The sequence below is a fragment of the Hyphomonas sp. J20-32 genome, assembly GCF_055808555.1.
This window is the reverse complement of record NZ_CM147873.1, coordinates 112373-168741: the sequence shown is the minus strand read 5'-3', so window position 1 is coordinate 168741 and position 56369 is coordinate 112373. Positions and strand designations below refer to the sequence as shown.

Sequence of the window (56369 nt, the reverse complement as noted above, 5' to 3'; positions counted from 1 at the left end):
CGGACCTCACCCCCAGCACACCCTTACCTCACCCCCGAAGCGCCCTCACAGGCGCCGCACGCACAGGCTCAGTCATAGTCGACTTTTTCGAGGAACAATCCGTCCGGCGGCGAGACAGGCCCGCAGGCCGTGCGGTCTCTCGCCTCAAGTATCTCCGTCAGCCAGCGCGCATCGCGCTTGCCGCGCCCGACTTCCACGAGTGAGCCAACCATCGAGCGCACCTGCCGGTGCAGGAAGCTCTGGGCCGACAGCGTGCATTCGATCCGGTCGCCATAGCGGGCGACATCGAACCTATCGAGCGTCTTGACCGGGCTCTTCGCCTGGCATTCGACGTCGCGGAACGTGGTGAAATCATGCACGCCGAGCAGCACTTGCGCTGCGTGATGCATGGCCCCGGCATCGAGTTTAGGCGAGATGCGCCAGGCAAGGCCCTTGTCCACTGTCAGGTCGGCCCGGCGGTTGATGATGACAAAGCGATAATGCCGCGCCCTGGCGCTGAAGCGGGCGTGGAAATCCTCGTCCACTTTCTCGGCGCTCAGGATGGCGATCGGCAGCGGTCGCAAATGGAAGTTCAGCGCGTCGGCCACCTTGCCCGGCCGGTCGACGGCAAAGTCGACATGCGCGACCTGTCCCATCGCGTGGACGCCGCTATCGGTGCGCCCCGCGCCATAGACCTCCACCGGCCCGCCATCCAGCTTGGCGGCGGCGTCTTCGATGGCGCCCTGCACGGTCGGCTTGCCCGGCAGCCGCATCCAGCCCTGGAACGGCCCGCCATGATATTCGATCAGGAGTTTGTAACGGGCCATGGACTACCCGCCGAATGCGGACGGATAGGTGAGCGTGCCGGACGCCGGCGCCGCATCCGCCAGCCGCCGCGCCATGAAAGCAGGCCCGCTCCACGGCGCACCGAAGGGCAGGGCGGCGTCCGCGGAAAATCCGAAACGCGGATAATAATCCGCATGCCCCAGAACGAAGACAAGGCTTTCGCCCGCGCCTTGCAGCGCCAGGAGGCCGGTGCGGACCAGGCCGCTGCCAATGCCTTTTTTCTGCCGGCCCGGCAGCGCGGACATCGGCCCGAGACCAACGGCCAGCGGCGCGTCATCGACAAGGATGCGGAAAAATTCGACATGGCCGACAATCCGGCTGTCATCATGCGCGATCAGCGACAGCACGCTGTCGCCGTCCCGCTTCAGCTTGCGGACGATCTTGCCCTCGGCGGTCCCCTTGAAGGCCGCGTCGTTCAGCGCCGCGATCTCGTCAATGTCCTCGGCATGGGCCGGGCGGATCCAGGTGCTCATGAGGCCAGCACCGTGCCGGGGGGAATAGGCGTGCCATTAAGGAAGACGCTGGCCGTCATCGGGCCTTTTCCGGGGCGCTGCAGCTGCGTGATCCGCACCGCGCCGCCATCGCCGCAGGCGACCAGAAGCCGGTCGTCCAGCACGGTGCCCGGCGCGGTCCCGCCAGAGGTTCCGGCGACTTCGCTCATCAGCAGTTTCAGGCGCACGGGGCTGGTCTCGCCCTCCGGCGTCCAGTGGCAGACGGCCCCGGGGAAGGGGGACAGGCCCCTGATCTGGCAGTCAACGTCTGCGGCCGGTTTCGACCAGTCGACCGGCTGGTCCTCGGCGCTGATCTTGTGGGCATACGTGATGCCCTCGTCCGGCTGGGCCTTCGGTTCAATCGATCCGTCTGCCCATCGTGCCAGCGCAACCGGCGCAAGGTCTGCGGCCAGTTCCGCCAGCCGGTCGTGCAGCGTGCCCGCTGTCGTCGCCGCCGTGATCGGCGTGCGCGCCGACATCAGCACCGGGCCGGTATCGAGCCCCGCATCCATTAGCATCGCGTCCAACCCGGTCTCATGGTCGCCCGCCATGATCGCCCGCTGGATCGGCGCGGCGCCCCGCCAGCGCGGCAGGATCGAGGCGTGCATGTTGAGACAGCCAAGCCGCGGCGCATCCAGCACCGCCTGCGGCAGGATCAGGCCGTATGCGACAACCACCGCCGCATCGAGGCCCAGTGCCGCAAACGCCTCCTGCTCTGGCGCCTTCTTCAGCGATTTCGGCGTGCGCACCTCTAGCCCCTGCGCTTCGGCCCAGGCCTGCACCGGTGTCGGCGTCAGCTTCTTGCCCCGGCCCGACGGGCGCGGCGGCTGCGAATACACGCAGGCAATCTCATGGCCCGCTGCGACCAGCGCGGCGAGCACGTCCACGGCAATCTGCGGGCTGCCCATGAAGGCAAGGCGAAGCGGTTGGGTCATGGTGCGGGGGTCTAGCGCGCGGGACGCTGGCAATAAAGGAAAGATTGGCGTGGCAGGATCAGGCGACGTCTTCGCGAATCTTGCGGAGCTTGGCCTTCTTCACCTTGTCGATGGCGCGCACGCGCTTCAGGCGCGAGAGATAGTCGATGAACAGCGTGCCCTCGAGATGGTCCATCTCGTGCTGGATGCAGACCGCGTAGAGGTCTTCGGCCCATTCCTCGACCTGCTTGCCGTCATAGTCGAGATAGCGGATCAGGCAGCGCTCGGGGCGCTCGACCTGGTCGAAAATGTCCGGCACCGACAGGCAGCCTTCTTCATAGGGCTGGGTCTGCTCGACCGTTTCGAGAATTTCCGGGTTCACGAAATAGCGCGGTTTCGGCTCCTCGTTTTCGGGAGCCAGATCCATCACGATGACCCGCAGCGGCACGCCGACCTGGATCGCAGCCAGGCCAATGCCCGGCGCGTCATACATGGTTTCCAGCATGTCATCCATCAGCGCGCGAATCTCGTCGGAGACGCCGCCTTCAACAGGCTTCGACACCTCCTTGAGGCGCGGATCGGGTACAGTCAGGATTTCGCGTATGGCCATGAGGGGGAGATATGAACAGAAGGGCGTTTGGTCAACCGGTGCGGCTCATTCGGCAGCCAGCGCCTTTTTCTTGCCGCCAAAGTCCAGCTCGCCCGTCGTTTCAGGCGTATTCGCCCGGTTTTCGATCTGCTTCGGCTCTGGCAACGCCTTGTTCGGCGGGGCGATTTCCATGTCCTCGAACTTGCGCAGGGTGGGCAGGACGCGTTTGTCGAACGAACCCATGGCCGAATTGAAATGGTCGACAGAGCCGTTCAGCGTCTTCCCGAGCTTTTCGATATGGCCGAGCATGACACTCATCCGGCTATGAAGTTCAGCGCCGAGTTCAGCCGCTGCCATGGCGTTCTCGTTCTGGTGATGCTGCCGCCACAGATGCGCGACCGTCCGGGCGAGCGCGATCAGCGTTGTCGGCGTGGTGACAATCACTTGCCGCGACATGGCCTTCTCGATCAGGTCCGGCGAATGTTCCAGCGCCGCGGCGAAGAAGTTTTCCCCGGGAATGAACATGGCGATATAATCGAACCTGTTGCCGAGGTTTGACTGGTAGTCCTTCGACGCGAGCGTGCTGACGTGACGCTGTACGCTCGTGGCGTGCGCCTTCAGGTGCGCAAGGCGTTCGGCCGGGTCCTCTGTGTTCACGGCAGCCATGTAGGAGGCCAGCGATACCTTGGAGTCGACCACGATCTGTCGGTCGCCGGGCAGGCGGATGATGGCGTCAGGCCGCTGGCGACCGTCTTCGGTTGCGTCATGCACCTGTTCGTTGAAGTCGCAATGGGCCGACAGGCCCGCCTGTTCCATGACATTGCGCAAGGTCATCTCGCCCCAGCGACCACCGCCTTTCGGCGCGGTCAGCGCGTTGACCAGCTTGCCGGTCTCGGCCGTGTTGCGATGCAGGCTCTCGCCGATCGCCTTCACCTGTTCCGACAACAGCGACTTGTCCTCGGTCCGGACTTTTTCAAGGTCATCGACGCGCTTCTTGAAGGCGTCGAAATTCTCGCCGATCGGTTTCATCAGCTCCTGCAGCTGGCCCTTGGCGCCTTCTTTGTGCTTTTCGAACGTCTCGTTGGCGAGTTGCAGGAATTGCGCATTGGCCGTGCGCAGGACACCCTGGGCGAGATCGGCGAACTTGCGTTCATCCTCCTCGCTGCGGGCTTTGATCTCTGCCAGGGCAATCTCAGCCTGACGCGCGACATCTTCCTTGGTGCGCAGGGCTTGTTTGGTATCGGAGAGATCTTCCTCTGCCCGCGTGAGGTCGCGCCGGGTGAGGTCAATTCGGCCCCATAGCGCATAGGCCAGGAAGCCGAGCCCGAGCACGCCCAGCAGGAGCACGATATGCACGGCGTCGAAGCCGGCGGTTCCGATGGTAACGATAGGTGTCATTACGATATCCTGCCACGATTCTCGTGGAACATATCTAGAACGATGTCATGTGTCCACGCGCTGAAAACGGCGCGCGAAACCTAGCCGTTGGTCGGCGCGCCAGCCAGGGCATTGAGGCTCTCGATCAGGTCAGCCGTGATCGTGCCGGTCACCGGAAGGCCGTTGGCTTTTTCATAGTCGCGGATCGCCTTGGCCGTGCCGGCACCGACCACGCCGTCCGGCGTGCCGACATTGTAGCCGAGCGCCCCAAGAGCAACCTGTACGCCCTGTACCTGAAGCGGATTGCCGGTGTTCCAGGGCTGCGCGCCGAAGCGTCCATTACTGATGGCATTGTCCCGGGAGGCTTCCCAGAAGACTGATCGCGCGCGGGCCTGTTCGGCGGCTTCGGGCGAAATGCGGCCTGAAAGATCGGCGATCTTGGCGGGTGCGCCCGCATCGCCGTTCTTGCCGGCAATTTCGTACCAGAACATCGCTTCGGTCAGGTTCGGGCTGATGCCGAGGCCCTGCTCGTAGAGGACGCCGAGATTGTACTGGCTGTCGACAATGCCGAACTCGGCGGCCTTGCGGAACCATTCGACGGCCCCGGCATAGCTCTGCGGTCCGCCTTCGCCTTCGGCCATGAAGACGGCCAGGTCATGCATGGCTTTGACATTGCCCCCATTGGCGGCTTTTTCCGTCCATTCCCGGGCGAGGACAAGGTCCTTGGGAACGCCATTGCCTTTCTCGTGCAGTTTGGCGAGGCCGTACTGGGCTATAGGCAGGCCCTTGGTGGCTGATTTGCGCATCAGGGCTGCGCCGGCGGCGAAATCCCCGGCGGCAATGTGTTCCTGCGCCAATTGGTACTGGGCGATATGGTTTCCGCCGGCTGCGGCGCTTTCCACGGTCACGAAGGGAGAGATGGCCGGGAAATTCGATGCCGCCGCTGGTGCAGCCGCTGCGGCCGGGGAAGAGGGCGCCTGAACGGCCTGCGTCGCCGGCGCTGCGTCGAACAGGTCGGCATCGGCCTGCATGGCCGGGGCTGCCTCGCCTGCGGCTTCGCCCCCCTCAACGGGCAGGACATTCGCGGCTGCTGCAGCGCCGGGATCGACATAGGTATCGACCGAGGCAGCGATCACAGGCGCTTCCTGCTTGCCGCGGATATGGAGGTATCCCCCCACAGCGGCCCCGGTGATCACAACCGCAGAGGCAGCAGCATAGAGCGGCAGTTTGCTTGAGCCGGACTTTGCGCGGACCCCGTTGAAAGACGGTTTGTCGGTTTTCCGCCGGTTGCGGTTCTGCGGTTGTGCGTCCAGCGTGCCGGCCGCCGTGATCGCGGCCCGGCGAGCCCGGGCGATATAATCATTCGTGTCATCCGCCCGAATGGCGATTTGCTCGGGATCGTCTTCAGCGAGCGGGTCGAATTCTGCGTCCGGATCGGATTTCGCCGCGATCAACTCGAGAAAGTCCTCGTCCTCGGAATCGTCCATGTCGAAAATGTCGGACGCGCGCGCTTCGGTGTGGCTGTCATGCTCCCCGTCGATGCCTTCCAGCTCGGAGAGCGGGTCGAAGACCACTTCAGGGCCGGGTTCGGCGGACGATGCGGACAAATCCTCGTCCTCGTGCTGCTCGCTACCGGCTTCCTGCGGTATGTCGAACACGTCTTCGAAATCGGACTTGTAGGGTGCTCCGCGGCTCTCGACAGCTGCGTCCCAGCCGGCGATCCCGGCCTCGAAGAAGGCGTCGTCGTCATCCGGATCGATCAACGTATCCTCGAACATGGCGTCGTCGCCCTCTGAAGCATCTGACGATGCTTCGGCGAACATGTCGTCATCCTGTGGAACGTCCGCTGATGTTTCCACGAACATGTCGTCGTCATCATCGTCGTTGATTTCGGGAAGGCCAGGTTCGAATGGCACGCCGTCATCATGGACGGGCGTTTGGGCTGCCTGTTCAACCACCGGTTCGTCGGAAAAATCAGGCGCATCGGGCAGCGCATCGGCGCCTTCCGGATCGGCATAAGGCGGCGAGGTGAATTCCTCGAGGCTTTCAAGCCGAGTCGCCAGCGATGCAATCGCGCGCTGCACGGGTGAAAGCGATGCCGACGATTGGGCCTGCATATGCTCAAGCCGCTCGGAGACGTTTGACAGGGCATCCGACAGGCGCACATCGGTGCGCTTGCGGCTCTCTTCCATCTGGGTCGCCATGGACTTGATGGCATCGTCCTGGCGCTTCTGGAGCCGGGTGGCAGCCGACGCCACCTGTTCGCCGATCTGTTCGATGGCTTCAGCGCTTCGCGTTTCGCTGTCGCTGACGCGCCTGTCGATCTGGTCGGCGAGCGAGTCGATGCGGCCGCTGACGGTTGCGCCAAGGCGTTCGATTTCGCCGCGCATGGCCTCGCTCGCAGCGGCGTCATCGCGCGCTTCGACGTCGCGGATGCGCTGTTCGAAGCTGGTCGACATCCGGCTGACCTGGTTCGACACCGTTTCCATGCTGCGTGACTGGCGCTCTTCGGAGGCCGCCAGACGCTTTTGCACATCCGAAAGTCCGGCCGTGAGATCAGAGACGACTTCGTTTTTCTGGGTATTGGCGGTACGCGCGATCTCGTCGGCGAGTTCGAGCCGGGTCTGGTCGACGGTTTCACGCAGGGATTTTGTCAGGTTGTCGAAGCGGGCCTCGAATTCCGAGCGCAGTTTTTCGGCAAGCTCCGGATCGACGGACCCGGCCAGCGCTTCGACCCGGTTGTCGAGATGATTGAAGGTCGCCTCAAGGCTTTGCAGCGCAGCATCGGTCGTGGTTTCGGCGCGGTTCAGCCGTTCCTGGATGCGCAGCAGCGTGCTTTCCATGGAATCCAGCGCGCCCGACACGTCAGACTCGACAGCACTCAGGCGTTCGTCGGTTTGTCCCGCCGCTATCAGGCGTTCCTGAACATTGTGCTCAAGGGACGACAGGCGCGTCGTCAATTCGCGCGCAGCGGTCTCGGATCGCTTTTCAGCCTGCTCGACGGCCCTGTCGACCCGTGCAGCGGCGTCAGACAGTTTCGATTCGACCCGGGTTTCCACGCCTTCGACACGGTCGGTCAGGTCGGCGAACCCGGCTTCGACCCGGCCCTTGATGGCGAGGGCCTCCTGCTGGGCAAGTTCGCCTTCGTCGTTGACGTGTTCAGCCAGCTTGCCGAGCGCCTGTTCGAGTGACTTCAGGGCTTCGAGGTTCTGCTTGTTCGATTCATCCTGTTCAAGCCTGCGAACCTTGGACTGGAGCGCTTCATAAGTGTCGCGGATTTCGTCCATCAGGCTTTCGACATGGCCGACGACGGAATTGCTGTTCTGCTCGGCCTGCTCAAGCTTCGCGACGAGGCCGAGAACCGTGTGGTCCATGCCCGAAATGGCCAGCGTCGAGCGGGCCTCGGCCGCCTCGATGCGGCGGGTCAGGCGGTCCAGCGTGCTGGTTGACGCGTCCGGCCGCGGGCGCGGGTTGCGAAACAGCGACGAGATTTCATTGAGCTGGGATTCCTCGTCCGCCATCAGCAAGCGGTTGAGGTATTCGCCAAGCGTAAGACCTTCGGCGCTCGCCGCTTCGCGCGCAGCGTCGCGCGCGCGCTGGTCTATGCCTTTAACGCTCCAGGGCCCTGTCTGGTTCATCCCGGATTCTCCTCGCTCAGCCCGCAAAGTTAACGCTACGGGCAGATTCGTTCACATATTCTAACGTTGATGGCAGGCCGGGTCTTAAAGCGAAGTTAAAGGTAAATATTTTCGCATGATTTGGTAACGGGTCGGGCTTCTGCGTTTACCATAGGGAACGTTTCCGCGAACGTTCGCGTAAAGTTGACGTTGACGTTCGCGGAAGCCTTGGTCTAAGCTGACCGCATGCATCACAAGACATCACACATTTCCGCCGCCGATAGCCGCACCTTCACGATTTCCGAGCTTGCCCGGGAATATGGTGTGACACCCCGTGCCCTTCGCTTCTACGAAGACAAGGACATGCTGCATCCGGCGCGCGATGGCATGACCCGTGTCTATTCGAACCGGGATCGTGCGCGCCTTACGATTATCGTTCGCCTGAAGCGCCTCGGGCTGCCACTGGCCGATATCCGTGAAATTCTCGACCTCTACGTGCTGGACGACGGTGAACGGGCCCAGAAATACATGATGCTCGACAAGTTCCGCAAGCAGGTCAAAGAGCTGGAAATCCAGCGCGAAGACATCGACACGGCGCTGACGGAACTGCGCAAGGGCATCCTCTGGCTTGAGGACCTGATCCAGAAGGTCGGCCCGAACGAAGAAGGCAAGCGACAGGTCGCAGCCTATGAAGCGGTCGCCCGGCGCCAGCTCGACGAAGTCTGATCCACCTCTTTTCATAGAGTTCTGGCAACTGGAACGACCTTTCTAGAACTTGCGTCTAGAACGGCGTCAGTTGCTATTTTTTTACAAGGATTCCGCCCCATGCCCCGTTACGACGCCCCGGTCCGCGACATGCAATTCATCCTGCATGAAGTGCTTCAATTGCAGAACTATTCAAACCTGCCAGGCTTCGAGGAAGCGACCCCCGACCTGATCGACGCAATCCTGGAAGAAGGCGGCAAGTTCGCCAAGGAGGTCCTGTTCCCGCTGAACCATGTCGGCGACGTGCAGGGCTGCAAGCGCAATGATGACGCCAGCGTCAAGACGCCCGACGGGTTTCCGGCTGCCTACAAGGCGCTGGTCGAGAATGGCTGGCCGCTCCTGTCGAAAGACCCTGAGATGGGCGGGCAGGGCCTGCCGCACGTCGTGAACCTTGCCTGGGGCGAGATGATTTCGTCCTCGAACATGGCCTTCGGCATGTATCCCGGCCTGACATCGGGCGCCTATGAAGCCCTGATGGCTGGCGGTTCCGATGCGCAGCGCAAGATGTACGGCCCGAAAATGGCCAGCGCCGAATGGGCCGGCACCATGAACCTGACCGAGCCGCAATGCGGAACGGATCTCGGCCTGATCAAGACCAAGGCGGTCCCCCAGGCCGATGGCAGCTACAAGATCACCGGCCAGAAGATCTGGATCTCGGGCGGCGAACAGGACCTCACCGAAAACATCATTCACCTTGTGCTTGCCCGGATCGAGGGCGGTCCGGAAGGCATCAAGGGCATCTCACTCTTCGTCGTGCCGAAATATATCGTCAAGGAAGACGGCTCGCTGGGCGAGCGCAATGCCTGTTCCTGCGGCGGCCTCGAAGAGAAGATGGGCATCCATGGCAACGCGACCTGCGTCATGAACTATGACGGTGCGACCGGCTGGCTTGTCGGAGAAGAGCACAGGGGCATGCGCACCATGTTCGTGATGATGAACGAGGCGCGCCTCGGCGTTGGCCTGCAGGGCCTGGCCCAGGCAGAGGCGGCCTACCAGAATGCTGTCGACTACGCCAAGGACCGCGTCCAGGGCCGTTCGCTCAACGGGGCCAAGGCGCCGGAAAAGGTTGCTGACCCGATTATCGTGCATCCGGACGTACGGCGCATGCTGCTCGACCAGAAAGCCTTCATCGAAGGCGCCCGCGCCTTTGCCTACTGGACTGCGTTCCAGGGCGACCTGCAGCACAAGTCAAACGACGAGAAAGTGCGCGAGCGGGCCGGCGACTACATGGCGCTGCTTACCCCGGTGGTGAAAGCCTATCTCACCCACAAGGGTTGCGAGAGCGCCAATCTCGGCCTCCAGGTTCATGGCGGATCGGGCTTCACGCGCGAATGGGGCCTCGAGCAATATGTCCGCGATAGCCGTATCACGATGATCTATGAAGGCACCAATGGCATCCAGGCGCTCGACCTGGTCGGCCGCAAGCTTGCCAGCAATGGCGGCCGGGCCGTGTTCAGCTTCTTTGCCGAACTGGACGATTTCCTCGGCACAGCCGGTGACGACGCTGACCTGAAGCCCTTTGTCGAAGGCCTGACCACGGTCAAGGGCCAGCTCCAGGAAGGCACGACCTGGCTGATGCAGAACGGCATGTCGGACTTCAACAATGCCGGCGCCTCAAGCCACGACTACCTTCACCTGTTCGGCCTGACAGCGCTCTGCTTCATGTGGGCACGCATGGCCAAGGTCGCGATCGAGAAGAAAGGCGCGGGCGATCCGTTCTATGGCGAAAAGCTGTTGACCGGCCAGTATTTCCTCGACCGCATGCTGCCCGACGCGGCGGCCCATCTCGCAAAGGTGAAAACCGGCGCGAAATCCATGATGGCCCTGCCGGCCGACGCATTCTGAGTCCATGGCGAAAAGGCCGCAGGCCCTGTGCCTGCGGCCTGACGTTGCGTGACGGCTGTGCAAACGGGCCTGCGTAACTTACATGTTGACGTGAACGTAAGCGGAAATTTCCGCTAGGTAAGACAGGAGAGACCCGCCCATGCTCGAGAGCCCACTGAACGTGCCGAAATCCGGTTGGCGCAATGACGAGGAGATGGATATTTTCTCCGACGCCGTGGGCCAGTTCTTCGAAAAGGAGTGTGCGCCGCATGTTCCGGCATGGCGCAAGGCGGGCGTCGTTCCTCGCGAGATCTGGACCAAGGCAGGCGAAATGGGCCTGCTCTGCGCGTCGATCCCCGAGGAATATGGCGGGGCAGGGGGCGACTTCCGCCACGAGGCCATCATCATCGAGCAGCAGCAGTGGAAGGGCGTCGACGGGTTCGGCATCACGCTGCACAACGCCATCATCGCGCCCTACATTGCCAGCTTCGGTACCGAGGAGCAGAAGCGCCGCTGGCTGCCGCGTATGGCGTCGGGCGAACTTGTCACCGCCATCGCGATGACCGAGCCGGGCACGGGCTCTGACCTCCAGAATATCAAGACGGTCGCAAAGAAGGATGGCAACGGCTACGTCATCAACGGATCGAAAACCTTCATTTCGAACGGCCAGACCGCCAACCTGATCCTGGTCTGCGCCAAGACCGACCCGACCAAGGGCGCCAAGGGTATTTCCATCATGTGTGTCGAGACCGAAGAGGTCGAAGGTTTCACACGTGGGCGCAACCTGGAAAAGGTTGGCCAGCATGCCGCCGACACGTCAGAGCTCTTCTTCAATGACGTGAAAGTGCCGGCTTCGGCCCTGCTTGGCGGGGAAGAGGGCAAGGGCTTCATCCAGCTGATGCAGAAACTGCCGCAGGAGCGCCATGTCATCGGCCTCCAGGGTGTCGGCATGATCGAGCGTGCGATCCATGAGACAGTCGAATATGTCAAAGGCCGCAAGGCGTTTGGCGGCACGATCTTCGATTTCCAGAACACCCAGTTCAAGCTTGCCGAAGCCAAGACCGAAGCGACTGTCGCAAAAGTGTTTGCAGATCATTGTACGGAATTGCTGCTGAAGGGCGAACTTGATGCGGCCACGGCGTCCATGTCGAAATACTGGATCTCCGACCTCCAGTGCAAGATCATCGACGAGTGCCTGCAGCTGCATGGCGGATTCGGCTATATGGACGAATACCCCATCGCCCAGATGTATGCCGACGCCCGCGTCCAGCGCATCTATGGCGGGGCCAACGAAGTCATGAAAATGCTGATCGCGAGGACGCTGTAGAAACCGATGCCTGACAAGGCCCGCATCACGGACATCTTTCCCAGCCCGAGCCCGTCCTCGACGTCGCTGGGCTTCGAGCTCCTGTCGCTCGACCTGAAGAAGTGGGAGACGCGGGTGCGCTTCGATGGCCGCCCGGAATTCTGCAATCCCGCAGGCGTCATCCAGGGCGGCTATCTCGTCGCCATGATGGATGATACGATTGGCATGCTCGCCGGGATGAAGGCGGGCAAGACGAAGCTGCCCTCGACGGTGGACCTGCACACGCATTTCCTGCGCCCTGTCCGCAAGGGCGCCATCGAAGTGGTTGCCCGCCTGCGCAATATCGGCCGCGCGATGGTTTTCGCCGAGGCCGAACTCTACGATTTCCGCGGCAAGGAAGCTGCCCGTTCCACCGCGAGCCTTACCCTCAACCCGGTGAATTCACCGGCGACATGATTGAACAGTTTTAAAGGAGCCTTTCCCATGAATGAAGCCTATGTCTATGACGCCGTCCGTACCCCGCGCGGCAAAGGGAAGTCGTCCGGCTCCCTGCACGAAATCACGGCGCTGAGCCTTGGCACGCAAGTGTTGCAGGCGATCCGTGACCGGAACAACATCGATACGGCCTGCGTCGACGATGTTGTCTTCGGCTGCGTTTCGCCAGTGGGTGAGCAGGGCGGTGATATTGCCCGCATTGCGGTGCTGAATGCCGATTATGCCGAAACCACGGCTGGCGTGCAGGTCGACCGTTTCTGCGCCTCGGGCCTCGAAGCCTGCAACATGGCCGCCTCGAAAGTCATGACCGGCGAAGCCGACATGGCCATTGGCGGCGGCGTCGAATCCATGAGCCGCGTGCCCATGGGCGCGGCAGGCGGTGCCTGGTCGACCGATCCGCAGATCGCCATCAAGTCCTACTTCTCGCCGCAGGGCGTTGGTGCTGACACGATTGCCACCAAGTGGGGCTTCTCGCGCGACGACGTTGACGCCTTCGCTGTCGAAAGCCAGAAGCGCGCCGCTCAGGCCTGGAAAGAAGGCCGCTTTGCCAAGTCCATCGTACCTGTCAAAGACCAGATGGGCGGTGTCCGACTTGACCATGACGAGCACATGCGTCCGCAGGCCGACATGCAGTCGCTCGCGGCGCTGCAGCCATCCTTCCTCGGCATGGGCGCAATGGGTTTCGATGACGTCATCAAGCAGCGCTACCCGGAACTCGAAAAGATCAACCACGTCCACCACGCCGGCAACTCGTCGGGCATCGTGGATGGCGCATCTGCCGTCCTGTTCGGCTCGAAGGAAATGGGCGAGCGTTTCGGTCTCAAGCCGCGTGCCCGCATCCGCGCCATGGCCTCCATCGGATCCGAGCCCGGCATCATGCTGACCGGCCCGACCGATGTGTCGCGCAAGGTGCTGAAAAAGGCCGGCATGAACCCGGAAGACATCGATCTGTACGAACTCAATGAAGCCTTCGCGTCTGTCGTCCTCCTGATGATGCACAACCTGAACATCCCGCACGACAAGATGAACGTGAACGGCGGCGCCATCGCCATGGGCCACCCGCTGGGCGCCACGGGCGGCATGCTGATGGGCACGATGGTCGACGAGCTTGAGCGGACCGGCAAGGAAACCGCGCTGATCACGCTTTGCGTCGGGGCCGGCATGGGCACCGCGACGATCATCGAACGCGTCTGATGGACAAGCGCGCCATCGCAATGGGCCTGCCAATAGGCGTGGGAGCGGGGGTCGCCATTGGGGTGGGTCTCTTCGCTGCCACGGACAATGCGGCATTCATTGCGGTGGGGATTGGGATTGGTATTTCGCTCGCCATGTCGATGGCCATCGCGTTCGCGAGCGAAGATGCAGACAGCAAGAAAAATGACGGGAACAGACGTTCTCGAAAGGAATCAAACACATGAAACTCGACACATTTTCATTCGACATCGACTCAGATGGCATCGCCCATGCCGTGTTCGACGTGCCCGGCCGCAGCATGAACACGCTGACCGGCAAGGCCGTCGCCGACATCATCGCGATCACCAAGGAAGTTGCGACAAACGACAAGATCAAAGGCCTCGTGCTTTCGTCCGGCAAGGCGAGCGGATTTTGCGCCGGGGCAGACCTCGGTGAAATGGGCAGCCGCGCAGGCGGTGCCGGTGACAAGGCGAAGAAGACCGAAGCCGAACTCAAGAAGGAGCAGTTCGATGCAGGCTTCTCGCTGAACAAGACGCTCCGCCAGCTCGAAACCTGCGGCAAGCCGGTCGCTGTCGCGCTCAACGGCCTCGCCCTCGGCGGCGGCCTCGAAGTGGCGCTGGCCGGTCACTACCGCGTTGCCGCGAACGATAACCCCAAGCTGCAGTTCGGCCTGCCGGAAGCCAAGATCGGCCTCCTGCCGGGCGCTGGCGGCACGCAGCGCCTGCCGCGCCTGATTGGCGTCCAGGCAGCCCTGCCGCTGATCCTGCAAGGTGAAAGCTTCAATGCCGAGAAAGCCCTCGCCATGGGCGTCGTCAACGAACTGGCGCCGTCTGCGGAAACCGAGGCGAAGGCCACCGCATGGGTCAAGGCCAACCCGACGGCAAAGGCGCCGTGGGACGTCAAAGGCTTCAAGGTGCCGGGTGGCGTGCCGCACCGCAGTCCCGGTGCAGGTCAGGTCGCAACCATGGCCAACGCCATGCTGCACGCCAAGACCTATGGCAATTACCCGGCCCAGCTGAATATCCTCTCCTGCATCTATGAAGGCATCATGGTGCCGATCGATGCCGGACTGCGCATCGAGACGCGCTACTTCATCAACACGCAGCAGCGCCCGGAAGCCAAGGCGATGATCCGCTCGCTGTTCCTGTCGACGCAGGCCCTGTCCAAGGGCGCCAACCGTCCGGCGGGCTTCCCGAAATACGAGCTCAACAAGGTCGCTGTCATCGGCGCCGGCCTGATGGGCGCAGGCATTGCCTATGAACAGGCACGCGCCGGTATCGAGACCATCCTCGTCGATGTCTCGGTCGAGAATGCCGAGAAGGGCAAGGACTATTCCCGCAAGCTCGTCGAAAAGAACGTGTCGCGCGGCAAGATGACCAAGGAGAAGGGCGACGCGCTCCTCGCCCTGATCAAGCCGACTGCCAACTATGATGACTTCAAAGGCGCTGACCTCGTCGTCGAAGCCGTGTTCGAGAATCCGGAACTCAAGGCCAAGATCACCAAGATGGCCGAGGCCCAGCTCTCCGATACGGCGGTCATGGGCTCCAATACCTCGACCCTGCCGATCACCGGCCTGGCCGAAGCCTCGGTCCGCCCGGCCAACTTCATCGGCATCCACTTCTTCTCGCCGGTCGAGCGGATGGGACTTGTCGAGATCATTTCCGGCAAGGAGACCAGCGAGGAAACCCTCGCCAAGTCGATCGACTATGTCCTCAAGATCCGCAAGACGCCGATCGTCGTCAATGACAGCCGCGGTTTCTATACGTCGCGCTGCTTCGGTACCTATACGCAGGAAGGTCTCGAAATGCTCGGCGAAGGCATCAAGCCGGCGATCATCGAGAATGTCGGGCGCCAGTCCGGCATGCCGATGGGCCCGCTCGAAGTGTCCGATTCCGTTGGTCTCGACACCGCGCTCAAGGTCGGCCGCCAGATGGCGCAGGCCTCCGGCATCGAGTATGGCAACGACCCGCGCGGCCAGATGATGGCATGGCTGGTCGAGGATCAGGGCCGCGTCGGCCGCAAGGCAGGCAAGGGCTTCTACGACTACAACGAGAAGGGCAAGCCGGAACGCCTGTGGCCTGAACTGAACACACAGATCGAGGTCAAGGTCGACGAGTGCCCGCCAGCCCTGAAGAAGGAGCTGATCAATCGTTTCCTCGTGCGCCAGGCCATCGAAGTGGCCCGTTGTTTCGAGGAAGGCGTGATCACCGATGCCCGTGACGCCGATATCGGTTCGATCCTCGCCTGGGGCTTTGCGCCTTACACCGGCGGCTGCGCCAGCTATGTCGACCTGATCTGGGGCATCAAGCCATTCGTCGAAGAAGCCGACCGACTTGCCGACAAATATGGCGACCGTTTCCGCCCCGGCAAGCTGCTGCGCGACATGGCAGCCAAGGGTGAAGGCTTCTACGACCGCTTCCCACCCGCCGACGCGAAGGCGAAAGCGGCGGCCTGATTCAGGCTTTTCCCTGACTGGGGGAACCTTGTTCCCCCAGTCAGGGAAAGTGTGATCGGATGAACACGAAATCGCGACTGGCGCCCCATGCGCCGGTCGCGATTTCATTTTAGAGTTGACCCGACTCGAACCTGTCTAAACTGTAATACTAACAGCCAATTATGGTTGGAGGTCTAAATCGGGGAATGCTTATGAAAGCGATATTTGCGATGGGTGCTGCAATTACACTTGCAGCTTGTGCGACAGTCACGAAAGGGACCGAAGATACGGTCAGATTTGAATCGACACCTGCAGGTGCTGACGTCGCGTTCAAGGAAACAACCGGAAAGTTGAATGTCGCCGGGTGCGTAACGCCTTGTGAGAAGGAACTGAACCGGAAATACGCCTATTTCATCGAGATATCGAAAACAGGATATGAAACCTTTACTCAACTGCTTGAGCCCAAGCTTTCGGGTGATGGCGCTGCGGGTATGGCGGGGAACATCCTGATCGGTGGAATCATCGGTGCGGCTGTTGATGCATCGACCGGTGCAATGAACGATCTGCGTCCCAACCCGATGGTCGCCGTGTTGGTTGAAACTGAGACGGCGGTTGTCGCAGAAGACGCCAGCGATGCCGAAATCGTTGCTGAAGACGCACCATCGGAAATCGTTGCCGCAGCCGAAGCCGTCGTCGATGTCGTGGAAGGCGCAGGTGAGTCAGCAGTCGAGGCCGTCGAAGACGCTGCTGCGGTAGGCGCCGCCTCCTGATTCTCTCAGAACCGGAATAGAAAAGGCCGGAGCATCGCTGCTCCGGCCTTTTTGTATTGTCGGACCGTGTTCGGCCTATTCGCCGCGGGCGCGGGCCCACCAGCCTTTGCGCTTCGGTGCGGCATCGTCGGTCTTGGTCGGTTCCGGCTTCGGCTCGGGTGCCGGCTTCGGCGCGGTGGCGGCCATGGCCGGTTCCTTGGCCGGTTCGGCTTTCGCCGGTTCCTGCTGAGGGGCCGCTTCCGCAACCGGTTCCGCCTTGGTCTCCACCGGTGCTTCGGCCTCCGCCTTCGGTTTCGGCTTGGCGCGCGAGCGGCGAGCGCGTTTCGGTTTTTCCGGCGCAGTCTCGGCGTCGGCTTCAACCGCTTCCGGTTCCGCCTTTTCCACCGGTTCGGCGGCAGTCACTTCAGGCGCTGGTTCAGCCTTCGCCTCGCTTGGCGCTTCAGCGTCCAGCATTTCCGGCGCACTGGCCGACAAGCCGTCAAGATAGGCCCCGCCATCCATTGGCGCGTCGCCGTCCGCGCCTTCGGCGCGTTCCTCGCCTGCAGGCCGACGCCGGCGGCGTCCCCCCCGGCGGCCGCGCCGGCGGCGCTTGCGCGTGCCGTCCTCGGACTCGTCGGACTGCGTTTCGGACGTGCCCCTGGACTCGCCTTCGTCGTCCTCTTCGTCGCTGTCCTCGGCTGAACCTTCAGCAGGGGCCGCATCGCCATCGATCACTTCGAGACCGGTGTCCCGGCCATCGCGATTGCGTCCGCGGCCACCCCGGCGGCGGCGGCGCTTGCGCGGCTTGGCCTGGGTATCATCGGCCTTGTCTTCAGCCTCGTCGTCCGTTTCGGCGACGATCTCGTCGTCGTCCTCGATATCCTCGTCATCGTCATCAGATGCGACAGGCTTGGCGGATTTCGAGAGAGACCGCGGCGGCGATTTCTTCTTCGGCTTGGAGTTCGGGTCGCGCTCGGCGTCGATCGTGAAGTCGCCTGGCAACAGGTCTTCCGATGAATGGATCGACACGGCAAAGCCGGCCATCCGTTCGGTCTCGACAAGGGCTTCGCGCTTGTTGTTGAGAATGTAGAGCGCAACGTCAGTTGGCGCTTTCACAGAGATGCTCTTCAGGCCGCCAGTCGAGGCGCGCGCCTCGATGGCCCGGATCAGCTGCAGCGCAGCCGAGGGGATCGAGCGGCGGCGGCCGGTACCATTGCACACTTCACATGGATCCGACGTTGCCTGCAGGACGCCCTGGCGGCGACGCTGGCGCGAGATTTCCATCAGGCCGAACTGCGAGATGCGGCCATTCTGGACGCGGGCCCGGTCAACCTTCAGGCAATCCTTCATCTTCTTTTCGACGGCGCGATTGTTCTTGTTCTCGTCCATGTCGATGAAGTCGATCACGACAAGGCCGGCAAGGTCACGCAGGCGCATCTGGCGGCAGGCTTCCTCAGCCGCTTCCAGATTGGTCCGCACGGCCGTCTGCTCGATATTGCGTTCCTTGGTCGACTTGCCCGAGTTCACATCGATCGCGACCAGCGCTTCGGTCTGGTTGATCACCAGGTATCCGCCGGATTTCAGCTGCACGGTCGGCGAATAAATCGAATCCAGCTGGCCCTCGATCGCTTCGGCCACGAACAGCGGATCATCTTCTTTCCACTGTTGCACCTTCTTGGCCTGGCTCGGCATGATCAGCTTGGCCAGGTCCTTTGCCTCCCGATAGGCGTCTTCGCCCTGCACCCAGACTTCCTCGATGTCCTTGTCGAACATGTCGCGCATGGCGCGGTGCACGAGGCCGCCTTCGGCATTGATCAGCATCGGCGCTTCGGATGTCAGCGTCTTCTCGACAATGGTTTCCCAGAGTTTCGAGAGATAGTCATAATCACGCCGGATTTCGGTCTTGGTACGCTTGGCGCCGGCTGTCCGCACGATCAGGCCCATGCCGTCCGGCACGTCCAGTTCGCCGACGATTGATTTCAGGCGCTTGCGGTCTGCGCCATTCACGATCTTGCGGGAAATGCCGCCGCCGCGTGGCGTATTCGGCATCAGCACGGAATAACGTCCGGCGAGCGACAGGAACGTGGTCAGGGCTGCGCCCTTGTTGCCACGTTCTTCCTTGACGACCTGCACCAGCAGGACCTGGCGCCGGCGAATGACTTCCTGGATCTTGTAGCGCTTGGAGATCGACGAACGGGGCGATTCCTTGCGGGCGGGGCGGCGACCGCGGGCAGGCTTGGCAGACGCTTTGGCCTCATCCTCCTCTTCGTCGTCGTCGCCTTCTTCACTCTCATCATCGTCAGAGGCGTCGTCGTCATCATGGTCGGATTCGGCTTCGGCATGGGCGTCATTGTCGCCCTCGTCGTCATCCTCGTCCTCGTCTTCGATGGCGGCGGCAGCTTCTTCAGCCGCTTCCTTCAGGAGGGCTTCCCGGTCTTCGGCCGGAAGCTGGTAATAATCGGGATGGATTTCGCTGAAGGCGAGAAAGCCGTGGCGATTGCCGCCATACTCGACAAATGCTGCCTGCAGCGACGGTTCGACCCGCGTTATCTTTGCGAGATAAATATTGCCGCGAAGCTGTTCGTTACCGGTTGTCTCGAAGTCGAAATCATCGACTTGGCCGCCGTTGACGATCGCCACACGGGTCTCTTCCGGGTGGGCGGCATCGATTAGCATGAGTTTGCTCATGGAACATGACCTTATGATCCGGCGCCGCCGCCATGGGCGCGAGGCGCCTCGAGCGAGCGGTCAAGCCGGTCTGTGTTGGTTGGGGGAGGGTGCGGCCATGCCTGTCCCATGCGCCGTGAGGCGATAATGGAGAACTGACGATGGCCACGGCACCCGTGCACATATTGCTTTGCTTTCCGGAGCGCGGCGCCCGCTTGCCTTTTCGGTGAAGCGCGATCGCTGACGCGTCGTTGGGAAACTTGTTTTGCAGCCCGCTATTATGGCTACTTTCGTGATACTGCCCAATTTCAGGGGGAATTGAAAGGATGAAATTCCGCAGGCAGCAGTTCAATGACACGAGTCCGGTCAATGCTGGGTTAATCTAAGGCCTGTTAGGGATAGGTCTGAATATTCCCGCGTCAGGCAGTATTTACGGTTAATCAGACCTTATGACCCTTTTTCGGCTCCTTTTTCTCGCATGCGCCTGTTTTTTTATGGGTTTTTCGGTGCGGGCGGATATCCGCGACGTCCGCGTCGTGGGCGACGGTGCGCCGACGAGAATCACCATCTGGAGCGATATTTCGCAGGACGCACGGGCATTTCTGGCCGAATCGGGCGGTCAGCGCAGCCTGATTCTGCCCCTTTCCGGTGAAGCCGGGGCCCGGGTCGGCAACGGCACTGGTGGGGTCGATGGCTGGGCCCTGTCGGCCGACCGGCTCAGTTTCTCGCTTGACCGGCCCTTGGTCGTCTCGCGCATCCTGTCCCTGCCGCCAACCGGAAGCGAACAGGCCTGGCGCATCATTATCGACCTTCAAACCGTCTCGGCGGCCAGGTTTGCCAGCATGGCCAGACGCGACATGCCGCGCCTCCAGCGGGCGGAATCGGACATCCGGAAGTCCGCCATGGCCATGGCGGCGGCAGAAATCGTTCCGTCCGATCCCCTGCGCCGGCGTGATCGCCGGGGCAGCGACAAATACGTCATCGTGGTTGACGCAGGACATGGCGGAAAGGATCCGGGCACCCATTCCGCCCGGGGCCTTCAGGAGCGTGACGTGACGCTGAAAGCGGCGCTGTACCTGAAGGAATTGCTGCAGAAGGACCCGCGCTACACGGTGCGGCTCACCCGCGACAATGACAGGTTCATCGAACTCGAAGACCGCGTGACGCTCGCCCGCAACTGGGGCGCAGACCTCTTCATCTCGCTGCATGCAGACGCCGCCGGCTCGCCGGATGTCGCGGGCGCCTCGGTCTACACGATCTCTGAACGGGGCGAACGAAGGATCGACCGCGAGGCCGACAAGAATAACTGGAAGATCCCGATCGAGACGGGCGGCTCCAAGGTCGTCGGCAGTATTCTCGAGGATCTGGTCAAACGTGAAACCAAATCCCATTCGGCGGCTTTCGCCGAAGACCTTCTGCCTGAACTTGCGGATGCCGGGCCTGTCCTGCGCGGCACGCACCGCAATGCCGGTTTCTATGTGCTGCTGGCACCAGACGTGCCCGCCGTCCTGCTCGAGATGGGGTTTCTCACCAATGCGCAGGATGCCAAACGCCTGCAGTCCGCGTCGGGACGGGCAAAGTCGATGGAGGCGGTCAAGCGCGGAATCGACAAGTTCTTCGACCGGCAGGAAGTCCTGATAGCATCTGACTGAATCGCGGGCAGGGACAAGCCCTTTACCCTTGCGGCAGGGCGCGGTTGCTGAAAGATTGCTTCAATGAACCTTTTCCGGCCCCTTTCTGCACTGTCCGCTCTGTTGCTGGCTGGGTCCTGCGTCAGTACGCCGTCTCAGGACGCGCTTCGCGACGCGCTCTTCGCGAATGGCCGCCCCGCCGAGGCCAGCGCCTATGGTGATTTCCTCGTTGCGCGTTTTGCCGCGATGACGAATGACCCCGAAACAGCCGCTGAATATTACGCTGCCGCGATTGATACGGCGCCGGAAAAGTCAGGCATCGCTGAACGGGCAGTTTTTTCCGCATTGCTCGCGGGCGACTATGAGGCTGGCGTCGAACTCGCTCGCCGCGCCAGTGGCGTCGGCAGCACCGCGACGCTGGTCCGCCTCACGCTGGGTGTGGACGCGCTTGAGCGGGGCAAGACAAGCGAAGCGGCCAAATATCTGGAAGAAACTGAATACGGCCCGTTCAATCGTGTGATTGCCCGGGGCCTGTCGGCCTGGCGTATTGCCGATGACAGCGGCGCTGATGCTGCCGAATTGTATCTTCGGAATGGCCTGACGGGTGACGCCAATCTCGACAGTTCCACGCTCTACATGATGGGCCTCCTCCAGATGGCCGACAAGCATGACGCCGCCGCGCTTGCCACGTTCGATACGCTCTGGGATTCCGGTGCCCGTCTGGCCGTCGGTGTTCACGCCCATGCGCAGCTCCTCGTTGCGGCGGGCAAGAAGGACCGTGCAGTCGATATCCTGCAGACTTTCCACGACGAGATCGGCCAGAACGCCGCGCTTGATCGCCTGCGCGCTGACATCCTGGCTGGAAAGCGTATTCGTCCAGACCGCCTGTCGACCCGCGAGGGCGCTGCGCTTGCCGTTTACGTGCCTGCCGCCGCGCTGATGATGCAGACCGATGACGACCTGTCGGGCGTCTATTTCGTGCTCGCCCTGGCGCTTGATCCCGATCTCCATGTCGCCCGCTCGCTGTGGGGCCAGTCGCTCGACAATGCCGGGCGCCGGCGGGAGGCCATCGCCATCCTCTCTCGTATCCCCGATTCCTCCGAATTCTATGCGACGGCGCGCGGCCAGATGGCCTGGGCGCTCCGCCGGGAAGACCGCAACCAGGAATCCCTCGCGATTGCGGCTGATGCGCTGGCTCATTCCCCTGATCGGGGCTTGAAGATCCAGCTTGCAGACCTCTACCGCTCGCTTGACCGGAACGCCGACGCCGAGCGCCTGCTGACCGAGATTATTGACGATGATGCGAAGGCAGGCCGGCAGGACTGGCGTATTGTCTATGCGCGCGGTGCCGCGCGCGAGCAGACGGGCCGCTGGCCGGACGCCGAAATCGATCTCAAGACCGCGCTGGCCCTGCAGCCTGCAAACGCCTCGATCCTCAACTATCTGGGTTATGCCTACATCGACCGGGGCCTCAATTACGAGGCGGCACTCGACATGATCCGGCGCGCGGTCGAACTGGAGCCCCAGTCCGGCTATATCGTCGACAGCCTCGGCTGGGCACACTACCGAATGGGGCGCTACGAACTGGCCACCCGTTTCCTTGAACGGGCCGTGGAACTGTCGCCCGGTGAGGCGTTGCTCAATGACCATCTTGGCGATGCCTATTGGCAGGTCGGCCGCAAGACAGAGGCCCGCTTCCAGTGGCTGCGCGTTCTTAAGCTCGACCCAAGTGGTGAGGCACAGGAGCGGATCGACGCTAAAATGCAGTCCGGCCCGGATATCGCCGTGCTGAAGCAAGCCGAATCCGATGACGCCCCGGCGCTCGCGGTTGCCCGGCAGCCCTGACGCACGCCCATGCCCGACACATTGCACATGCTTGCCCCGGCCAAGGTGAACCTGTTCCTGCACGTAGGTCCCTTGAAGCCGAATGGGCGCCATGACCTCGATTCTCTCGTCGTCTTTGCAGGCCCCGAAGCTGCCGACCAGCTGACGGTCCAGCCCTCCGACATACTCACCCTGTCAGTGGCCGGTCCCGGAGCTGCCGAAGCCGGGGCAGGGGCTGACAACCTCGTGCTCAGGGCGGCCCGCGAGCTGCGGGCCGAAGCAGGGGTGACCCAGGGCGCTGCGATCCATCTCGAAAAGCGCCTGCCTGTTGCGGCGGGCATTGGCGGGGGGTCCGCCGACGCCGCTGCCGCTCTCCGCCTCCTGACCCGGCTCTGGGACATTAACCCTCGCCATGCCCGCGCTATCGCGCCATCCCTGGGCGGCGATGTGCCTGTGGCGCTCGACGGCCGGCCCGCCCTGATGCGCGGCGAAGGCGAACGCGTCGCGCCTGTGACACTTCCGGCGCCGCTTCCGGCTGTGCTGTTCAATCCCGGCATCGCCTGTCCGACCGGCCCGGTCTTCGCCGCGTTCGACGCAGCTGGCGGGGGACAGGATTTTGCCGAGCTCGGGCCCTTGCCGGACTTTCCCGATCTCGACACGCTCTTTGACTGGCTCGCCGCGCAACGAAACGACCTGGAGGCCCCGGCGCTGGCGCTTGTCCCGGAGATCGGACCAACCACCCCCTTGCCACCCTCTTGTCCCGCCCCATGCCTCACCCGCATGAGCGGCTCTGGCGCCACCTTCTTCGCCTTCTACCCAACCCTTGCAGCTGCGCAGGAATCTGCCGACATGCTCAGCGCGCAGCACCCCGAATGGTGGGTGCGCGCCACGTTGCTGGGAGGCACAGACCCGTCATGACGCCTGTCCTTCTGGGCTTGCCATTCCTGTCGATCCTGTTGTGTTTCCTGGTGATCCGTTTTGGCGTGAAAGACGCGCCCGACGGTGGCCGCAAGACGCAAAAGGCGCCCGTACCCACGGCTGGCGGTATTGCCATCTTCGCCGCGCTCGCCGTCGGCCTGTTCCTGACGAGCGACCTGCCGGACTTGCCCGGGAACGGCCTTCCGGCGCTGGCCTTGTTTGTTCTGGCATCTGTAATCATAGGGTTTTTCGATGATGTCGCCGGGCTGAACCCGAGACTGAAACTTGTCCTTCTGGCACTCGTTTCACTCCTCGCCGCCTATTTTGGGCCCCGACTCGGACATTTCCACCTGCCTTTCGGCCCCGGTGAAGGCTATGGCCTTCCGGTCTGGATATCCGTGGCAGGCGTCGCCCTCTGGCTGTTCGTCATGGCCAATGCGACCAACTTCATGGACGGTTCGAATGGCCTGGCCATGGGCAGCGCGATGCTGATGTTCGCTGCCTTCGCCATCCTGTTGTACTGGCTGGCGATCCGGGATCCGGGCACCGGTGTCGAAATGGCCATGAGCCATACGACCGCCATTGCGGCTGCGGCCACATCCGGCTTCCTCGCCTGGAACATGGCTGGCCGCCTCTATGCCGGGGATGCGGGGTCGCTTGGTGTCGGCGCGCTGCTCGGCGCAGCGGGACTGGTCGTCGCCTGCCGCCTCACAGTGTGGGAGCCGGTAATCCTGACGCTGCCCTTCCTGGTCGATGTATTCATGACCCTGCTCTGGCGCGCCCGGGCCGGCCGGCACCTGTTCGACGCGCACCGCGACCATGCCTATCAATTGTTCCTGCGGGCCGGCTGGCCGCACAGCCGTGTCGCAGCGCTTTGGGCAGGCATGACGCTCGTCTGTGGCGCGGGACTGCTGGGTCTCGGCCCGCTCTGGGGCGCTCAGGTGATCTTCGCGCTGCTGGCACTCGGCATCGGCTTGTGGATATGGCAGCGCGTCACACTTGGCAGGAAGCTCGCCGCAGACGGACGCTAGTAGGCGCGCTCCACGCAGAAATCCGCAAGGTCCTCAAGCGCATCACGGTAGTCGCTTGGCGGCAAATTGCGCAGCGCACCCTTGGCGAGCGCGGCATAGGCTTCGGCTTCCTGCACGGTGGCCTCGGCGGCGCCGGTTGCCCGGATCAAGTGCACGGCATGGGCGAGGTCTTGCTCGGACTGGGTGTCGGGATGCATGGCCCGCTCCCAGAACGCCCGGTCCTCGTCGGACCCGCGACGCCGGGCGATAATCACCGGAAGCGTGATCTTGCACTCGCGGAAATCGTCGCCGACCGACTTGCCGATCACAGTGGTCGTGCCGCCATAGTCCAGCACGTCGTCGATGATCTGGAAGGCGAGGCCGAGATTCTTGCCATAGGTCGCGAGCGCCGCAGCATGGTCTCCGCCGCCCGACATGGCCCCGGTTTCGGCGGCAGCCTCGAACAGGGCGCCGGTCTTGGCCTCGACAATGGCAAGATAGTCTTCGGTCGGCAGGTCGCGAGCCTGCATGGCGGCGAGCTGGCGCACTTCACCTTCGGCAATCGTTGTCGATGCGGTTGCCAGCCGGTTCAGGATTTCGAGACTGTTGGTTTCAACGAGCAGGTTGAACGCGCGGGCGAACAGGAAATCGCCGACCAGGATCGAGGCCTTGTTGCCCCAGATCGCCTTGGCAGCGGGCTTTCCCCGGCGCAGGTCGCTTTCGTCCACGACATCGTCGTGCAACAGCGTGGCCGTGTGGATGAACTCGACGGCGGCGGCGAGCGCGTGGGTGGCTTTATTTGCCGAGCCGACAGCATGGGCCGAGATCAGCGTGATCATCGGGCGCAGGCGCTTTCCGCCAGCCGAAACGATATAGCCCGAAAGATCAGGTATGACGGCAACAGGGCTGGCCGCCCGCTCGGCGAGCAGGACTTCCACGGCCGCAAGGTCGGCAGCGACGAGGGCTTGCATGCGTTCGACGATCGAACCGATGGCCGCCTTGGATCTGGGTCTCGGCGCGAGGGTCAAGAAGCAACTCCTGTTGGATCAGTGTCCGCTTGTACCTACGCTTATGTGATGCGGCAACAAAGCACGACGCGGCACCGGGCCGCAGTTATGTGCAGCAGGTGTGGCACAGGCGCCATAGGCCGGGTGACCGAAAAGCTGGAACGGCGCCGCGTTTTGGGCTTTATTGGCAGGATGAAAACGCTCATCTCAGTCTCTGCGCTCTTCCTTGTCGCCGCCTGTGCGACTCACACGCCTTACGGCCCCGCAAAATCCGGCACATCTGCCGGATACACGTCCCAGAAGATCGAAACTGGGCGCTATCGCGTGTCCTATACAGACCGGGATGCGGGTCGCTCGCACGACATGGCGCTGCTGCGCGCGGCTGAGATCACGCTGCAGGACGGGCGCGACTGGTTCGAAATCACCGGTGGCTACACCGATCAGGAGGGTTACGGCTCCGGCAGCCGCACCTCTGTCAGCGTGGGCGGGGCAACGGGGTCGCGTGGCCGCAGCAGCGTCGGGGTCGGCGTGGGAATCGGCATCCCGGTGGGATCCAGCGGGGGGAATGTCACGACCGTGATCGACATCGTGACGGGCGAGAATCCCAAGCCGGATCGCCCGTCGGTGTATGACGCCATGTCGGTCGACATCAATCTCCGGGGCAATGCGCCCTGATGGAGGAAGTCTTCCGCACCAATGACCTGGTGAAACTGTCCTTTATCGAGCATTTGCTGCAGGAAGCGGGCATCGCCTATTTCGTGGCGGACCAGCATATCTCGGCCGTTGAAGGCAATATCGGCGCCTTTCCGAGGCGCGTGATGGTGCGCGGCGACGTCGTCAAGGCGGCTGAACGTGTCCTGGCAGAGGTCGAACGCGGGTGATCGCGGTCACCGAGGATACGGTCTACCAGGGCCGCGTGAAACTGGTGCAGCCATTGAAGGGATTCCGGGCGGGAACCGACTTATTGCTGCTGGCGGGGGCGCTGGCAGAAAAGGCTGGCGGGGAGGCCCTGGAGCTGGGGTGCGGGTGCGGCGGGGCCTTGCTGCCGGCGGCGTTCCGGATGCCGGGCATGCGGCTTGCGGGTGTGGAAATCGACGCGGAGATGGCCGGGCTGGCGCGGGCGGGTGTGACTGCGAACGGCTTTGGAAACCGCGTCACAATCGAGACGGGCGAGGCTTCGGACTGGGTGAAACCCCATGAGAACCGGTTCGATCTCGTGTTCGCCAATCCGCCGTATTTCGCGCCGGGAAAAATCTCGCCGCCGGGTGAGGGGAAGACGTCGGCCTACATTGAATTGCTTGATGTTTCCGGCTGGGTGAAGGCGATGGTCTTCGCCGCCAAGCCGCGCGCGCCGGTCGTGCTTATCCACAGGGCAGCAGAGCTGGCGCGGATCCTGTCAGTGATGGACAGGCAGACCGGAGAGGTCACGGTGCTGCCGCTGGCTGCGAAGCCGGGCGCCGAGGCGGGCAGGGTGCTGGTGAGGGGGCGGAAAGGGCTGAAGCGCGGGCCGCTCCGGTTGCTTGCCCCGATGCACACGCATGCAGCAGACGGGAGTCCGTCAGATGTGGCCCAGGCGGTGGCGGCCGGGGGAGCTGTGGGCTGGTGAGAGGGCGTGGCAAGGGGCCGGCAAGGGGGTGCCCGGTCCGCACGGTGCCCGCGCGAATTGGCTTGCACAGTCGCTCCGGAAGGCGGACACTTCGCGCTTAAGGAAAGGCTTGGTCCATTCTCTTTTATGTCCTCATCTTCGGCTTTGCGATTTTCGGCATCGTGATTGCCCTGCTCAGCCACCCGGCCGTTTATCGCGCCCTGACAAGGCGCGGGAGCGGGACGGCCGACCACCCGGACTCTGACGGGCTCTAATGCTTGCGCGGGGCAGCGCTGCCCTGTAGTTCCGGACCAACACCAATTTCCGGACATGTCCCATGCCTGCGCCCAAAGCCCAGCCGAAACCGAAATCCTTCCAGGACCTGATCCTGACCCTGCAGGCCTATTGGGCCGAGCAGGGCTGCGCAATCCTTCAGCCCTACGACATGGAAGTCGGCGCCGGCACGCTGCATCCGGGCACGGTGCTGCGCGCACTCGGGCCGAAGAACTGGCGGGCGGCTTACGTCCAGCCGTCGCGGCGGCCGAAGGATGCGCGCTATGGCGAGAACCCGAACCGGCTCGGCCATTACTACCAGTTCCAGGTCATCCTGAAGCCCAACCCGGCCAATTTGCAGGACCTCTACCTGGAAAGCCTCTACAAGATCGGCATTGATCCGACCGTGCATGACATCCGCTTCGTGGAAGACGACTGGGAAAACCCGACCGTTGGCGCGTGGGGCCTTGGCTGGGAAGTCTGGTGCGACGGGATGGAAGTCAGCCAGTACACCTATTTCCAGCAGGTGGGTGGGCTCGACGTTTTTCCCGTGTCAGGGGAATTGACCTATGGGCTGGAACGCCTCGCCATGTATGTGTTCGGCGTGGATAATGTCTACGACCTGCCGTTCAACGCCCCGGACTCGGCCGTGCCGCTGTCCTATGGCGACGTGTTCCTCGAGAACGAGAAGCAGCAGTCGGCCTTCAATTTCGAGCATTCCGATGTCGAGATGCTGAAACGCTGGTTCGCCGATTGCGAAAACCAGTCGAACGCGTTGCGCGATGCAGGCAAGCCGCTGCCTGCCTATGACTATGCCCTGAAGGCCAGCCACACGTTCAACCTGATCGACGCGCGCGGCGCGATCAGCCCGACCGAGCGGCAGGCCTATATCGCCCGCGTGCGCGACCTGGCGCGCGGCGCCGCAGCCCAATGGGCCGAACAGGAAGAGGCGCGGGCGGACGCCTGACGCTCAAAGCCCGTCCCTCGACTTCGCTGAGGATGAGCGCATCGGAACCATATCTCCGCTATAGTGGTGAAAATCACTGAGGAGGAATTCAGATGAACAAGGCACCCAAAATCGCCGGGAAACAGCCGATCCCGGTCGAGGTGGAGGCGGGCAAGACTTATTGGTGGTGCGCCTGCGGCCGGTCGAAGAAACAACCCTTTTGCGACGGCAGCCACAAGGGCACCGCGTTCGAGCCGCAGGGCTGGACAGCGGACAAAACCGGCAAGGCATTCTTCTGCGCCTGCAAGCGCACGGGCAAGCCGCCGCTGTGCGACGGGACCCATGGTCGCCTCTAGCCTGAACATTCATTCATAATAAAAACAGGGTGTTACAGGCATTTTTTTGCGAACACGGCGACGGATTGCGCGAGCCTTCCCGTTTCATACATGCCGGCTGGGACTTGTCGCCGGTTTAACTGGAACAGGAGACACAGATGCTGAAAGCCGCCTTCACTGCCCTCATCGCGAGTGCGATCATTGCCCCGTCCGCCCTTGCCGGGCCTGCCGAACGGGCAGGGCGCATGGATCATCGCCTGACCCGTGCCGAAGCCAATGGCGCCTGGGCACAAGGATCGCGCGCCGACCATATCGAAGACCGGCTGGACAGGCGCGAAGACGTGATCGACCGACGGGAAAACCGGCGCGACGAGGCGGTTGATCTTGGCCGTTGGGACGTGATCGAAGACCGGCTGGATCGCCGTGAAGACCGCTGGGACCGCCGTGAGAACCGGTTCGACCGGCGTCGCTGAAGCCGACACACGTCCTGCTCGTGAAAGCCCGCCCTGCGGCGCACCGCATGGCGGGCTTTTTGCGCGCCCGTGACACCGCCAGAATGGAGCGCAAGTCTTGACCCCGGCGCAGGCGCGTCTATGCCGTGCAGACCTAATTCCAAACGGCTGGACCCCTTATGGCTGACCTTCTGCTCGAGATCTTTTGCGAGGAAATCCCTGCGCGCATGCAGGCCAAGGCCGAGGCGGACCTTGGCAAGGCGCTGGGCGATGCGCTGAAGGCGGCGGGGCTGGCCTTTGATGTGCTGGAGACGGCCAGCGGGCCGCGCCGCCTGTCGGTGAACGTGACCGGCCTGCCGGTGAAATCGGCGGACGTGGCCGAAGAGCGCAAGGGCCCGAAGGTCGGCTCGCCGGAACAGGCGATTGCGGGCTTCCTGAAAGGGGCGGGGCTCACCTCCATCGATCAGGCCGAAGTGCGCACCGACCCCAAGAAGGGCGACTTCTATGTCGCCATGCTGGACAAGCCGGGCCGGCTGACGGCGGACGTAGTGGCCGAGGCCGTGCCGGACATTATCCGCAGCTTCCATTGGCCGAAGTCCATGCGCTGGGGCACCGGCGAGCTGCGCTGGGTGCGCCCGCTGCAGCGCGTCCTGTGCGTTCTGGATGGCAAGGTCGTGCCGTTCGAGGTCGATGGGCTGGCGAGCGGCAACCAGACCGAGGGCCACCGGGTGCACGGGCGCGGGCCGTTCACGGTGACGGGCTGGGCCGATTACGAAAAGCAACTTGAAGGCAAGGGCCATGTGCGGCTGACGCGCGCGGCGCGCCGGGCGATGATCGAGGCGGGCGCCACGGCGATCTGCGAGGCCGCGGGGCTGGAACTGGTCGAGGACATTGGCCTTCTGGAAGAGGTGACGGGCCTGGCTGAATGGCCGGTCGTGGTGCTCGGCCAGATGGACCCGGCTTTCCTGGAACTGCCACCGGAAGTGATCAAGCTGTCGATGCGCACGCACCAGAAATATTTCGCGGTACGCGACCCGAACACCGAAGAGCTGGCGCCGAATTTTGTCGTCGTTGCCAATATCGACGCGTCTGATGGTGGTAAGCAGATTGCGGCGGGCAATGCACGGGTTCTCTCGGCGCGGCTGGAGGATGGCCGGTTCTTCTGGGAGAAGGACAAGGCCACGCCGCTGGACGAGATGGCCAAGAAGCTGTCGACGATTGCGTTCAAGGAAGAGCTGGGCAGCCTTGGCGACAAGGTGGAGCGCGTGGCGGCGCTGGCGCGCGAACTGGCGCCCGCACTGGGCGCGGATGCTGCCCTTGCCGAACGCGCGGCGCGGCTCGCCAAGGCCGACCTCGTGTCGGAAATGGTCGGCGAGTTCCCGGAACTGCAGGGCGTGATGGGGCGGTATTATGCGCTGGAAGCTGGTGAACCTGCATCCGTCGCAGATGCGATCCGTGACCATTACAAGCCGCAGGGGCCGTCTGACGCGGTGCCGGCAGACCCGGTCAGCATCGCCGTGGCGCTGGCCGACAAGCTGGATACGCTGGTCGGCTTCTGGGCGATCAACGAGAAACCGACGGGATCGAAGGACCCGTTCGCGTTGCGCCGTGCGGCGCTGGGCGTGGTGCGGATTGTGTTGGAGAATGGGGTTCGATTGCCGCTGCAGCCAATTCAGTTCTCACATTTCGATATGCTCCGAGACGACGTTGATCGTATCTCACTCGCCCGCAAGAAAGCGGCCCATCCGGGCGCGATGATAGCACATGGTCGAGGAGTGGTTGGCGACGGACGGACACACGAAAGAGACCTTCTCTCCTTCTTCGCGGACCGCTTGAAGCAGGTCCTGCGCGACCAGGGCCAGCGGCATGACCTGATTGATGCGGTGTTTGCGCTGGGAGAGGATGACCTCGTGCTGATCACGCGGCGGGTCGAGGCGCTGGGCGCGTTCCTCGATACCGAAGACGGGGCGACGCTGCTGGCGGGCTACAAGCGCGCGGCGAATATCTTGAAGGCCGAAGAGAAGAAGGGCGCGCTGCCGGAAGGCCTCACCGTCGATGCGGCGCTGATCAAGAAAGGCCCGAAGGAAGAGCAGGCGCTGTATGCGGCGCTCACCGCTGTTCGCAAGGCCATTGCGGCGCCGCTGAAGGCCGAGGACTTTGCCGGGGTGATGGGCGAACTGGCCAGGCTGCGCGCGCCTGTCGATGCCTTCTTCGAAGGCGTCATGGTGAACGATGAGGACGCCAAGGTGCGGGCGAATCGCCTCGCGCTGCTGACCGAGGTGCGCGCGACGCTGCACCAGGTGGCCGACTTCTCCCTGATCGAGGGCTGATAGCGCCACCACCTGTTCCGGATCGGAACACGCTGGCATTTACCATTGCGTGTCAAATCGGCAACGTGCGCAGGCCTCTGGCGGTGCATGGCCCGAAAAACTAGCCAAATGGGCGATTTCACGCAGCCTCGGGTCTGGCAATACCCGTTGCAATGCAGCATAGGATTTGCAGGTTTTGCGGCAACAAATTGCGCGCAATGTCGTTAAAGGGTGAAATTCATGGGTGAACCGGCTTTGAAACACGCAAGCGAGACGTGGGTTTACGGGTTTGGCGGCGGCACGGCCGACGGCGATGCCTCAATGAAGAACCTGCTGGGCGGAAAGGGCGCGAATCTGGCCGAAATGGCGAAACTCGGCCTGCCTGTGCCGCCGGGCTTCACGATCTCGACGGCTGTGTGCACCGCCTATTACGAGCTGGAGCGTGAATACCCGTCGACACTGTCGCCGCAGGTGGACGCCGCCCTCGCCGCCCTCGAGAAGGAATCCGGCAAGGGCTTCGGCGACCCGGACAACCCGCTGCTCGTTTCCGTGCGCTCGGGCGCGCGCGCCTCGATGCCGGGCATGATGGACACAGTGCTGAACCTCGGCCTGAACGAGGCCTCGGTGAAAGGCCTCGCGGCGCTGGCCGGCGAACGCTTTGCCTATGACAGCTACCGCCGCTTCATCCAGATGTATTCCAATGTCGTGCTGGGCCTCAGCCATGACACGTTCGAGTACATCCTTGACGACTACAAGGAACGCCAGGGCTTTGAACTCGATACCGAGATGCAGGCCGAAGACTGGAAGGCGATCATCGTGTCCTACAAGGAAGCGGTCGAGAAGGAGCTCGGCGAGCCCTTCCCGGACGATCCGAAGAAACAGCTCTGGGGCGCCATCTCGGCCGTGTTCGGCTCGTGGATGAATGACCGAGCGATCACCTATCGCAAGCTGAACGACATCCCGGCCGAGTGGGGCACGGCTGTGACCGTGCAGTCCATGGTATTCGGAAACCTCGGCGAGACCTCGGCGACCGGCGTGGCCTTCACGCGCGACCCGTCGAATGGCGAGCCGATCTTCTATGGCGAATACCTGATCAATGCGCAGGGCGAAGACGTGGTGGCGGGCATCCGCACACCGGCGCCGATCTCGCGCGAGCGGGCCGACACGCTCGGGTCGACCGACGCGCCGCTCGAAGAAGCGATGCCGCCTGTCTATGCCCAGTTGCGCGACGTGGCGAACACGCTGGAGCGCCACTACAAGGACATGCAGGACCTGGAGTTCACGGTCGAGAATGACCGACTGTACATGCTGCAGACCCGGAGCGGGAAGCGCACCGCCGCGGCGGCGCTGAAGATTGCCGTCGACATGGCGCGCGAGGGCCTGATCACGGAAGAGGAAGCCGTATTGCGGCTGGAGCCGTCACAGCTCGACCAGCTGCTGCACCCGACCATTGCCGAGAATGCCAAGCGCGATGTGGTCGTGACCGGACTGCCGGCAAGTCCCGGCGCTGCCGTGGGCAAGGTCGTGTTCGACAGCGAGGAAGCCTTCGCGCTGGCCGAGAAGGGCGAGGACGTGATCCTTGTCCGTGTCGAGACCAGCCCGGAAGACATCAAGGGCATGCACGCGGCCCGCGCCATCGTGACGGCGCGCGGCGGCATGACCAGCCACGCGGCAGTTGTCGCGCGCGGTATGGGCCGGCCTTGCGTCTGCGGCGCCGGCGGCCTGCAGATCGATATGGCCAAAGGCGTGTTCCGCGTCCTGGGCCGCGAAGTAAAGAAGGGCGAAATCATCACCGTGGACGGCGCGGCCGGCCAGGTCATGCTGGGCGCGGTTGAAATGTCACAGCCGGACCTGTCGGGCGATTTCGGCACGCTCATGGGCTGGGCCGACAAGGTCCGTAGACTGAAGGTGCGCGCGAATGCCGAGACGGCGCTGGATGCGCGCACGGCGGTCGAGTTTGGCGCGCAGGGCATTGGCCTCTGCCGCACGGAGCACATGTTCTTCGATGCCGAGCGTATTCCTGAAGTGCGCGCGATGATCCTGGCCAATGACGAGAAGGGCCGCCGCGCCTCGCTCGACAAACTGCTGCCGATGCAGCGCAGCGATTTTGAAGAATTGTTCCGTATCCTTGGCGACCTGCCGGTGACGATCCGCCTGCTGGATCCACCGCTGCATGAATTCCTGCCGCACAATGATGCCGACATGGAAGAGGTGGCCAAGGCTTCCGGCGTGTCCGTGGACGAACTGAAGCGCCGGGCAGGCGAGCTGCACGAAAGCAATCCGATGCTGGGCCATCGCGGCTGCCGGCTCGGCATCACCTATCCGGAAATCTACGAGATGCAGGCGCGCGCGATTTTCGAGGCCGCAGTCAATGTCGCAAAGGAAACGGGACGCCAGCCGGTGCCTGAAGTGATGATCCCTCTGGTTGCAACGCACAAGGAATTGTCGATCCTGAAGGCGGTTGTCGATGCGGCGGCCAAGGCGGTGTTCAAGGAGACGGGCACGACGCTGGATTATATGGTCGGTACGATGATCGAATTGCCGCGCGCCGCGCTGCAGGCCGGCGAAATCGCTCATTCGGCGGAATTCTTCTCCTTCGGCACCAATGACCTGACGCAGACGACGCTCGGCATCTCGCGCGACGATGCAGGCCGCTTCCTCAAGGCCTATGAAGACAAGGGCATTTACGAGAAGGATCCCTTTGTCACGCTGGACCAGGCGGGTGTTGGCGAACTGGTGAAAATCGCTGCTGAACGCGGCCGCAAGACCCGTCCGGGCATCAAGCTGGGCATTTGCGGCGAGCATGGCGGCGACCCGGCATCGGTGGCCTTTTGCCACCGTTCAGGCCTCGATTACGTGTCCTGTTCGCCATACCGGGTGCCGATTGCGCGCCTCGCAGCGGCACATGCGGCCCTCAAGGAATCGCCCAAATAGGCAGCTGACCGCTCGTTTCGATGGCAAAACGGTGTGGTAGTTTTGCAACAGGTGGTTGGAGCGCGACTGGCCTGTCCCGACGGGGCGGGTCGTAAATTCTTATGAAATTCAACCGATTGCAGGCGACAATTGCTGCAGTGCGAAAAAACGGCCGATTCGGCGGCTTTTTTCCTCTCAGAATTGTCACTGACAGAAGTGGCCGAGTTCTTGCTAGGAAGGGGATTGGCCGCCTACTTCCCGCCTAGAAGCGGGGCTGAAGCAGCCTGCAAATGTAGTCAAACCAAATACGCCCGGGCCAATAATGACGAAGTTATATCGTCTGCCGGGGATTGGGGAGCGGTGATGTTGTTAAGGGTTCTTAAACCACGACGGGCGACTCTGTCGCCAATGAGTGGGCTCCGAGAGAAGCTCAAGCGTTGGTGGATGACAATGACAGACGACGAACAGCGAGATATCTTTGTCCGTGGCGCCACGATTGCCGTGTGCGCCGTGGCTGCGACTGTTACCTTGCCCATGGTCGGCCAGATCCAGGCAGAAAAGCGTGCAGACGCCGATTTTCGTGAGCAGGCCGTCCGGCTTGCCAGCATGGAAGATGGCGGTGTCACCGTCCGTTCAGCAGCCTACACACCATCGCTGCTCGATACGCCCTGGATGCGTACCGTTGAATATACGCTGGAGCGCGATACCGGGTCTTCGATGAGCCGCTATGCGATGCGCGACCGCGACGGCGCGGCGCTCAATTCGCTGGTCAGCTTCCGCCCTGAACATATCAAGCGCGCCGAGACGATCAGCGCGGAACAGAAGTGCATGGCGCAGGCCGTGTATTACGAATCAGCACACGAACCGCTCGACGGCCAGATGGCCGTTGCCGAAGTCATCGCCAATCGCATGGCCGACCACCGCTATCCGGACACGGCCTGCGGCGTGGTCTTCCAGGGCGCGACACGCACGACCGGTTGCCAGTTCACGTTCACCTGCGACGGCGCATTGAACACGCCGCCAATGGGCCGCAACTGGGAGCGCGCCAAGACGATTGCTGCCCACGTTCTGATGAACCTGAGCGACGACAATACGGGCGGCGCCACGCACTATCACGCCACCTATGTCGACCCGATCTGGAGCGCCGGCCTGATCAAGACCGACAAGATCGGCATGCATATCTTCTATCGTTTCCCGCGTGGGTCCGAATGGGCCAGCGTGCGCCAGGACTTTACCACCAAGCGTGCCAAGGCCCGCTATGCGTCTCTGGAAACGGAAGAAACGATCACGCCGGTTGACGGCGCAGAGACCTCCTACATTCAGCTGGTCGAGGCACCGACGATTGCACCGGCCACGGTGACGACATCGGACCGCACGATCACGAACGGTGCGCCGCGCCTGACGACGATCCATACGGTCGACTATGAAGAGCCGCAGCTGAACACGCCCAGCAATGCCGAAAAGGTTGCTGCCTACATGGCCCAGCAAACGGGCATTGAAGTGGCAAGCAATGACATCGACCAGAGCGTCATGCGCTAGGCGTCATGTCGGAAGGAAAGATATTCGAGACCGTCGATGCCTACATCGACGGTCTTTTTGCATCTGAAGAGGCTGTTCTTGAATCCATTCGTCATCGTGCCCGTGAAGCTGGACTACCCGAGATCGAAGTCTCAGCCGGGCAGGGCAAGTTCCTCTACCTGCTGGCCAGGCTGGCCGGGTCTGCCCGCATGCTCGAGATCGGGACGCTCGGCGGGTATTCGACCGTATGGATGGCTCGGGCCCTGCCTGATGGCGGCACGATGACCACACTCGAACTGGATGCCGCCCATGCCGCTTTCGCGCGCGAGACATTTCGCGATGCAGGGCTGGACGGTGTTTGCACCGTCATGGAGGGGCCGGCGCTGGAAAGCCTGGCGCGCCTGGATGGTCCGTTCGATCTCGTGTTCCTCGACGCCAACAAGGACGACTATCCGGCCTACCTGGACCACGCAGCGCGCCTGCTGCGACCGGGGGGCATGCTGCTGGCCGACAACGTCATTCGCAAGGGCGCTGTCATCGATCCGCCAGATGGGGATCCGATGGCGCGCGGCGCGGCGGAATTCAATCGCGTCCTGGCGGGGCATCCGGACTTCGAGTCCATCATCCTTCAGCAAGTCGGCCGAAAGGGCCATGACGGACTGTCGGTGGCGCGCAAGCGGGACTAGGAGCGCGGGGGAACCTGCGACTTGACGCGTTTGCGGATGGCGCCGGGCAGCCAGCGGGTCATGAAGCGGGCGCGCTCGGCATCCTTGCCGACCATGTAGTGGACGTCCTTGCCATGCGCGGCGTCCCAGGCGCGCTCGGCCGCCATCGACACCGGATAGATGTTCATGCCGCTTTCCCGCAGCTGGTCCGACATTTTGACATTTGCGCCTTCAGCGGCGCCCATGTCGAGGATCGGCGTATCGACGAACCAGGGCATCAGGCTGGTGACGCGGATGTCGAGATCACGGAATTCGGCATCGAGCGCTTCGGTGAGGCCGCGCACAGCGAACTTGGTAGCGGAATACACGGCCAGTTGCGGCGAACCGACTATCCCGGCGGTGGAGGCCGTGTTGACGATGCGCGCGCCGGGTGTCGCTTTGAGCAGGGGCAGGCAGGCCTGCACGCCATTGACGACGCCTTTCAGGTTGACGTCGATCACCCAGTCATTGTCTTCAGGAGCCACTTCCTCGAACCAGCCATGGCGCCCGACACCGGCATTGTTGAACAGCACGTTCATGGCGCCTTCGGTCGCTTCACCGAATCCGCGCACGGCGGCAGTCCAGTCAGGGCGGTTGCGGACGTCGAGCGTGGCGACATGGCAGTTCTCGGTACCGATCTCGTCTGCGACCTGGGCCAGGCTGGCCGAGTTCACATCATAGAGTCCGCAATACCAGCCGCGCTTGGAAAAATACCGGGCCGTTTCGGCGCCAATGCCGGAGGCCGCGCCGGTAATGAATATGCTCTTGCGTCCGCCCGATCGGGTCATGCGCTGTCCTTCTTGCAAGGTAAGTCTTGCTTCCCCGCAGTGTCAGACGACATCCAGCCCCACGTCAAGGTTTGGCGCCGAATGGGTGAGGGCCCCGACCGAGATAAAATCGACACCGGTTTCGGCAATGGCCGCGACTGTCGAGAGATTCACGCCCCCTGACGCTTCAGCTGTAACGCGTCCATCAATGATCTTAACGGCGCGGCGCAGCGTATCGGTGTCCATATTGTCGAGCAGGATTGCGTGCGGCGTAAACTTCAGCGCTTCTTCCAACTGTTCGAGTGTGTCGACCTCGATCTCGATCATCCGGAGATGGCCGGCATAGGCCTTGGCGCGGGTCATGGCTTCGGCGACCGAGCCGCACGCGGCGATATGGTTGTCCTTGATCAGGATCGCATCATCGAGGCCGTAGCGGTGGGCGGTGCCTCCGCCACAGCGTACGGCGCGCTTTTCGAGGGCGCGGTGGCCGGGGGTTGTTTTCCGCGTGCAGACAATCCTGGTGTCAGTATGGGCAACGGCTTCGACAAAGGTGCGTGTCAGCGTGGCGACGCCTGACAGCCGGCCAATGAAGTTCAGCATGGTGCGCTCGGCTGTCAGGATCGAGCGGGCGGTGCCGTCGAGGCGGCCAATCACGTCGCCCGGGACGATGGCGCTGCCGTCAGGCTTTTCGATGGTCAGCGTCATGGCCGGGTCAATGAGAAACAGGGCATGGGCGGCAGCATCAAGCCCGGCGATGACGCCGGGTTGGCGCGCGGCGATCACGACGCTCATCTTCGTCTCCGGCGAAATCGTGGCGTCAGTGGTCAGGTCACCGGCCCGGCCGAGATCTTCGGCAAGCGCGAGGCGCACAATCGGATCAAGGATGATGGTGGGCAGTGGCGGGGGCACGGGGCTCATGTCTGGGCAACCTTTTCGGCTGGGTCTGTGAAATCGCGCAGGAGGAACGAGCGTTCCGGTTCGCCGGTTTCGGGAAAATCACTTCGGTAGTGTCCGCCGCGGCTTTCCTTGCGGGCGAGGGCCGCTGTCGCCATCAGGCCGGCTGTGACCAGTGGGCGGGCGGCTCCATGGGTGGCTTTGAGGGTTTCGATCGTTTCAATCAGGTCGTTCAGGCCGGATGCATTCCGGACGACACCGCACCTGGATGACATCTCGCCGCGCAGGACCTGCAGCGCGTCGTGGGGCAGCGAGGCCGGTACGTGCGCGGTGGACGCGCCGGGGGCATCAAGTTCGGCGCTGCGCAGGTGTTGGGCGATGCGGTGCGAGAAGACGACTGCTTCAAGCAGGGAATTGGAGGCGAGACGGTTGGCGCCATGTGCGCCAGTGGCCGTACATTCTCCGCAGACTGACAGGCCATTGAGTGTCGAGCGGCCCCAGAAGTCTGCCACGATACCGCCCATGTGATAATGCGCGGCGGGCGCGATCGGGATCATCTCGAAACGCGGATCGATACCCGCGCTCTTGCAGGCCGAGAAGACGGTCGGGAAATGTTCGGGGAAATGACTGCCCACGGCTGAGCGGCAGTCGAGAAAGGCTCCGCGCCCGGAGGCGCGTTCTGAATGGATGGCGCGGGCAACCTCGTCACGTGGCGCGAGCTCTTCCAGCGTATGGTAGTTCGCCATGAAGCGCTTGCCGTCGCGATTGCGCAGGGTCGCCCCTTCACCGCGCAGGGCTTCGGTGGCCAGCGGGGCAGGATCGCGGCCGATGTCGATGGCGGTCGGGTGGAACTGGACGAATTCGACGTCAGCGATCAGGGCCCCTGCCTCATACGCCATGGCAATGGCGTCGCCGCGCGCTTCGCGCGGATTGGTCGTAACCTGGAACAGGCCGCCTGTGCCGCCGGTGCAAAGCACGGTCTGGCGCGCTGTCTGTGTCGTCAGGTTGCCCGAACTGTCGCGCAGCACGACGCCGGCGACTCGGTGATTGGCATCCTGGAGGAGGCCAACGGCCCGCACGCCTTCGATCACGGTAATATGGGTTGAGGCCGCTACGGCAGCGACGAGCGCGTCCATGATGGCCTTGCCGGCAAGGTCGCCCGCCACACGCGCCACGCGCGGCCGGGAATGGGCCGCCTCGAGAGAGAGGGCGAGCGCGCCATCTGGCGTGCGGTCAAACGGGACGCCGAGCGTGATCAGGTCGCGGACACGGGCCGGGCCTTCCTCTGCGATGAGGCGGGCCACGACCGGATCGACAAGTCCGGAGCCTGCATTGATCGTATCGATGGCATGCTGGTCTGCACTGTCCAGCGGATCGAGGGCGGCGGCGAGGCCGCCCTGCGCCCAGGCGGATGAGGCGGCCTGTCCGAGCGGAGCCGGTGAAATGACCACACAGGCGCGCGGAGCAAGTTCCAGCGCGAGGAACAGGCCCGCAAGGCCCGCACCGACAATAAGCACATCGCTGTCAGCCGCGCCGGATGCGGCGATGGTTTGATTGCCCCCACTGGTCACTGATTCAGGATATCCCGTCATTGGCGCGGCGGAACTCGGCCGGCGCGGTGACTGCCGATACGAGGGCGCCGAACATGCGGTCAGCTGATTCGATCGTCAGTGTGAAATTGTCAGGCATGTAGACCAGGCCTTCGACCTTGGATTCGAGCATTTCTTCGATCTGCGAACGGATCGAGACCTGGTCTCCGAACCGGCGGGCCTGGCAGGACTGGCGCACGACGGAGCGACCCCAGAGCGAACAGACCTCGACGGCGGTGAGTTCGCACACATACTGGCCGGGCTCGGGATGGGGGGAGAGGTTCATTGTGCCTGTCATCAGGCATTCGCCATTGCGATAAGGTCGGGTCTGGAAATTCCATGTGCCCAGGACATCCGACGCATCGGCGTCCTGGTTGCCGGCACTGGCCGGAGCACAGGCGAGAAGAACAAGCGCAGCCATGGCCGCCAGTCGGATCCTTGCCCGGAACATCATTGTCTCCTCTGCGCCGCCGCGCCCGTTGCGAACTTAAGCCCAGCGTGCGCGCGCGCACAACTGCCAGGCTGTCTCATTCAACCATTTCAAGCTCGAGTGGCTTCAGGCCGGTCTTGAATGCCAGCGGGCGCGCCAATTTTGGCAGCGCCATCATCGCATCCAGCGCATCCTTCGCACGCAGGCGCACATCTTCCGGAATCTTGACCTCGTATTTGCCGGTGAGAAGGCAGTCATAGATGTTTTCCAGCGTGATGCGCTTCATGTGCGGGCAGAGGTTGCACGGACGAATGAAGTTCACGTCCGGGTTCACTGCCGCAACATTGTCGCTCATCGAGCACTCTGTCAGCAGGACGACCTTGTTCGGGCTGTTTTCCGAAACATAGTTGGCGAGCGCCGAAGTCGAACCGGCAAAGTCAGCCGCTTCGAGCACGTCGGGCGGGCATTCCGGGTGGGCGAGCACGACGACGCCCGGATGGGCCTCACGCAGCTGGTGGACGTCATCGGCCGAGAACAGCTCGTGCACTTCGCAGGCGCCGGGCCATGTGATGATGCGGATATCGGTCTGGGCGGCGACGTTCTTCGCGAGATACTGGTCTGGCACCATGATGACCGTGTCGGAGTTCCATTCGCTGGCGATGTGCTCGACAACTTGTGATGCATTGGAACTGGTACAGGTAATGTGGCACTCGGCTTTCACATCGGCGGTACAGTTCACATAGGTGACGATCGGATAATCCGGGTATTTTTCCTTGATCAGGCGCACGTCGGCGCCGGTGATCGACGCGGCCAGCGAGCAGCCGGCCCGCAGGTCCGGGATCAGCACGGTCTTCTCGGGTGCAAGGATTTTCGAGGTTTCGGCCATGAAATGCACGCCCGCCTGGACGATGATGTCGGCGTCCACGGCGGAGGCTTCACGGGCAAGCTGAAGGCTGTCGCCGCGAAAATCGCCGACGAGGCTGAAAATGTCCGGAGTCATGTAATTATGGGCGAGGATGACCGCGTTCTTCTCTTTCTTCAGCCGGTTGATCGCAGCGACCAGAGGGGCCACGGCGGGCCACTCCATGGGCGTGATGAAATCGGCAACGAGCGGGTAGAGGTCGTCTGTTTCCGCCTTTACGGCGGCGTCATAGGACAGGCCGCGCGCGCTGGCGGAAGTTGCGCCGCGCAGGGGCGTCGGGGTGGGGCAGCCGAGTGTGGAATTGATCAGACGGGCCATGGGTTCCTCCTTGTATCGAGCGACTTATGCTCGATATGAGTATAATGTAGGCCTGAGACTGTCCGTTTCAAGGGCTAAACCTTCAAACGTCCGGAATTCAGGGCTCATGTGCAATGCTTCTGCGATAGTTATACGCACTATGAGCAAAAGGGGTTTAGCGCCGAGGAGGCAGGTTGGCAAGCGTCGGCTAATTATCTCGCTTGATGGCCTGCAGCTTTTCAAGCACTCGCCGGGCTGCAGCCTGACTCATCTTTCCCGGTGTGCTGAGAACATGATCGCAAACTGACGTGATGAACTCCTTGGTCGTCCGCTTGCTGGTCAATGTGTTCTTGCTGATCAGATCCACGATCTCGCCGATGGCATCGAGCGCAAGTGCGCGTTCTGCATCTTTTGGTTCTGCCTGGAACGACCAGGCATCCACAGCTTCCTCAGTCATCAGAGGCAGGCCCGATGCTGCTTCGGCAGGAACCACTCGCGCAGACAATGCACGGACGGCATGCAGCGATGGAGACGTTCCGAGGATTGCATAGGCCGCTTTCCGGGCTTCGATGAAATCTGGCTGACCATGCACGTGCCTCAGCAGCGCTGACAGCGTTTTGGAACGCTGTTCGCGCCAATAATCCGTACGTTCAAAACGCGCATCGTTCAGTATGCGCTCGAAATCCATTCGCTGCTTGTTTCGCCATTGGGGGTTCTCATCCCAATATTCCGCTGCTTCCGGAGTGTCCCGCAACTCCCTCCACCTTTGATCGAGTTGCTGCATGCGGTCTTCCACCGGACCGACGAGAAGGTCGTATTTGCCCACGATCCAGTTTGCGACCTTGCGCTCGTGTTCGGACTTGCTCGAAATGAGTTCATTCAATCTTTGGAGGCTGTATGGAACCCCTCCTCGAAATTGGGCTGTGCTCTTCTCGACGTGTGCAGCAATGCGCTTTGCGAATTTGTCGGATACCTTTGCCTGGATAGGATATTGCGGATCAGTCCCCCTGTAGGCCTGCCTGAAAATACGGCGCTCCAGAAACGGATCGAAAAAATCCAATTGCCCGGCCTCGAACAGGCGCTCCTGGGCCTTGTTCCGCTGCATGATGCCAAAGGCCTGCAGCAGGGCCGCAAGGATCACGACATCGACGAGCAAGCGGGAAATGAAGACGATGTGCCGGGCTGCGGCGCCCTTTGGCACGAAGGGTTCCTGTTGGGTCACGTCGTAGATGTCGACCCAATCCACGATTGGAACGCCCTTGGCGAGTTCGGTGCCAAAGAATTTCAGCCATTCGACGAGCCCAGTCGACTGGGCCGCGCCGGTCAGTATCATGGGGTCGACAGGCTCGAACAGATCGAAATGCATCTGAATTTGGCGAAGCGCGAGTGGCACCAGGATGAACAGCCACGCATAGCCCATTAGGGCTTCGTCGCGCAGGTCATTGGCAAAACCGATGCGAAACTGGTCTGGTCGCGTGGTCTGGATCCGCAGTGATTTTTCGCGGTCATCCTCCACCCACGCCCACCGGCGACCGAGACCGAAAATGATCAGGCTCGCAATTCCGATCGGAGCAAGGCCCCAGGGATGGGGCAGGGCATAGCCCATGGCCGACAATGGCAGCATGACCAGGACGAGAATGAGTTGCGGCACCATCCACCCGCCCTGTGTCGCTCCGGAAAGGGGTGCCAGGAGACGGACCATGGCCGCGTCGAGCCCGCTGACGATATATCCGGGGTGACCCGAAAAACCCGCGCTGGCGGCCTGGGGCTGTTCTGTGTCGTCGCGCTCGCCAATGAGACTGGAAAGATGGGGCAGGAAGATGAAAGCGAGAAAGCCCATCACGACGAGCGCCATGGTGACGAGACCGAAATTCTGCTCCATCGAGAATACCCGCTCGCCGGCCGCCCACGCGCCGGTGCCCATCGCTGCAATCAGGGCAATGCCGCTGAGCAGCGCGGGCCAGCCAACGGGACCTTCAGGATGCTTCAGATAATTATGGTGCCCATTGCCGCCGGCCTCGGAGGCGACATGGTGGAACCCGACAAGCAGCGGCGTGAAGGCGATCGCGACTGCGCCGAGATAGATGCCTCGCTGGACCAGATCGGATAGATCCACCTGCCAGGGCCAAGCTGCAAAGGGCACATTCGGCCCGAATGCGATCCATGCCAGCAGGGACAGGAGGAGGAAGAGCAGGAGAAAGGCTGCGTGAAAGGCCGGACGCTCTTCGGTACCAGGCGTATCGTCCTTGGCTACCAGCCCCCATTGCTTGCGGACCAAGAAGATGCCGAGACTCGCATAGGCGAGCAGTGGCAAGGCAATGATCAGGCCCCAAGCTGTCCAGCCTGTCACCGCGTCGGGGTTTTCCAGGTCCGTCGCTGCGACGGCGGCGGCGCCTGCAGCGAACATGACAAGCGCCCAGACGACCAGCCATGCATCGGACTTATCCAGCCAGCGCCATTCGGGCCAGCCCGGCTTCCACTCCATGTTCAATATGGTCGCCATGCGCGTCCCTGCTCCATATCCGGCAGGAACTTAACCATTTGTTAACTTCTTTGGGAAGTTGAAAAATGGCCTGCATGGGCAGGTCGCGTCAGTCCTTGAAGAGTTCCATCGCTGCGGCGGTCATGGCTTCGACGCCGGTGGCGATGGTGGGGTCATAGTCGGGGGCAAAGCCGGAGGAGTGGAGCGATGGCAGCGCAGGGCCGCCATTCTGGGCCGCGGCATATTTGGCGGGTTCCACGGCGCCGACCCAGAAGATGACGCTCGGGATTTTCTCTGCGGTGCGACCGTACTGGCTGAAATCCTCGCCGCCCATGACGGGTTTCATCTCCTTCACATTGGCGGCTCCGATGGACTTGCCGATGGCCTTCATCGTGCGCGCCGTGGTGTCAGGGTCATTGTAGGTGGCGGGCGTGTAGTCGCTCTCGATGCTGACCTCCGGTTCGGGTGCGCCGAACGCCATGGCCTCGGCCTTGGCGATGCGCGTGATTCCGTCGAGCAGCATTGCCCGTGTCTTGTCGTCATACGAGCGCACCGTGATCAGCAGCGTCGCTTCGTCCGGGATGATATTGTGCTTGGCGCCGGCCTTGAACGATCCGACCGTGACGACAGCGCTATCCTGCGGGTCGGTATTGCGCGAGACCAGGCTCTGCAGGGCCACCACGATGTGCGAGGCGACAAGGATCGGGTCCTTGGTCGTATGCGGATAGGCGCCGTGGCCGCCAACGCCTTTGACCTTGATATCGACGCTGTCGACATTGGCGAGGGCAAAGCCCTTGGAATAGTTGATCGTGCCGGCGGGAGCGCCAGCGGATACGTGAAGGGCGAGATTGTAGTCAGGCTTGGGGAAGCGCGTGAACAGGCCATCGGCCAGCATGGCTTCGGCGCCGAGGCCGATCTCTTCGGCGGGCTGGGCAATCATCACCAGCGTGCCTTTCCACTTGTTCTTCCGGGCGATCAGTTCGCGGGCCGTGCCGACCCAGCTGGTCATGTGCACGTCATGGCCGCAGGCATGCATGACGCTGCTCTCGACACCGGTCCAGGTCGTCGCCGTGACCTTCGAGGCGAAGGGCAAGCCGGTCTGTTCCGGCACGGGAAGGGCGTCCATGTCGGTGCGGATCAGGATGGTTGGCCCGTTGCCATTGCGGAACACGCCAACGACGCCGTAGCCGCCGACGCCGTCGACGACTTCGCCATTATCTTTCATCGATTTCTCGACGACCCAGTCCTGGCCGAGTCCGGTGGTCACTTCAAAGCCCAGCGTTTGCAGCTCGCCCGCAAGGATCGCCGAGGTTTTCGATTCCTCGAACGAGAGTTCAGGCGCTTCGTGAAGGCGCTTGTAGAAGGCGACGAGGGCAGGGTCGGCTGACGGCAGGGGATCGGTCGAGACGCTGGCGGCGGTGGCTGCCGTGCCCGACTGGCTGGACGACGGCGTCAGCAGGGTGGGGCCATCAGCGCCCGTATCGGCGGCCTTGTCCTTGCCCGGGCCTCCACAGGCGACAAGAACGAGGGCGACGGCGGTCAATGCGGCGGGGCGGAACATCACGGTAACTCCTGAAATCATTCAGGCGCGACCCTAGCGGAGTTTAGCGCCCTGCCAAGTGGCCGGAGCGATGATGGCGATCAGTCGCGCCCGCGTTCCAGGTCTTCGGAGAGTTCGATGTCGACTGGCGTTCCGGCGAGGCGCTGGCGGTAGACCTGCGTGTTTTCGAGCACGCGCTGGACATAGTTGCGCGTTTCCGAGAACGGGATGAATTCCACCCAGTCGACCGGATCGACCTGCCCGGTGCGCGGGTCGCCATAATCCTGGATCCACTGCCTGGGGCGGCTGGGGCCGGCATTATAGGCGGCCGCCGTCATGATATAGCTGCCACGGAACTGCGAGAGCAGCGTGTCGAGATGCTGGCCGCCGAGCGTCATGTTGTAGCCGGGATCGTCAGTGAGCCACGAGGTGCGGTAGGGCAGGCCGCGCAGCCGGGCTTCATTCTTCGCGGTGGCCGGCATGAACTGCATCAGGCCGCGCGCGCCGACATGGCTGACGGCGTTCGGGTTCATCTCGCTTTCCTGCCGCGAGAGCGCCAGCATCAGCGGCTTCTCCACGCGGGGTTCGCGCAGCATGGGATAGGAGACGACCGGGTAGGCCGCATCGGTGGCGACAATGCCCTTGGCGAGGCCCGCCTTGGCGCCGCGCACGCCAATGTCGGGCACCTGGTATTCAGCGGCCATGCGGGCCAGCAGGATGAATTCGGCCTCTTTCTCGAGCTGGTCATCGAGGTGATAGGCGAATTCGCGGAACATGCGCGTCTCGCCCGCCTCACCCAGCAGGCTCAGCGCCTTGACCATGGGACGGGCGTTGAACGCGGCAATGTCTTCCGGTGTCGGCTCGGACGAGGCCGCAAACGATATCTTGCGGTCATTGAGGCGCTCGGCGGCCAGCTGTCCGTAATAGGTGAATTTCTGCTTGGCGGCTGCGCCATAGGATTCGAGCGCTGCATCCTTTTCGCCCAGCTGGTCTTCAGCGCGACCGGCCCAGTATTCGCCGCGCGCGACGCTGATCGGAGTCGAGACACTGGCCGTCATGTCCTTGAAGTGTTTCAGGCTGCGTTCCGGATTATTGTTCAGGCGCAGGGCAATCCAGCCGGCGGTCCATTCCGCGTCGGCAAAGTCAGACCCTTCGGTCATGCCGTGCGGGGCGGTGAGCTGGTAGGCGCGCGACCAGTTGCCGTCCTTCAGGTCTGTCCGCATGGCGACATTGCGCTCATCCCACAGCCTGGAGCGCCCGGCTTCGGGCACGTCATTGGCGTCGATACCGACGAGGAGCGGAGTCGCGCCATCCTGGTTGCCGTGTGTCCGGCGCCAGCGGGCGCGATCATACAGCAGGCCGGGATTGTTCTGCAGCGAGGCTGGAACCGCGTCGACCAGCCGGTCGACATTGCGTCCGCGGCTGGCAAGTGCAATTCGGGCATCGACCAGTTTGCGATAGTCGGAACTGACAAGTGTCTTGAGGTTCGACGCGGCAGAGCGCTGGTTGGTCCAGAGCAGGAATTCGATACGGGCGCGATGGTCGGCCTCGGTCAGGAAGCCGCCATAGGTTGCCAGCACAATGCGTTCCAGGTCGCGGTCCATGGAATTATTGCGCCAGGCATCATGGACGAGGGCCTCGGCCTTGGCAGGCTGGCCAACGGCCTTGTAGCTGCGGGCGAGGGCGATCTTGCCGGCGCCGGTCTGCGGGCCGGACTTTTCCAGCCAGAGGATGCGTTCGCCATGGCTGAGCGAGGAGAGGTCGATGATGTCCTCGGCGCGTTTGCGCATCCGGTCGGTCTTCGGCCAGGTCGGCAGGGTTTCGATCGCGCTGGCGACCTCGTCAAAGCCCATGCCCGGTACGCCTTCGCTGGCGCGGACCCACATGATCAGGTTGCGCACGGCGGGGTCGCTGGCCTGGCGCTGCAGGCTGGCAACTTCGTTCCAGTCATAGCGGCCTGCGGCAGCGAGAGCCTTGTGCAGGATTTCGGCGTTTCCGGCATCTGTCGTCTGGGACGCATAGACGCGTTTCGGCTTCAGGCTCGGCGCATCCGGCAAGGCAGATGCCGACGCGCTCAGGGCGGCGGCACCGAGCAGGAGCGAAACTGTGAGGGGACGTATAATGGGATGGGTCATCGGAGTTTATTTCTACGCCAAAGCATGAGAAGGCATTGTTAAATAATACGACACAATTCCCACCAACACCCTAATCGCGGCAAGAATACGATGTTTCACGGTTCAATCCCAGCACTCGTCACACCTTTCAAGAACGGTGCCGTTGACCGCGAGGCCTTTGCCGCGCTTGTCGAGCGCCAGATCGCAGGCGGGTCGAGCGCAGTTGTGCCCGTGGGCACGACGGGCGAAACCTCGACCCTGACCACCGAAGAGCACAAGGCGGTCGTGACGCTTTGTGTAGAAGTTGCTGCAGGCCGCGTGCCGGTGATTGCGGGCGCCGGGTCCAACGCCACCGACGAGGCGATCGACCTTGTGCAGCACGCAAAGACGGTCGGCGCGGATGCCGCGCTGGTTGTCTGTCCCTATTACAACAAGCCGAACCAGGCTGGGCTGGAGGCCCATTTCCGGGCCATCAATGATGCCGTGGCCCTGCCGGTCCTGCTCTATAATGTACCGGGCCGCACGATTGTCGACCTTTTGCCGGAAACCGTGGCGCGCCTCGCCCAGTTGCCGAACATCGTCGGGATCAAGGATGCCTCCGGTGACGTCGCCCGGGTCAGCCAGCACGCCGCGCTGGTCGGCGATGCGCAGTTCGTTCAATTGTCGGGCGAGGATCCCAATGCGCTGGGCCACCTGGCGATGGGCGGCGCCGGGTGCATCTCGGTGACCGCGAATGTGGTGCCGGACATGTGCGCTGCGATGCATGCGGCCTTTCATGCGGGTGACCTGGCAGGCGCGCGGGCCATCGAACTCAAACTCATTGCACTGCACAAGGCCTTGTTCTGCGCGCCTTCTCCGGGCCCGGCGAAATATGCCCTGTCGCGCCTCGGCCTGTGCCAGCCGGACGTGCGCCTGCCGATCACCCAGCCGGATGCCGCCGCCTGTGAGACGATCGATGCCGCTATGGCACTTGCGGGCATCAGGTCCTAAATAGGCCCCATGTCAAAGACACAGCAGACCAAGGGCAGGGGCGATGGCCTCGTTGCAGAGAACCGGCGTTCCCGGCGTGAATACGCCGTGGAAGACACGCTGGAGGCCGGCATCATGCTGGTTGGCTCCGAGGTCAAATCCCTGCGCCAGGGCAAGGCCAACATCGCCGAGAGTTATGCCAGCGTCGAGGATGGCGGTCTCTACCTGATCAATTGCGACATCCCGATCTACAACGCCGCCAACCGGTTCAACCACGAACCGAAGCGCAAGCGGAAGCTGCTCGTGTCGAAGCGGGAACTGGCGAAACTGTCACAGGAAGTGGACCGGGCCGGCCGCACGATCGTGCCGCTGAAACTCTATTTCAACGACCGCGGCATTGCGAAACTCCTGCTCGGCGTCGCCACCGGCCGCAAGAGCCATGACAAGCGCGAGGTCGAGGCCAAGCGCGATTGGCAACGCCAGAAGGCCCGGATCATGAAAGAGGGGTGATGCACTTTGTCAGGGCATCCTATTTCGCCGCCTGCGCCGTAGTGCCCGTCGTGCTGATGTTCTGGCAGTTTCCGAGCCATTTCTTGTTTATCTTTGGGGCATTAATGATCCTGGCTGCGTGGGCAGCAACGTATATTCCTGATAAATTTGCCGAAGCGTTTTCTGGGTTGCGTATTGAAGGATGGCACCGCGCCCTTCCGTACTTGATGGCGCCTGCAATCGTGTTGTTCTGTCTCTTCGACGCGTTGTCCAAGACGTCCTAGCCCACAATCTGCTTCGCCACTTCAAACACATCCTCGAACATCTCCGCCGTCAGACGCCCCGTATTCGTGTTGTAGCGGCTGCAATGATAGCTCGATAGCAGGGTGAGGGGGCGGCTCTCGAAGCTGACGTCATAGCGCGTGGTGTGGCCGAAGGGATGGGCGCTGAGTTTCAGGCCCAGGGTGCGCACGGTCGAGTCGTGGCTAATTTTTCCCAAACACAGCAGGACCTTGAGATCGGGCAGGGCCGCGATGCGTGACTGGAGGAAGGGCCGGCAGGCATTGATTTCGGCGCCGACCGGCTTGTTCTCAGGCGGTACGCAGCGTACCGCATTGGTAATCATGGCGCCTTCGAGCGTCAGGCCGTCGTCTGGGTCGGCTGCGTAAGTCCCTGATGAAAAACCAAATTTTTCCAAAGTTGCGTAGAGAAGGTCGCCCGCCCAGTCGCCGGTGAAGGGGCGCCCCGTGCGGTTGGCCCCGGTCACGCCGGGGGCGAGCCCGACAACGAGAAGACGCGCCGTTTCACTGCCAAAACTCGGCACCGCACCGTTGAACCAGTCCGGTTCGCGGGCGGCGACCGTCTCGCGATAGGTCACGAGGCGGGGGCAGAGGGCGCAGTCGCGGGGGGCTTCGGGGGGTGGCAGTGCCGCCTTAGTAGCCATCCGCGACGCCGTCCTTGCGCATTTCAGTGGCGGCGATCCAGGCGCCTGTATTGAAGTCGCGCATGATGGCCTGGTAGCCGCCGGCATTGGCAGAGCAGCATTCGACCGTGTGGCCCCGGCGCTTCAGTTCGGCGCGGGTGGCGGGCGGGATGCCGCTTTCGAGGTGGACGGTGCCCTTGTCGGATTCGCACGGGTCGCCGTCCAGCGTGTTGGTCGGTTCGCAGCCGCCGACATGTTCCCAGCGCGCCGCGTCGCCGGCCTCCTGCAGTCCCATGTCAAAGTCGACGAGGTTGAGGATCACCTGCACATGGCCCTGCGGCTGCATGCCGCCGCCCATCAGGCCGAAGCTGAGCCATGGCTCGAACGGGCAGGCCTGCTCGATCGGCACCGCGCGAACCTGGCAACCCGGCATGTCCTTCTTGAAGGCGAAGGCCGGGATGATCGTGTGGAACGGGCGCTTGCCGGGGGCGAAGACGTTCGGGTGGGCCGGGTCGAGGCTGAACAGCTGGCCCCGGTCCTGGAACATGAAGCCGAGCCCGTCGGCGACGAGCCCCGAGCCCATGCCGCGATAGTTCGACTGGATCAGCGAGACCATCATGCCGTCAGAATCGGTGACGGTGAGATAGGTCGTGTCGCCGTCTTTCAACTTGGCGTCGGCTGCGGCCGCTTCGGCGGGCGTGAGCGAGGCTTCGACGTCTCCGAACGGGACGACGGGCACGGTGTCCATCGCCTTGTTGATGTTGATTCGGGCCGCCTGACGGGCCGTCCGGTTCGGTTTGACGAAGGCCTGTTCGTCGATGCGGGAGAATTTCGGATCGGCAAAATAGCGGGCCCGGTCGGCGAAGGCGAGGCGCTTGGCTTCGACCTGGGCCATGATCGAATCAGCCGAGCCGAAGCCCATGCTGCGCAGGTCGAACCTCTCCAGCATCTGCAGCATCTGCAGCGCGGCGATGCCTTGCGTGTTCGGCGGCAATTCGCAGACCTTGTAGTCGCCGCGATAGGTGACGCAGACGGGTTCGACGAATTCGCCCGTATGCGCGGCGAAATCCTCATAGCGCAGCGCGCCGCCGATGCGCTTGAAATAGGCATCGATCGTCCTGGCGGTCTCGCCCTTGTAATATTCGTCGCGTCCCTTCTGGCCGATCCGCTCCAGCGTGTTGGCAAGGTCCGGGTTGCGGAACAGGCTGCCCTCAAGCGGCATGGGCGAGAAATAGGTTTTCTTCGCATTGGCGTATTCTTCCAGCATGCCGCTTTCGTGCGCGGGCTCGAAACGCTTCGGGCCAAAGCTCCAGTAATACGCAATCACCTCTGCGATGGGCGCGCCCTCGCGGGCGTAGCGGATGGCCGGCTCGAGATTGGCCAGCATCGGGCGGTTGCCGAACTTTTCGTGCAGGGCGTACCAGGCATCGACCGTGCCGGGCACGGTGACGGGCGCAGTGCCGAAGGGCGGAATTTCCTTGCCTTCCATATAGGCGTCGGCCTTGGCCTGAACGTCGGCCAGCGTGGCGCCCATGGCGGAGCGGCCGGAGCCGTTGTAGCCGTAGAGCTGCTTGGTTTGCGGGTCCCAGACAATGGCGAACAGGTCGCCGCCGATGCCGTTGCCGGTCGGTTCGACAAGGCCAAGCATGGCGTTCGCGGCAATCGCGGCGTCCATGGCATTCCCGCCGGCCTTCATCACGTCGAGCGCGGTCTGCGTCGCCAGCGGGTGGGCCGTGGCCGCTGCCGCGTGGGGTGCGACGACGGCCGAGCGCACGCCATGGGCGCGGCCAGACGGCATGCGGTCGCCGGGCCCGGTTGCGGTCGCCGCGTCAAACGGCGCGGGCGCGTCATCGAGCGGGGCAGGGGTCAGCGCTGTGCAGGATGTGGCCAGCAACGCGGCAGCGCCTGCCATCAGGATCTTGATCATCGGTTCGGTCCTCGCTTGCGGGTATCCTTGGGGAAATAATGTGTGGCCATGCGGCCGGCGATCTCCTGCCCGTCGCGGGCAAAGCGCGCCTCGGCCTCGATGGCGCGGTTGTCACAGTTCAGGTACTGCGCGCTGGTGCGGGTATAGGCATTGTTGAACCCCTCGACGAGGGAGGAGCGAAGATTGCCCCGTTCGGGGGCTTCGTAGCGCAGCATGTCGGCCATGTAGCGGCGCCAGTACTGGTCTTCCCGGCCATTGCAGCGCACGCGGATGGCGTGGGCCGAGCCGAGCGTGGCCGCAAGCTCGGATGCATCGCGAAAATAGTCCGGCCCGCGCAGGGGAATACCCGATTGCGCCGACGCCACGCTTGCCCCGGCGAGCACGAGCACGCTAAGCAGGGCGCCATGAAAGACTGTCTTGTTCATGCGAAGACCTTCGCGCGCATCGCCCCGAGGCTCAAGGGCCTTGAAGATAAACTCAATATCATCGTCATGGACGATAAGGGTGTCTTCTCCAAGGCATCGAATGGCGAGGTTGTGGCAGAGCCGAAACCCGAGATCGCCTTTGGCAATGCGGATGCGTTTTTCGGGCCGTGTGTGCGGAATTTCATCCTTGCGGTTGCCGGTAGCAACCGTCTCGACTGGTTCCAGTCAGCCGCGGCCGGCATCGAGAACCCCGCCTTCGTGATGATCGGCAAGGCCGCGCGGGTGTTCACCTCAAATCATACCCAGTCGGAAGCGATGGGCGAGTGGGCCGTGTGGCAGGCGCTCGACTATTTCAAGCAAGGTGCCGCGCACCGCGCGCTACAGGCCGCGAAGACGTGGAAACGGCTGGATACGCGTGAAATTCGCGGCTCCAAATGGCTGATTGTCGGATTCGGTTCCATCGGCGCGTCGACCGGTCGGCGCGTCATGGCGCTGGGCGGTCAAGTGACCGGCGTGCGCCGCTCTCAGGGGCCGGCCGAAGGCGCCGACCGGATCGTGCCGCCGAAAGCGCTGATGGCCGAACTGCCTGACGCCGATGTCGTGCTGCTTTGCGCGCCGCACACACCGGAGACCGAAGGCATGGCCAATGCAGGCTTCTTCGCTGCGATGAAGCCGGACGCGCTGTTCATGAATCTCGGCCGTGGCGCGCTGGTCGACGAATTGGCCCTGATGGCTGCGCTGGACAAGGGGCGGCCGGGTCATGCGGCGCTTGACGTGACAATGGTTGAACCCCTGCCTGACGATAGTCCGCTGTGGGCGCATCCCGGCATCACGATCACCCCGCATGACAGCTCGCAGACGCCCGGCACGATCACCGGCGCTGACGATACATTCCTCGCGAATCTTGCGCGATACCTGAACGGCGAACCGCTCAGGCATCTCATCGACAAATCGGAATTCGAAACCGCCTGATGAATGACGCCTGGGGTCAGGCGGACGCTTTTGATTTCAAGCCAGCCATCCGGTCGATTGCCGCTTCGGCGTCGCGCATGATATCGGCGACGATGGCAGCCACCGGCTTCACTTCGTGCACGCCGCCTGCCGACTGGCCCATGGCGAAGCATGATGTGTCCGGATTGAGTTTCGCCTCGTCCACGATGCCGCCAATGCCGCCGATGACGCCGGTGCGCGTCGAATGGATGGCTTGTTGCGGGAAAGGCTGGATGTCGCCGGGGCGGCTTTCCCAGTCGTTGATGTATTCATTCGTGCGGCAGCGCATGGGCTTGCCTGAATAGCAACGGCTGCGGGTCGTGTCCGTGTCGCCGGCGCCGACAACGGCCTGCTTGTACATGTTGGCGGCGTGGGCCTCGTCCGATGCGATGAAGCGCGTGCCCATCCAGACACCGCAGGCGCCAAGGGCGAGGGCGGCTGCGAGACCGCGCCCGTCATAGATGCCGCCAGCTGCAATGACCGGGATTTTTACCGCTTCGACGGCCTGCGCGACGAGCGGCATCGTGCCGACGAGCCCGGTATGGCCGCCGCCTTCGCCGCCCTGGAGAATCACCGCGTCGCAGCCGGCCTGTTCGGCCTTGATGGCGTGTTTCACGGCGCCGCCGACAACCATCACCTTCACGCCGGCGTCCTTGAGCCGTTTCATGATCGGCATCGGCACGCCGAGACCGGCGACAAACGAATTGGCGCCGCCCTTGATGATCACATCGACTGATTCTTCGAGGCTTTCGGGGCTGGCTGCGAGCAGGTCGACACCGAACGGCTTGTCGGTCAGTTCACGCACGCGTTTCATCTGGCCCGCAATGAAATCCGGTCCCGTGCCTGCCATGCCGAGCACGCCGTATCCGCCCGCATTGCACATGGCCGCACAGACCTCGGCATAGGAGACGCCGCCCATGCCTGCCAGCATGATGGGGTGTTCGACTTTTAGCAGTTCGGTCAGTGCGGTTTTCAGGGCCATTGGAAGGCATCCTTTCTGTAATGAAATCAGGATTTGGAACCTAGCTGCCGGTCCTAGCGTCAACGCAATAGGGACAGACTCATGACCATTTTGACACATTCGACCAAGGTTTGCCCCATTCCCGCCGTGATCTGTCGTCAGATAACCAGTCAAGCCGAGGGAATTGTCCACTCGGTGTTATGAGTTAAAACGAGGGGAAGCTCCTATGACGAAACTTTTTGCAAGCGCTGCCATCGCAGCCCTTTTCGCTGGCGGTGCCATGGCAATGGGACCAACAGAAGAAGAGCACGCTGCTGCTCCAGAAGCGGCTGTTGAAGCTGCTGCTGACGCTGACCACGCAGTCGCAGAAGAGCATGCAACAGAAGAGCATGCAGCTGACGAAGCTCATGCCGACGCTGACCATGAAGACGAGGCAGAAGCTACCGAAGAGCACGGTGAGTAAGAACCGGTAAAATCGGATTTCGCCCTCTCCCTACCGGGAGGGGGCTTTTTCCAATATAGAAGATTAACGGTCGGAACCAACACGGCTGCCTGAAAAATGAACTTTTAGTAATGGCCGAGAAGTGCTATGGGCCTTCCCGGTCATCTGACCAACAACAGGGGTATTAGAATGAAGAACATCATGATCATCGGCGCTGCCGCGCTGGCTCTCGCCGCTTGCAGCCCGAAAGAAGAAGCTCACCCAGCCGCCGACGCAGCTGTCGAAGCTGCTGGCGAAGCGGTTGACGCTGCTGCTGAAGCAACCGGCGAAGCCATGGACACTGCTGGTGAAGCTGTCGACGCTGCTGCTGAAGCAACGACCGACGCTGCTGGCGACATGGTTGATGCTGCTGAAGGCGCTGTCGAAGATGCAGCTGCTGCCGTTGAAGGCGCAATGGACGACGCTGGTGAAGTTGTCGAAGAAGCGACGACCGAACAGCCACACTAACAGGCTCCGGCTTTTAGCCGCCTGGAAGAGGGCCGCTCCGCAAGGAGCGGCCCCTTTTTATTGTCCGCGTGTCACAGGCCTAGAATTTCGAATAAGCGCCATCGACGATCAGGGTCGTGCCGGAATGGTAGGATGAGGCATCCGATGCCAGGTAGACAGCGATGCCGCCAAAGTCTTCCGGTTCGCCCCAGCGCCGAATCGGCACGCGCGAGATGACCTTCGAGATGAACGTGTCATTGCCCTGCGCTGCGTCGGTCATGTCGGTGGCAATCCAGCCTGGCAGGATCGAGTTGGCGCGAATCCTGTAACGGCCATATTCCGTGGCGATGGCGTTCATCATGGCGATCAGGCCGCCTTTGGTGTGGGCATAGGCCTCGTTGCGGCCAGCGCCTTCGATGCCTGCCAGCGAGGCCGTGCCGATCAGGCTACCACCCGGATCACCCGCCTTGGCGCGCTTGACCATGGACTTGGCCGCTTCGCGCAACGTGAAGAAGGCGCCTTCGGAATTGATCCGCTGATTGTAGCGCCAGGTCTCGATCGTCATTTCCTCGAAACTGGCTGCGCCGCGCCCAACCCCTGCATTGGCGATGCAGGTATCGATCCGGCCGAAATGCGCTTCGAGATCCGCCATGCCTTTGACGACCTGGTCTTCTTCGCCAACGTCGACCGACCAGGCGAAGACCTTGCCGGTGCCGAGTTTCTCGAGCTTGGCGACGGCTGCCTTGTTGTCATCGGCCTTGCGGCCCCAGATCGCAACATCGGCATTCGAAGCGGCCAGCGCCTCGGCCATGCCGAGCCCGATCCCCTTGTTTCCGCCGGTCACGAGGCAGACTTTGCCTGCAAGGTTGAAAGGGGCATAGGTCATGGTCGTCTCCTGAGGTATGATTTCGGCGACAACACATAGATGACGCGGGGGCGGGTCAAGCGATTCTTGAGTCGGCTTCGATAAGGGCGCGGGCAGCCGCAATGATTCGCAGTGTCTCGCTCCAAAGGCCCAGCCCGTCCAGCCGGTCAGGCGAGACCCATTCGG

Annotated in this window: 50 protein-coding genes (1 of these 50 cut by a window edge); 28 read left to right on the top strand and 22 right to left on the bottom strand. The window is 62.8% G+C overall.

All coding sequences use genetic code 11. From position 1 onward, the window contains the following. Nucleotides 1-68: 68 nt before the first annotated feature. From truA to AC0L7I_RS00720, 6 genes are all read right to left on the bottom strand, one after another. Complete coding sequence (gene truA / locus AC0L7I_RS00745) at nt 69-806, bottom strand: tRNA pseudouridine(38-40) synthase TruA (protein WP_473397620.1); 738 nt, start codon at nt 804-806, stop codon at nt 69-71. Nucleotides 807-809: 3 nt separating this feature from the next. Next, the gene (locus tag AC0L7I_RS00740) at nt 810-1298 is read right to left on the bottom strand and encodes a GNAT family N-acetyltransferase (RefSeq protein WP_473397619.1); all 489 of its coding nucleotides are present in this window, start codon (nt 1296-1298) and stop codon (nt 810-812) included. Beyond that, nucleotides 1295-2251 carry a methionyl-tRNA formyltransferase gene (gene fmt / locus AC0L7I_RS00735; protein ID WP_473397618.1) on the bottom strand — a complete coding sequence of 319 codons (957 nt, stop codon included), beginning with the start codon at nt 2249-2251 and terminating at the stop codon, nt 1295-1297. The genes AC0L7I_RS00740 and fmt overlap by 4 nt, the downstream gene beginning before the upstream one ends. 58 nt (nt 2252-2309) lie before the next feature. Continuing rightward, nucleotides 2310-2840, bottom strand: a complete 531-nt coding sequence (gene def / locus AC0L7I_RS00730; RefSeq protein ID WP_473397617.1) for a peptide deformylase — start codon at nt 2838-2840, stop codon at nt 2310-2312. Between the two features lie 45 nt (nt 2841-2885). Beyond that, a complete protein-coding gene (locus tag AC0L7I_RS00725; protein WP_473397616.1) occupies nt 2886-4217 on the bottom strand; it encodes a DNA recombination protein RmuC in 1332 nt (443 codons plus the stop codon). Nucleotides 4218-4297: 80 nt separating this feature from the next. After that, the gene (locus AC0L7I_RS00720; RefSeq protein ID WP_473397615.1) at nt 4298-7834 is read right to left on the bottom strand and encodes a peptidoglycan-binding protein; all 3537 of its coding nucleotides are present in this window, start codon (nt 7832-7834) and stop codon (nt 4298-4300) included. A gap of 225 nt (nt 7835-8059) precedes the next feature. Between AC0L7I_RS00720 and AC0L7I_RS00715 the strand changes: the two genes are divergently transcribed. From AC0L7I_RS00715 to AC0L7I_RS00680, 8 genes are all read left to right on the top strand, one after another. Continuing rightward, the gene (locus AC0L7I_RS00715) at nt 8060-8539 is read left to right on the top strand and encodes a MerR family transcriptional regulator (protein ID WP_473397614.1); all 480 of its coding nucleotides are present in this window, start codon (nt 8060-8062) and stop codon (nt 8537-8539) included. A gap of 99 nt (nt 8540-8638) precedes the next feature. Further along, complete coding sequence (locus AC0L7I_RS00710) at nt 8639-10423, top strand: acyl-CoA dehydrogenase C-terminal domain-containing protein (RefSeq protein ID WP_473397613.1); 1785 nt, start codon at nt 8639-8641, stop codon at nt 10421-10423. A 139-nt stretch (nt 10424-10562) separates the two neighbouring features. Further along, nucleotides 10563-11729 carry an acyl-CoA dehydrogenase family protein gene (locus AC0L7I_RS00705; protein WP_473397612.1) on the top strand — a complete coding sequence of 389 codons (1167 nt, stop codon included), beginning with the start codon at nt 10563-10565 and terminating at the stop codon, nt 11727-11729. A gap of 6 nt (nt 11730-11735) precedes the next feature. Beyond that, on the top strand, nt 11736-12164 hold the full coding sequence (locus AC0L7I_RS00700; protein ID WP_473397611.1) for a PaaI family thioesterase: 429 nt from the start codon (nt 11736-11738) through the stop codon (nt 12162-12164). 27 nt (nt 12165-12191) lie between these two features. Then, entirely contained in the window at nt 12192-13397 is a 1206-nt protein-coding gene (locus tag AC0L7I_RS00695) for an acetyl-CoA C-acetyltransferase (RefSeq protein WP_473397610.1), read from the top strand. Continuing rightward, on the top strand, nt 13397-13621 hold the full coding sequence (locus tag AC0L7I_RS00690) for a hypothetical protein (RefSeq protein ID WP_473397609.1): 225 nt from the start codon (nt 13397-13399) through the stop codon (nt 13619-13621). The genes AC0L7I_RS00695 and AC0L7I_RS00690 overlap by 1 nt, the downstream gene beginning before the upstream one ends. Next, the gene (locus AC0L7I_RS00685; protein WP_473397608.1) at nt 13618-15852 is read left to right on the top strand and encodes a 3-hydroxyacyl-CoA dehydrogenase NAD-binding domain-containing protein; all 2235 of its coding nucleotides are present in this window, start codon (nt 13618-13620) and stop codon (nt 15850-15852) included. The genes AC0L7I_RS00690 and AC0L7I_RS00685 overlap by 4 nt, the downstream gene beginning before the upstream one ends. 191 nt (nt 15853-16043) lie before the next feature. Beyond that, nucleotides 16044-16601 carry an SHOCT domain-containing protein gene (locus tag AC0L7I_RS00680; RefSeq protein ID WP_473397607.1) on the top strand — a complete coding sequence of 186 codons (558 nt, stop codon included), beginning with the start codon at nt 16044-16046 and terminating at the stop codon, nt 16599-16601. Nucleotides 16602-16676: 75 nt separating this feature from the next. On the opposite strand, the gene AC0L7I_RS00675 is transcribed toward AC0L7I_RS00680, so the two are convergent. Continuing rightward, nucleotides 16677-19268, bottom strand: a complete 2592-nt coding sequence (locus AC0L7I_RS00675; RefSeq protein WP_473397606.1) for an Rne/Rng family ribonuclease — start codon at nt 19266-19268, stop codon at nt 16677-16679. A 473-nt stretch (nt 19269-19741) separates the two neighbouring features. Between AC0L7I_RS00675 and AC0L7I_RS00670 the strand changes: the two genes are divergently transcribed. The 4 genes from AC0L7I_RS00670 to AC0L7I_RS00655 all read left to right on the top strand — a co-directional run bounded on the left by AC0L7I_RS00670 (nt 19742) and on the right by AC0L7I_RS00655 (nt 24651). Then, nucleotides 19742-20899: an N-acetylmuramoyl-L-alanine amidase family protein gene (locus tag AC0L7I_RS00670; protein ID WP_473397605.1), complete on the top strand. Its 1158-nt coding sequence runs from the start codon at nt 19742-19744 to the stop codon at nt 20897-20899. A gap of 63 nt (nt 20900-20962) precedes the next feature. Further along, on the top strand, nt 20963-22723 hold the full coding sequence (locus AC0L7I_RS00665) for a tetratricopeptide repeat protein (protein ID WP_473397604.1): 1761 nt from the start codon (nt 20963-20965) through the stop codon (nt 22721-22723). A 9-nt stretch (nt 22724-22732) separates the two neighbouring features. After that, nucleotides 22733-23620: a 4-(cytidine 5'-diphospho)-2-C-methyl-D-erythritol kinase gene (locus AC0L7I_RS00660; RefSeq protein ID WP_473397603.1), complete on the top strand. Its 888-nt coding sequence runs from the start codon at nt 22733-22735 to the stop codon at nt 23618-23620. After that, on the top strand, nt 23617-24651 hold the full coding sequence (locus tag AC0L7I_RS00655; RefSeq protein WP_473397602.1) for a glycosyltransferase family 4 protein: 1035 nt from the start codon (nt 23617-23619) through the stop codon (nt 24649-24651). Before AC0L7I_RS00660 ends, AC0L7I_RS00655 begins: the two co-directional genes overlap by 4 nt. On the opposite strand, the gene AC0L7I_RS00650 is transcribed toward AC0L7I_RS00655, so the two are convergent. Further along, entirely contained in the window at nt 24648-25658 is a 1011-nt protein-coding gene (locus AC0L7I_RS00650) for a polyprenyl synthetase family protein (protein ID WP_473397601.1), read from the bottom strand. The genes AC0L7I_RS00655 and AC0L7I_RS00650 overlap by 4 nt on opposite strands. Nucleotides 25659-25829: 171 nt before the next feature. Here AC0L7I_RS00650 and AC0L7I_RS00645 point away from each other — a divergent pair, with 171 nt between their 5' ends. From AC0L7I_RS00645 to AC0L7I_RS00600, 10 genes are all read left to right on the top strand, one after another. Next, nucleotides 25830-26312 (top strand): CC0125/CC1285 family lipoprotein, encoded by a 483-nt coding sequence (locus tag AC0L7I_RS00645; RefSeq protein ID WP_473397600.1) that lies wholly within the window; start codon nt 25830-25832, stop codon nt 26310-26312. Then, on the top strand, nt 26312-26518 hold the full coding sequence (locus AC0L7I_RS00640) for a putative signal transducing protein (protein WP_473397599.1): 207 nt from the start codon (nt 26312-26314) through the stop codon (nt 26516-26518). Before AC0L7I_RS00645 ends, AC0L7I_RS00640 begins: the two co-directional genes overlap by 1 nt. After that, on the top strand, nt 26515-27243 hold the full coding sequence (locus AC0L7I_RS00635) for a tRNA1(Val) (adenine(37)-N6)-methyltransferase (protein WP_473397598.1): 729 nt from the start codon (nt 26515-26517) through the stop codon (nt 27241-27243). Before AC0L7I_RS00640 ends, AC0L7I_RS00635 begins: the two co-directional genes overlap by 4 nt. Nucleotides 27244-27559: 316 nt before the next feature. Beyond that, nucleotides 27560-28462 carry a glycine--tRNA ligase subunit alpha gene (locus AC0L7I_RS00630; RefSeq protein WP_473397597.1) on the top strand — a complete coding sequence of 301 codons (903 nt, stop codon included), beginning with the start codon at nt 27560-27562 and terminating at the stop codon, nt 28460-28462. Between the two features lie 92 nt (nt 28463-28554). After that, entirely contained in the window at nt 28555-28797 is a 243-nt protein-coding gene (locus AC0L7I_RS00625; RefSeq protein WP_473397596.1) for a CDGSH iron-sulfur domain-containing protein, read from the top strand. Nucleotides 28798-28934: 137 nt separating this feature from the next. Further along, nucleotides 28935-29249, top strand: coding sequence for a hypothetical protein (locus AC0L7I_RS00620; protein WP_473397595.1), 315 nt, complete (start codon nt 28935-28937; stop codon nt 29247-29249). A gap of 158 nt (nt 29250-29407) precedes the next feature. Further along, complete coding sequence (gene glyS, locus AC0L7I_RS00615; protein WP_473397594.1) at nt 29408-31558, top strand: glycine--tRNA ligase subunit beta; 2151 nt, start codon at nt 29408-29410, stop codon at nt 31556-31558. Nucleotides 31559-31777: 219 nt separating this feature from the next. Beyond that, a complete protein-coding gene (gene ppdK, locus AC0L7I_RS00610) occupies nt 31778-34471 on the top strand; it encodes a pyruvate, phosphate dikinase (protein ID WP_473397593.1) in 2694 nt (897 codons plus the stop codon). A gap of 423 nt (nt 34472-34894) precedes the next feature. Next, nucleotides 34895-35989 carry a cell wall hydrolase gene (locus tag AC0L7I_RS00605; protein ID WP_473397592.1) on the top strand — a complete coding sequence of 365 codons (1095 nt, stop codon included), beginning with the start codon at nt 34895-34897 and terminating at the stop codon, nt 35987-35989. Between the two features lie 5 nt (nt 35990-35994). Then, nucleotides 35995-36654 (top strand): O-methyltransferase, encoded by a 660-nt coding sequence (locus AC0L7I_RS00600; RefSeq protein ID WP_473397591.1) that lies wholly within the window; start codon nt 35995-35997, stop codon nt 36652-36654. Here the strand turns inward: AC0L7I_RS00600 and AC0L7I_RS00595 are convergent. From AC0L7I_RS00595 to AC0L7I_RS00560, 8 genes are all read right to left on the bottom strand, one after another. After that, nucleotides 36651-37460: an SDR family oxidoreductase gene (locus AC0L7I_RS00595; protein WP_473397590.1), complete on the bottom strand. Its 810-nt coding sequence runs from the start codon at nt 37458-37460 to the stop codon at nt 36651-36653. The genes AC0L7I_RS00600 and AC0L7I_RS00595 overlap by 4 nt on opposite strands. Before the next feature lie 42 nt (nt 37461-37502). Next, nucleotides 37503-38357 (bottom strand): carboxylating nicotinate-nucleotide diphosphorylase, encoded by an 855-nt coding sequence (gene nadC / locus AC0L7I_RS00590; RefSeq protein ID WP_473397589.1) that lies wholly within the window; start codon nt 38355-38357, stop codon nt 37503-37505. After that, the gene (locus AC0L7I_RS00585) at nt 38354-39925 is read right to left on the bottom strand and encodes an L-aspartate oxidase (protein ID WP_473397588.1); all 1572 of its coding nucleotides are present in this window, start codon (nt 39923-39925) and stop codon (nt 38354-38356) included. Before AC0L7I_RS00585 ends, nadC begins: the two co-directional genes overlap by 4 nt. Continuing rightward, nucleotides 39909-40343: a hypothetical protein gene (locus AC0L7I_RS00580; protein WP_473397587.1), complete on the bottom strand. Its 435-nt coding sequence runs from the start codon at nt 40341-40343 to the stop codon at nt 39909-39911. The genes AC0L7I_RS00585 and AC0L7I_RS00580 overlap by 17 nt, the downstream gene beginning before the upstream one ends. A 106-nt stretch (nt 40344-40449) precedes the next feature. Further along, nucleotides 40450-41592, bottom strand: coding sequence for a quinolinate synthase NadA (gene nadA / locus AC0L7I_RS00575; protein WP_473397586.1), 1143 nt, complete (start codon nt 41590-41592; stop codon nt 40450-40452). 187 nt (nt 41593-41779) lie between these two features. Beyond that, nucleotides 41780-44074 carry a hypothetical protein gene (locus tag AC0L7I_RS00570; RefSeq protein WP_473397585.1) on the bottom strand — a complete coding sequence of 765 codons (2295 nt, stop codon included), beginning with the start codon at nt 44072-44074 and terminating at the stop codon, nt 41780-41782. 88 nt (nt 44075-44162) lie between these two features. Beyond that, nucleotides 44163-45614 (bottom strand): M20 metallopeptidase family protein, encoded by a 1452-nt coding sequence (locus AC0L7I_RS00565; protein WP_473397584.1) that lies wholly within the window; start codon nt 45612-45614, stop codon nt 44163-44165. Nucleotides 45615-45694: 80 nt separating this feature from the next. Then, on the bottom strand, nt 45695-47728 hold the full coding sequence (locus AC0L7I_RS00560; protein WP_473397583.1) for a lytic transglycosylase domain-containing protein: 2034 nt from the start codon (nt 47726-47728) through the stop codon (nt 45695-45697). A gap of 90 nt (nt 47729-47818) precedes the next feature. On the opposite strand from AC0L7I_RS00560, the gene dapA reads away from it, so the two are divergent. Genes dapA through AC0L7I_RS00545 form a run of 3 tightly spaced genes read left to right on the top strand, consistent with a single transcriptional unit; the run spans nt 47819 to nt 49449 of the window. Continuing rightward, nucleotides 47819-48697: a 4-hydroxy-tetrahydrodipicolinate synthase gene (gene dapA / locus AC0L7I_RS00555; RefSeq protein WP_473397582.1), complete on the top strand. Its 879-nt coding sequence runs from the start codon at nt 47819-47821 to the stop codon at nt 48695-48697. 9 nt (nt 48698-48706) lie between these two features. Further along, complete coding sequence (gene smpB, locus AC0L7I_RS00550) at nt 48707-49186, top strand: SsrA-binding protein SmpB (RefSeq protein ID WP_473397581.1); 480 nt, start codon at nt 48707-48709, stop codon at nt 49184-49186. Further along, nucleotides 49183-49449 carry a hypothetical protein gene (locus AC0L7I_RS00545; RefSeq protein WP_473397580.1) on the top strand — a complete coding sequence of 89 codons (267 nt, stop codon included), beginning with the start codon at nt 49183-49185 and terminating at the stop codon, nt 49447-49449. The genes smpB and AC0L7I_RS00545 overlap by 4 nt, the downstream gene beginning before the upstream one ends. Here AC0L7I_RS00545 and AC0L7I_RS00540 read toward each other — a convergent pair. From AC0L7I_RS00540 to AC0L7I_RS00530, 3 genes are read right to left on the bottom strand one after another with little or no spacing between them, the layout of a single operon-like run. After that, complete coding sequence (locus AC0L7I_RS00540) at nt 49446-50108, bottom strand: uracil-DNA glycosylase (RefSeq protein ID WP_473397579.1); 663 nt, start codon at nt 50106-50108, stop codon at nt 49446-49448. The genes AC0L7I_RS00545 and AC0L7I_RS00540 overlap by 4 nt on opposite strands. Next, nucleotides 50098-52014 (bottom strand): gamma-glutamyltransferase family protein, encoded by a 1917-nt coding sequence (locus AC0L7I_RS00535; RefSeq protein WP_473397578.1) that lies wholly within the window; start codon nt 52012-52014, stop codon nt 50098-50100. The genes AC0L7I_RS00540 and AC0L7I_RS00535 overlap by 11 nt, the downstream gene beginning before the upstream one ends. Next, on the bottom strand, nt 52011-52439 hold the full coding sequence (locus AC0L7I_RS00530; RefSeq protein ID WP_473397577.1) for a TIGR02301 family protein: 429 nt from the start codon (nt 52437-52439) through the stop codon (nt 52011-52013). The genes AC0L7I_RS00535 and AC0L7I_RS00530 overlap by 4 nt, the downstream gene beginning before the upstream one ends. Between AC0L7I_RS00530 and AC0L7I_RS00525 the strand changes: the two genes are divergently transcribed. Continuing rightward, the gene (locus tag AC0L7I_RS00525; RefSeq protein ID WP_473397576.1) at nt 52419-53411 is read left to right on the top strand and encodes a D-2-hydroxyacid dehydrogenase; all 993 of its coding nucleotides are present in this window, start codon (nt 52419-52421) and stop codon (nt 53409-53411) included. The genes AC0L7I_RS00530 and AC0L7I_RS00525 overlap by 21 nt on opposite strands. Nucleotides 53412-53427: 16 nt before the next feature. On the opposite strand, the gene AC0L7I_RS00520 is transcribed toward AC0L7I_RS00525, so the two are convergent. Then, a complete protein-coding gene (locus AC0L7I_RS00520; protein WP_473397575.1) occupies nt 53428-54411 on the bottom strand; it encodes an NAD(P)H-dependent flavin oxidoreductase in 984 nt (327 codons plus the stop codon). A 205-nt stretch (nt 54412-54616) separates the two neighbouring features. Between AC0L7I_RS00520 and AC0L7I_RS00515 the strand changes: the two genes are divergently transcribed. After that, nucleotides 54617-54853 (top strand): hypothetical protein, encoded by a 237-nt coding sequence (locus AC0L7I_RS00515; protein ID WP_473397574.1) that lies wholly within the window; start codon nt 54617-54619, stop codon nt 54851-54853. A gap of 168 nt (nt 54854-55021) precedes the next feature. Next, nucleotides 55022-55339, top strand: coding sequence for a hypothetical protein (locus AC0L7I_RS00510; protein WP_473397573.1), 318 nt, complete (start codon nt 55022-55024; stop codon nt 55337-55339). A 79-nt stretch (nt 55340-55418) separates the two neighbouring features. Here the strand turns inward: AC0L7I_RS00510 and AC0L7I_RS00505 are convergent, their stop codons facing one another. Both AC0L7I_RS00505 and AC0L7I_RS00500 read right to left on the bottom strand, forming a co-directional pair. Next, nucleotides 55419-56204 carry an SDR family NAD(P)-dependent oxidoreductase gene (locus AC0L7I_RS00505; RefSeq protein ID WP_473397572.1) on the bottom strand — a complete coding sequence of 262 codons (786 nt, stop codon included), beginning with the start codon at nt 56202-56204 and terminating at the stop codon, nt 55419-55421. A 55-nt stretch (nt 56205-56259) separates the two neighbouring features. Continuing rightward, a protein-coding gene (locus tag AC0L7I_RS00500) for an NUDIX hydrolase (RefSeq protein WP_473397571.1) crosses the window boundary here: on the bottom strand, nt 56260-56369 show its 3' portion. Its footprint extends 349 nt past the window's final position; only the last 110 of its 459 coding nucleotides appear in the window; its start codon lies off the right edge, out of view; it ends in the stop codon at nt 56260-56262.

Bases quoted from the DNA above. Each gene is read 5' to 3' on its own strand.
- truA (WP_473397620.1), bottom strand. From the start codon at position 806: ATGGCCCGTTACAAACTCCTGATCGAATATCATGGCGGGCCGTTCCAG.
- AC0L7I_RS00740 (WP_473397619.1), bottom strand. From the start codon at position 1,298: ATGAGCACCTGGATCCGCCCGGCCCATGCCGAGGACATTGACGAGATC.
- fmt (WP_473397618.1), bottom strand. From the start codon at position 2,251: ATGACCCAACCGCTTCGCCTTGCCTTCATGGGCAGCCCGCAGATTGCC.
- def (WP_473397617.1), bottom strand. From the start codon at position 2,840: ATGGCCATACGCGAAATCCTGACTGTACCCGATCCGCGCCTCAAGGAG.
- AC0L7I_RS00725 (WP_473397616.1), bottom strand. From the start codon at position 4,217: ATGACACCTATCGTTACCATCGGAACCGCCGGCTTCGACGCCGTGCAT.
- AC0L7I_RS00720 (WP_473397615.1), bottom strand. From the start codon at position 7,834: ATGAACCAGACAGGGCCCTGGAGCGTTAAAGGCATAGACCAGCGCGCG.
- AC0L7I_RS00715 (WP_473397614.1), top strand. From the start codon at position 8,060: ATGCATCACAAGACATCACACATTTCCGCCGCCGATAGCCGCACCTTC.
- AC0L7I_RS00710 (WP_473397613.1), top strand. From the start codon at position 8,639: ATGCCCCGTTACGACGCCCCGGTCCGCGACATGCAATTCATCCTGCAT.
- AC0L7I_RS00705 (WP_473397612.1), top strand. From the start codon at position 10,563: ATGCTCGAGAGCCCACTGAACGTGCCGAAATCCGGTTGGCGCAATGAC.
- AC0L7I_RS00700 (WP_473397611.1), top strand. From the start codon at position 11,736: ATGCCTGACAAGGCCCGCATCACGGACATCTTTCCCAGCCCGAGCCCG.
- AC0L7I_RS00695 (WP_473397610.1), top strand. From the start codon at position 12,192: ATGAATGAAGCCTATGTCTATGACGCCGTCCGTACCCCGCGCGGCAAA.
- AC0L7I_RS00690 (WP_473397609.1), top strand. From the start codon at position 13,397: ATGGACAAGCGCGCCATCGCAATGGGCCTGCCAATAGGCGTGGGAGCG.
- AC0L7I_RS00685 (WP_473397608.1), top strand. From the start codon at position 13,618: ATGAAACTCGACACATTTTCATTCGACATCGACTCAGATGGCATCGCC.
- AC0L7I_RS00680 (WP_473397607.1), top strand. From the start codon at position 16,044: ATGAAAGCGATATTTGCGATGGGTGCTGCAATTACACTTGCAGCTTGT.
- AC0L7I_RS00675 (WP_473397606.1), bottom strand. From the start codon at position 19,268: ATGAGCAAACTCATGCTAATCGATGCCGCCCACCCGGAAGAGACCCGT.
- AC0L7I_RS00670 (WP_473397605.1), top strand. From the start codon at position 19,742: ATGGGTTTTTCGGTGCGGGCGGATATCCGCGACGTCCGCGTCGTGGGC.
- AC0L7I_RS00665 (WP_473397604.1), top strand. From the start codon at position 20,963: ATGAACCTTTTCCGGCCCCTTTCTGCACTGTCCGCTCTGTTGCTGGCT.
- AC0L7I_RS00660 (WP_473397603.1), top strand. From the start codon at position 22,733: ATGCCCGACACATTGCACATGCTTGCCCCGGCCAAGGTGAACCTGTTC.
- AC0L7I_RS00655 (WP_473397602.1), top strand. From the start codon at position 23,617: ATGACGCCTGTCCTTCTGGGCTTGCCATTCCTGTCGATCCTGTTGTGT.
- AC0L7I_RS00645 (WP_473397600.1), top strand. From the start codon at position 25,830: ATGAAAACGCTCATCTCAGTCTCTGCGCTCTTCCTTGTCGCCGCCTGT.
- AC0L7I_RS00640 (WP_473397599.1), top strand. From the start codon at position 26,312: ATGGAGGAAGTCTTCCGCACCAATGACCTGGTGAAACTGTCCTTTATC.
- AC0L7I_RS00630 (WP_473397597.1), top strand. From the start codon at position 27,560: ATGCCTGCGCCCAAAGCCCAGCCGAAACCGAAATCCTTCCAGGACCTG.
- AC0L7I_RS00625 (WP_473397596.1), top strand. From the start codon at position 28,555: ATGAACAAGGCACCCAAAATCGCCGGGAAACAGCCGATCCCGGTCGAG.
- AC0L7I_RS00620 (WP_473397595.1), top strand. From the start codon at position 28,935: ATGCTGAAAGCCGCCTTCACTGCCCTCATCGCGAGTGCGATCATTGCC.
- glyS (WP_473397594.1), top strand. From the start codon at position 29,408: ATGGCTGACCTTCTGCTCGAGATCTTTTGCGAGGAAATCCCTGCGCGC.
- ppdK (WP_473397593.1), top strand. From the start codon at position 31,778: ATGGGTGAACCGGCTTTGAAACACGCAAGCGAGACGTGGGTTTACGGG.
- AC0L7I_RS00605 (WP_473397592.1), top strand. From the start codon at position 34,895: ATGACAATGACAGACGACGAACAGCGAGATATCTTTGTCCGTGGCGCC.
- AC0L7I_RS00600 (WP_473397591.1), top strand. From the start codon at position 35,995: ATGTCGGAAGGAAAGATATTCGAGACCGTCGATGCCTACATCGACGGT.
- AC0L7I_RS00595 (WP_473397590.1), bottom strand. From the start codon at position 37,460: ATGACCCGATCGGGCGGACGCAAGAGCATATTCATTACCGGCGCGGCC.
- nadC (WP_473397589.1), bottom strand. From the start codon at position 38,357: ATGAGCCCCGTGCCCCCGCCACTGCCCACCATCATCCTTGATCCGATT.
- AC0L7I_RS00585 (WP_473397588.1), bottom strand. From the start codon at position 39,925: ATGACGGGATATCCTGAATCAGTGACCAGTGGGGGCAATCAAACCATC.
- AC0L7I_RS00580 (WP_473397587.1), bottom strand. From the start codon at position 40,343: ATGGCTGCGCTTGTTCTTCTCGCCTGTGCTCCGGCCAGTGCCGGCAAC.
- nadA (WP_473397586.1), bottom strand. From the start codon at position 41,592: ATGGCCCGTCTGATCAATTCCACACTCGGCTGCCCCACCCCGACGCCC.
- AC0L7I_RS00570 (WP_473397585.1), bottom strand. From the start codon at position 44,074: ATGGCGACCATATTGAACATGGAGTGGAAGCCGGGCTGGCCCGAATGG.
- AC0L7I_RS00565 (WP_473397584.1), bottom strand. From the start codon at position 45,614: ATGTTCCGCCCCGCCGCATTGACCGCCGTCGCCCTCGTTCTTGTCGCC.
- AC0L7I_RS00560 (WP_473397583.1), bottom strand. From the start codon at position 47,728: ATGACCCATCCCATTATACGTCCCCTCACAGTTTCGCTCCTGCTCGGT.
- dapA (WP_473397582.1), top strand. From the start codon at position 47,819: ATGTTTCACGGTTCAATCCCAGCACTCGTCACACCTTTCAAGAACGGT.
- smpB (WP_473397581.1), top strand. From the start codon at position 48,707: ATGTCAAAGACACAGCAGACCAAGGGCAGGGGCGATGGCCTCGTTGCA.
- AC0L7I_RS00540 (WP_473397579.1), bottom strand. From the start codon at position 50,108: ATGGCTACTAAGGCGGCACTGCCACCCCCCGAAGCCCCCCGCGACTGC.
- AC0L7I_RS00535 (WP_473397578.1), bottom strand. From the start codon at position 52,014: ATGATCAAGATCCTGATGGCAGGCGCTGCCGCGTTGCTGGCCACATCC.
- AC0L7I_RS00525 (WP_473397576.1), top strand. From the start codon at position 52,419: ATGAAAGACTGTCTTGTTCATGCGAAGACCTTCGCGCGCATCGCCCCG.
- AC0L7I_RS00530 (WP_473397577.1), bottom strand. From the start codon at position 52,439: ATGAACAAGACAGTCTTTCATGGCGCCCTGCTTAGCGTGCTCGTGCTC.
- AC0L7I_RS00520 (WP_473397575.1), bottom strand. From the start codon at position 54,411: ATGGCCCTGAAAACCGCACTGACCGAACTGCTAAAAGTCGAACACCCC.
- AC0L7I_RS00515 (WP_473397574.1), top strand. From the start codon at position 54,617: ATGACGAAACTTTTTGCAAGCGCTGCCATCGCAGCCCTTTTCGCTGGC.
- AC0L7I_RS00510 (WP_473397573.1), top strand. From the start codon at position 55,022: ATGAAGAACATCATGATCATCGGCGCTGCCGCGCTGGCTCTCGCCGCT.
- AC0L7I_RS00505 (WP_473397572.1), bottom strand. From the start codon at position 56,204: ATGACCTATGCCCCTTTCAACCTTGCAGGCAAAGTCTGCCTCGTGACC.